We start from the raw sequence: 56,091 nt of genomic DNA, 5'->3' as shown, positions 1-56,091 counted from the left end.
ATGAACTGGATGTAGAGCCAGGCCGCCTCCTTCTTGGAAGAGCCGCGCGAGATGCCGATGCCGTCGCCGAACATGCCGGCATGATGCGCCTTCGGCCCGGGCGGCGTGACGCCATAGCCGACCTTGCCGACGATGCGCGACTTGCTGGGGTCCTCGAGCGGCGTCGCAAAGCCGATGCCGTCGAGCCACATCGCGGCGCGGCCCTGCATGAACGTTGTCTGGCATTCGTTCCAGTTGAAGCCGACGGAGCCGACCGGGCCGGTGTCCTTGTTGAGCTTCTTGTAGAGCTCGCCGGCCCAGATCGCCTCGGGCGTATCGGTCAGGAGCTTGCCCTCGGCAGAGGTGGTCTCGATGCCCTGGCCGAGCACCAGGCAGGCCCAGACCGGGACATTGGCATTCTTCAGCCCGCGCGAGACAAAGCCGGCGACGCCCTTGGCCGGGTCGTGCAGCTTGGCGGCGGCAACCGCCATCTCGTCCATGCTCTTGGGATAGGCGACGCCCTTCGCGTCGAACAGTTCCTTGTTGTAATAGAGCATCCAGTAGTCGACGAAATAGGGCAGCGTATCGAGCGCCCCATCGGCCTGGCGGGCATAGGCCACGGCGCCGGCGCCGAAATCCTCGAAATTGAAATCGGGCGAGGTCAGCGAGGCGTCCTTGATCATCGGCGAGAGGTCGGCGAACCACTTGCCTTTCGCCGCCATGCGCTTCTGCACATGCAGCGAAATCGCGCTGACGTCAAAGCTCGGCTTGCCCGAGGCGAACTCGATCACCGCCTTCTGACGCTGCTGCTGCTCCGGCACCTGTTCGGAGGAGACCTTGATGCCGGTGAGTTCGGTGAACTCCTTCTCGGCGGCCTGGAACAGGTCTGAGCGCGGATTCTTGACGAGCAGGACGTCGATCGACTGGCCGGAGACGCGCTTCCAGTTGAAGGCGGCCTGGGCGCGCGCCTCGCGCAACACCAGCGGCGAAGCAATGGCGCCGGTTGCGCCGAGCGCGGCAGCACCGCGCAGCAGGCCACGCCGCGTCGGCTTCAAGATCTCGGTCATGGATGTCCTCCCCTGGACTGAACACGCGGCCATCGCGGGCCGTCTTGATAGGGTTCCGGCAGGCAGACTCAGCGTGACCGCACCGACCGGAATGGTGCGCAAGCTAGTCCGGAACGAAGGCGGTTGCAAGCTAACATGTTGACGTGCACATAGTGATGCAACACGACCGAGCACCCGGGTTCCGATGACGATTTCTGCGCTTCCCGTTCGCCCCCTCGGCCGCTCCGGCCTCGAGGTCACGACGCTCGGTTTCGGCGGCGCGCCGCTCGGCGATCTCTATGCAAACCTCGACGAGGCGGACGCGGTCGAGACGGTCGAGACGGCGCTCGCTTCCGGCATAACCCTGATCGACACCTCGCCGCTCTATGGCCACGGCCTCTCCGAGCACCGGATCGGCGCGGCGCTGCGGCGCTCGGGGTGCAAGGACGTGGTGATTTCGACCAAGGTCGGCCGCGTCGCCGAGCCCTTCGCCGGCCGCGGCGACGGCTCGGGGTATCGCGGCGGCCTGCCGCATGGCCTGCGCTTCGACTATTCCTATGACGGCGCCATGCGCTCGCTGGAACAGTCGGCGCTGCGCCTCGGCGTCGACCGCATCGACGTCGTGCTGATTCATGACGTCGATGTCTGGACGCATGGACAAGGTGCGATCGAGACCCGCTTCACCGAAGCCATGGACGGCGCCTATCGCGCCCTCGACACGCTGCGCGCCGCCGGCGCGGTCAAGGCCATCGGCGTCGGCGTCAACGAAGCCGAGATGTGCGAGCGCTTCGCTCGCGCCGGCGATTTCGACACGATGCTGCTCGCCGGGCGCTATTCTCTTCTGGAGCAGCCGGGGCTGGCCTCCTTCATGCCGCTGGCGCGGGAGAAGGGCATCGGGCTGATGCTGGGCGGCGTCTTCAATTCCGGCATCCTCGCCACCGGCCCGATCGCCGGTGCGAAGTACAACTACCAGCCGGCATCGCCCGAGATCCTCGCCCGCGTCGCGGCGATCGAGGCGGTCTGCACCCGCCATGGCGTGCCGCTGCGCCGCGCCGCCCTGCAATTCCCGCTCGGCCATCCCGCGGTGGCGAGCCTGGTCATGGGCGCGGTCAGGCCGGAGGAGGTCGCGGATCAGGTCAGAGAGCTCTCAGCCCCGGTTCCAGCCGCTCTCTGGACGGAGCTAAAGACCGAAGGTCTGCTCGGCGCCGATGTCCCGGTTCCGATCTGACGCCATGCGCATCGACGCCCATCAGCATTTCTGGAGCCTCGCCCGTGGCGATTATGGCTGGCTGACGCCGGCGCTGGGCTTGATCCATCGCGATTTCGGCCCCGCCGATCTCGCCCCGCTTCTCGCCGCCCATAGCGTCGAGCGCACCATCCTCGTCCAGGCGGCTCCGACCGAAGCCGAGACCGCCTATCTGCTCGACATCGCCGCAAAGACGCTCTTCGTCGCCGGCGTCGTCGGCTGGAGCGATTTCGATGCGCCTAATGTAGCGGAGCGTATCGCCACCTTGGCGGCCGACCCGCTGCTCGTCGGCCTGCGGCCCATGGTCCAGGATATCCCCGACGACGGCTGGCTGGCGCGCCCTGAGCTGGCACCAGCCTTCAAGGCGATGGTCGCGAACGGTCTCGTCTTCGACGCCTTGCTGAAGCCACGCCATATTCCGGCGATGCTGGCCGTGCTGGAGCGCCACCCCAATCTCGCCTGCGTCATCGACCACGGCGCCAAGCCCGATCTCGTCAACGGCGACCTCACGGCTTGGCGCGTCGGCATCGGCGCCCTCGCGAGGCACCCCGGCCTGACCTGCAAGCTCTCCGGGCTGGTCACCGAGGCCGGCCCTGACTGGACGCTGGAGACGCTGCGGCCGGTCGTCGAGCACCTGCTAGCGACCTTCGGTCCGGAGCGCTTGATCTTCGGCAGCGACTGGCCGGTGGTGACGCTGCGCGCCTCCTATGCGCAATGGTTCGAGGTTGCTGAAGCGCTCCTCGCCGGCCTTTCGGAGGCACAGCGCGCTGCCGTTTTCGGCGGCAATGCCCAAAAACTCTACCTCTCGCAACGTGGACGTCGGTGACATGCTGAAGAATATCGACCCGGTCCTCTCCGCCGACCTGCTCTGGGTGCTAGCCGCCATGGGCCATGGCGACGATCTCGCTCTGGTCGACGCCAACCACCCCGCGGAAAAGATCACCCGCGCCACCACCAGCGGCCGCTTGGTGCGCCTGCCAGGCCTCACCATGGCACGGGCGGCCCGCGCCATCCTCTCGGTGCTGCCGATCGACGATTTTGAGCCGCATCCGGTAAGGCGCATGCTGGTGGTCGGCGATGCCGCCGCGATCCCGCATGTCCAATGTCAGGTCCAGGCCGAGCTCGATCGGGCCCTCGGCCGTCCCGAGCCGCTCGCCGGCATCGAACGCTTCGCCTTCTACGAGGCGGCGAAGCAGGCTTTCGCCGTGGTGCAGATCGGCGATCCCCGCCCCTATGGCTGCTTCCTGTTCCGCAAGGGCGTGATCGCCGGCGAGCCGGCCTGAGCCCGGTCTATTGCTTGGGCGCGCCCGCTCCCGGCATCGAGATCACCCGGCCGTCCGGCATGATGATGTCGCCCGGCTTCTGACCCGGCCCGCAATCGCCGACACGCCTGGCCTCGACCACCAGCTTGCGCTCGACCGGTCCCGGCTGCCCCGGCATGCCGGTGAGCTTGGTGGTGCCTTCGGTGCGCACGGTCGCCTGGAAATCGCCGGTAACGACGCTGCTGCCTTCCGCCTTGATCTGCCCGATCATGCACTCTGTCACGACGGCATAACCGGTCGCGGTCTTCTTCACCTCGATCTTCGAGCAGGCGCCGCCGGTCGCCCCGCCCATCATGGCGCGGTCCGTGCCAGGGCCGACGCATTGCTTGGCGACGGTTTCGCCCTCGGCGCCCGTCGACTTGGTCTCCCATAGTCCTGGCCTGCGCTGCGGCAGCTCCTCGACCAGAGCCGGAAAGCTTCCGAAAACGGTTGCCGCGACGGCGATGGCGATGGCCCTCATGCTTCGACTCCTAGGCTGCCTCGAACGGTCGATTCGAAGGCGCAAGACAGAGCGAGGACGAGAGGCGATTCTAGGGCAGCGGCCTGCACACCGGCCATGCGTCAAACTGCAATGACCAATGGTGCCCCTGGCCGGGATCGAACCAGCACTCCTTGCGGAACTCGATTTTGAGTCGAGCGCGTCTACCAATTCCGCCACAGGGGCCCCTTTCGGGCCGGCGGACTATAGCGATCCGCAAGGGCCGGTCAATCTCGCGTGAACAGCATTTCCTGTGACATCGGAGCCATGGACGGAAGGCTCGGCGCCCGCTAGATCGCCATGCGTCCTTTCGGACGCAAAATGGCGATCTATCACTTTGTCAGGCATCGGATTGCCTCCGAAAAGCGGTTTCCACTTTCGGTCCGATGCTCTAAGGGCCGGCGATGTTCGAACGCCTCTATCTCTGGACGCTCTCGCTTGCCGCCCGCCGCAGCGCGCAGGTCTGGCTTGCCGTCGTCGCCTTCATCGAGAGCTCCTTCTTCCTGATCCCGGCCGACGTGCTGTTCGTGCCGATGGCACTGGCCAAGCCGCAGCGGGCCTATCGCCTCGCCTTGATCGCGACGGTGTTCTCGACGCTCGGCGGCATCGCCGGCTACGCCCTCGGCTATTATGCCTTCGATGCGCTGGCGCGGCCGGTTCTCGCCTTCTACGGCAAGCTCGACGCGTTCGAGCAATTGCGCGCCTGCGCCGGCCCCGACACCACGCTGCTGCTGCTCACCACCTCGGGTCTGGCGCATCTGCCGCCGATCAAGGTGGTCACCATCCTGGCCGGCGCCGTCCATATCGGGCTCGGCTTCTTCGTCCTGTCCTGCATCCTGGCGCGCGGCGCCCGCTTCCTCGCCCTCGCCTTCCTGCTGCGCCGCTATGGCGAGACGATCCGGCACTTCATCGAGAAGCGGTTGAAGCTGATCGCGCTCGGCGGCGCCGCTCTCCTGATCCTGCTCTATTTCGGCCTCAAGCTGCTGACAGGCTCGGGCCAGATGTTCACCTGCTGAGCAGCGCCATGTCCGGCTTTCCGTCGCGCCTCCTCGCCGACCCCCGCCGCCTGATCGCCCTGATCGGGCTGGCGAGCCTCGCGCTGATCGCTGGCGCCTGGTTCTTCGAGCTGGTCCTGCATTTGCGCCCCTGCAAGCTCTGCCTCGAGCAGCGCGCGCCGCACTACGCCGCGATCGGCCTGACGGCGCTCGCCCTGCTCTTCGCCCGCTCGGGCTGGCTGCAGATCGCAGCCCTGATCGGCCTCGCCCTTTTGATGGCCTGGAGCACTGGGCTCGGCGTCTACCATTCCGGGGTGGAATGGGGGGTCTTCGCCGGCCCGAACGATTGCGGCGGCGCGCCTGCTCCTGCGGCCGCCGGCGTCCAGGACCTGATGAAACAGCTGCAGACGACCCGCATCGTCTCCTGCACCGAAGCCGCCTGGCGCTTCCTTGGCCTGTCGCTCGCCGGCTGGAACGCGCTGGTGTCGTTCGGGCTTTTGATCGCAGCCCTGCTGGGGTTGAAGAACACGATCGGGAAGCCCGGCGAATTGCCGGCGTGATCAGCCCTCGCTGGCACGCACTCAGAGGCTGTTGCCGTTAATCGTCTGCGGATAGTCCGCCGCGGCTTCCGCCTTCAGCCAGGCCAGGAGTTTGCGCGTCGCAGCCTTCGGCTCCCGGCGCGGATGCGGGAAGGCGACCAGCCCATCCTTGATCGTCAGGACACCGAGCGGCGCGATCAGCCGGCCGTCGGCCAGCTCCGGCTGCGCCAGACGTGTCTCGACCAGCGTCACGCCAAGTCCGCCGACGGCGGCCTCGATGCACATATGCGTATGGGGAAAGGTCAGGCTCCGCGCCACCATCGGCACGACGAGTGGGTGATCCCGATAGGACGGCTGGATGGTGATTGGGAAGTTGCCGATCAGCTGCGTCTCGGCCGAGAGGCGCCCGGCCTCGACGCGGAAGCGGTAGCCCGGGGCACAGACCAGCGCGAACGCGACATCACCCAGCACGTGATAGACCTGATCGTCCGGCAGGTTGTAGCCGAGACGGTTCCAGCTGGTGACGATGTCATAGTCCTCGACCTCGAAGATCGAGGCGCCCACCATCGTCAACCTCATAGAGACTTCCGGATGGGCCGCGTAGAAGCGCGGCAGGCGCGGCACTAGCCAGCGGGTTGCCAGGCTCGAGCCGATGGCGAGCGTCACGATCTCGCCGCCCTGCGCGGGGCGGAGCTGCCCCATGCAGCTGTCGAACGCCTCGAACGCCATACGCGTCGTGGCATAGAGCGCCTTGCCAGCGGCAGTCAGCCCCAGCGGCGCGGCGCCTCGATCGAGGAGCTGCAGGCCCAAAGCCTCCTCCAGCGCCTTGATCTGCCGGCTGATCGCGCTGTGGGTGCGACCGAGCTCCTCGGCAGCGAGCGTCATCGACCCCAGTCGCACGGTCGCTTCGAAGGCAGGCAGCGGGGAAAGCGGCGGCAACCGAAGCTCTCCGGCAGCACTGTTCGCGAAACGCACAGCGATGTTCGAATTCGTCGTGTGCGCAGTGCTCTCGTCACCGTTACCGGTCATCGCATCGCGTCGTTCGCCGGGAGACTTCAATGGGCGAGACCTTATCCGCGCAAGTCATATCGCTGGGCGTTCGTGTCGTCGCGGAGCGATCCGGAGCTGTCAAGATCGGCGGGGTAAGTCGTCCCTCCAGCACCGATCTGCTACGACCATCGTTCGAGGCCGAGTTGCCGGCAGGGCCACGGCTATGGCTGCGACGCCTGCTTTGGCGCCGCCGGTTGCGCGCGGCCTTCCAGAGCGAAGCCGATGCGGTGCTGGAGGATTTCGGCCTGTCGCGGGAAACCCTCGAACGCTCTCTTGCGCAGCCCTTCTGGCGTGCCTGAGCAGCCTCGAACGGAAGCAGCAGGCGATTACGGCTCCAGCTCGGAATCCCAGTAGAGATAGTCGAGCCAGCTGTCGTGCAGATAGTTCGGCGGGAACAGCTTGCCGTTGCGGTGCAGATCGTTGATCGACGGCGCGAACGGCTTCTGCATCGGGATCATGCCGACCGCGGCCGGCATCTTGTCGCCCTTCATCAGATTGCAGGGCGAGCAGGCCGCGACGACGTTCTCCCAGGTCGTGAGCCCGCCCTTGGAGCGCGGCACGACATGATCGAAAGTCAGCTCGTCGCGCGTGCCGCAATATTGGCAGGCGAAGCGGTCGCGCAGGAAGACGTTGAAGCGGGTGAAGGCCGGGGTGCGCGAGGGCTTTATATAGGTCTTGAGCGAGACCACCGAGGGCAGCTTCATGTTGAAGCTCGGGCTGCGCACCACGGTGTCGTATTCGGAGACGATGTTGACCCGGTCCATGAAGACCGCCTTGATCGCGTCCTGCCAGCTCCACAAGGAGAGCGGGTAGTAGCTCAACGGCCGGAAATCGGCGTTGAGCACCAGCGCCGGACAACCGTCCGGCGAGGCCATCGGATGCATCACATGCGCCGTCACCCGTATCGCGCCTCCGCTTCCTGGGCTCGCACGAATCCTGACGCATCAATGTAAGCGCGATGCGACAAGAATGTGAAGCGACGATGTTGCGGCGCGTACAGGCAGACGGCAGCCTTCAGCCCCGGGCGGAGCCCTCGGGCCCGACTTCTGGTCGGCCCAAGGATGTATCCCCGCAGACCCGGGAATCTCGTGCAGAAGAAGCTGGTTCGGAGATGCTCGGCTCAAGGCCGAGCATGACGAGCGTTTTCTAGCGGGTCGGAATCGGCTTTTCGCCCCGATAATCGTAAAAGCCACGCTTCGTCTTGCGGCCGAGCCAGCCGGCCTCGACATACTTCACCAGCAGCGGGCACGGCCGATACTTCGAATCGGCGAGACCGTCATGCAGCACCTGCATTACCGACAGGCAGGTGTCGAGCCCGATGAAATCGGCGAGCTGGAGCGGGCCCATCGGGTGATTCGCGCCGAGCTTCATCGCCGTGTCGATCGCCTCGACCGAGCCGACACCCTCATAGAGCGTGTAGACGGCCTCGTTGATCATCGGCAGCAGGATGCGGTTGACGATAAAGGCCGGGAAATCCTCGGAGACCGACGCCGTCTTGTGCAGAGAGGCGACGAACTCCTTGGCGCGCTCGAAGGTGCCGTCGTCCGTGGCGATGCCGCGGATCAGCTCGACGAGCTGCATCAGCGGCACCGGGTTCATGAAGTGGATGCCGATGAAGTGCTCCGGGCGATCGGTCGCCGCGGCAAGCCGCGTGATCGATATCGACGAGGTGTTCGAGGCCAGGATCGCGTCGGGCCGCAGATGGGGGCAGACGGCGGTGAAGATCTTGCGCTTCACCTCCTCGCTCTCGGTCGCGGCCTCGATCACGAGATCGCATGGCCCCAGATCTTCCAGCTTCGGCGCCGAGACGATGCGGCTCATCGCCGTGCGGCGATCCGCGTCGGCGATGGCGCCCTTGGCGACCTGCCGGGCCATGTTGCCATCGATGGTCGCCAGTGCCGCATTGATGCGGTCTTCGGCGATATCGTGCAGCCTGATGTCGAAGCCCGCGACCGAGGCGACATGGGCGATGCCGTTGCCCATCTGCCCGGCCCCGATGATGCCGACGGTCTTGATCTGGTGGTCCATGTGACGCTTCTGTTCCCCGAGGGAGCTGGCGCGGGCGCCCCGTGGCCGCCCGCGACGCGGAGGATTTTACCGCTTACTTGCCGGCCTTTTCGAGCTCTTTGTCGAGCTCCGGCAGGATGGTGAAAAGGTCGCCGACGAGGCCGTAATCGGCGATCTGGAAGATCGGTGCCTCCTCGTCCTTGTTGATGGCGACGATGATCTTCGAATCCTTCATGCCGGCGAGGTGCTGGATTGCGCCGGAGATGCCGACCGCGACATAGAGCTCGGGCGCGACGACCTTGCCGGTCTGGCCGACCTGCCAGTCATTGGGGGCATAGCCGGCGTCGACCGCGGCGCGCGAAGCACCCATTGCGGCGCCAAGACGATCCGCCACCGGCTCGATCACCTTGGCGAAGTTCTCGGCCGAAGCGAGCGCGCGCCCGCCCGAGACGATGATCTTGGCCGAGGCCAGCTCCGGCCGGTCGGACTTGGCGACCTCCTCGCCCTTGAAGGACGAGCTGCCGGGGTTTTCCGCCGCCGAGACGCTCTCGATCGGGGCGCTGGCGGAGCCGTCGCCTGACGCCGCGAACGAGGCGCCGCGCACGGTGATCACCTTCTTGGCGTCAGTGGACTGCACGGTCTGGATGGCGTTGCCGGCATAGATCGGCCGCTCGAAGGTATCGGCCGAGACGACCTTCGTCACCTCCGAGACCTGCATCACGTCGAGCAGCGCGGCGACGCGTGGCATCACGTTCTTGCCGGTGGTCGTGCCAGGCGCGACCAGCGCGTCATAGTTCGGCGCTAGCGAGACGATCAGCGCCGCTAGCGGCTCGGCGAGGCGATGCTCATAGGACGCGTCGTCGGCGAGCAGCACCTTCTCGACGCCGTCGAGCTTGGCCGCGGCCTCGGCGACCGCCTTGGCGTTATGGCCGGCGACCAGGACATGCACCGGCGCGCCGAGGTCCTTGGCGGCGGTCAGGGCCTTGCGGGTGGCCTCGTTGAGGCTCTTATTGTCGTGCTTGGCGAGCAGCAGCGTGGTCATCAGATCACCCCGGCGGTCTTGAGCTTGGAGACGAGTTCGGCGGCATTGGCCACCTTGACGCCGGCCGAGCGCCCGGCCGGCTCGGCCGTCTTCAGCACCTTGAGGCGCGGGGCGATGTCGACGCCGAGCGCCTCCGGCGTGGTCTCATCAAGCGGCTTCTTCTTCGCCTTCATGATGTTGGGCAGCGAGGCATAGCGCGGCTCGTTGAGGCGCAGATCGGTGGTGACGATCGCCGGCAGCTTGAGCTGCACGGTCTGCAGGCCGCCATCGACCTCGCGGGTGACGTCGGCAGAGCCGCCATCCAGAACGACCTTGGACGCAAACGTGCCTTGCGGCCAGCCGAGCAGCGCCGCCAGCATCTGGCCGGTCTGGTTGCAATCGTCATCGATCGCCTGCTTGCCGAGGATGACGAGTTCGGGCGTCTCCTGCTCGACGACCTTCTTCAGCAACTTGGCGACCGCCAGCGGCTCGGTGGCGGCGTCAGTCTTCACCAGGATGCCTCGGTCGGCGCCCATGGCGAGGCCAGTGCGGATCGTCTCGGCGGCCTGCGCCGGCCCGACCGAGACCACGATCACTTCCGTGGCCTTGCCGGCTTCCTTGAGCCGCAGCGCCTCTTCGACCGCGATCTCGTCGAAGGGATTCATCGACATCTTCACATTGGCCAGCTCGACCCCGGAACCGTCGCCTTTCACGCGGATCTTCACGTTGTAGTCGACCACTCGTTTCACTGGCACAAGTATCTTCATAAGGGCGTCACCGATTGTGGAGAGATGCGATCTGATGCCGATCCGCCGGCCAAGCGATGGCCAGCATCGCCGCACCCGGCTGAAATGCGGACGGACCGTAGCGACGGGGATTTGCGCTTGTCAACGCCATGAAAGTCACGGCAGCACCCGCATGCCACGCCCGAACAGCCGCTGCTCGCGCCTAATCAGAAACGGCGTCAGGGCCGCCCCGGCGCCGAGCCCGCCGAGATGCGCCCACCAGCCGACGGCGCCCTGCTGGTCGAACAGCGCCGAGAGCAGCTGGAACAGGATCCAGGCGCCGAGCGCATACATCGCCGGGATGTGCAGCGGGATCGCCTTGAAGGCGAGGCCCCAGATCCGCACCCGCGGATAGAGCATCAGATAGGAAGCGATCACGCCCGAGATCGCCCCGGACGCGCCGATCAACGGCTGCTCCGATTCGGGGTTCATCAGCGCATGCAGCAGCGCCCCGGCCATACCGCAGAGCAGGAAGAAGATGAGGAAGCGTAGATGACCCATCGCATCCTCGACATTGTCGCCGAAGACCCAGAGGAACAGCATGTTGCCGATCAGATGGGCGAAGCTGGCATGCAGCACGATGCCGGTCATCAGCGTCAGCCACGGCGGTGCCTTGAGCAGCTCCGGCGGCAATTGCGCCTCGCCGAACAGCACGGCGGGAATCGTGCCGAAACCGGCCAGGACCGCGACCTCGCTGGCTTCGCTGGTCCAGTGCATCAGCATGAGCCGCAGCACGATGCAGAGCGCGATCAGGAAATAGGTGACATAGGCGACGCGGATGAAGCGCATCGGCACGCCGTCATGCAGCGGCACGAACATCGGGTCAGCGGTTCTGGCCGGGCGTCCAGAGCACGTCGCCCCCAGCCCTGGCATTGAGGTGGCGCGAGGCGACGAAGAGGAAATCCGAGAGCCGGTTGATGAACTTCAAAGCCGGCTGGGCGACGCTCTCGCCCTCCTCCTGCGACAATTCGACCATGAGCCGCTCGGCCCGGCGGCTGACCGTACGGGCGAGGTGCAGCTGCGCCGCGCCGGGCGTGCCGCCCGGCAGCACGAAGGAGCGCAGCGTCCCGAGCGGCCGGTTGAGTTGATCGATCTCGGCCTCGAGCCGGTCGACCTGCGCCTGCACGATGCGCAGCGGCTCCCATGCCGGCTTCTCGCCGGTATCGGGCGAAGCCAGCTCGGCGCCGAGGTCGAAGAGATCGTTCTGGATGCGGCCGAGCATCGCGTCGAGCTCGGGATCCTCGCCGGCGCAATGCAGCCGGGCCATGCCGATGCAGGCATTGGTCTCGTCGACCGTGCCATAGGCGGAGACGCGCAAGTCGAATTTCGGCCGGCGCGCGCCGGTGGCGAGCGCGGTGGTGCCATCGTCGCCGGTGCGGGTGTAGATGCGGTTGAGAACGACCATGGCGAAGTTATAGCGCACCGCAGCATCGGCGGAAGGGGCAATCTCACCCCATGGACAGGGGCAGAAGGCCCGGCTCTTTCAATGTCTCCAGCGCGATCTCCGAACGCACCCGCGCGACGCTCTCATGCGGCAGCAGCACCTCGTTGACCAGACGCGCCAGTTCCTTGAGGTCGCCGACCGCGACCTTCAGCATGTAGTCGGCCTCGCCGGTCAGCGCATGCGCCTCCAGCACCGAAGGCGTCAGCTTCACCAGATCGCGGAAGCGTCGGGCATTGTCGCGCGAATGGGTGTTGAGCGCGACATGGATGAAGACCGTGACGGAGAGCCCGATAGCCTCGGGATCGATCAGGGCGCGATAGCCGCGGATGGCACCAGAATTTTCCAGCGCCTGCCGCCGCCGCGAGACCTGGCTGGCGGAGAGGCCGACGCGCTCGGCGAGCGCGCCATTGGTCAGCGAGGCATCCTGCTGCAGGGCTTCGAGCAGGCGCCAGTCGAAAGCGTCGAGCTGCGGCATTCCGTGAGCCTTCCAGCATTTCCATGCACGTTTCGTGCAAATTCAATCCGATAGCTCGGAATTTTGCAAACCTTTCGCCGTGCGGATGCGCGAGAATTGCCTACCATTCGATTTCAGGAGGACGCATATGGGCCCGTTCCCGCACGATTCCGCCCCGCCGGCCATCTCCGACGCCAACCCGATGGGCACCGACGGCTTCGAATTCGTCGAATACGCCCATCCCGAGCCGGAGAAACTCGGCGCGCTGTTCGAGACCATGGGCTTCACCAAGGTGGCGAAGCACCGTTCCAAGGACGTCACGCTTTATCGCCAGGGCGACGTCAACTTCATCGTCAATGCCGAGCCGGAGTCCTTCGCTCAGGGCTTCGCCGCCGAGCACGGCCCCTGCGCCTGCGCCATGGCCTTCCGCGTCGTCGACGCCAAGCATGCCTTCGAGCGCGCGGTGTCGCTCGGCGCCGAGCCCTATGAGAGCAAGGTCGGCCCCGGCGAGCTCCAGATCCCGGCGGTGAAGGGCATCGGCGGCTCGCTGCTCTATTTCGTCGATCGTTATGGCGAGAAGGGCTCGATCTACGACGTCGACTTTGAATGGCTCGGCGAGAGCGACCCGGCCCCCGAGCAGGCCGGGATGTATTATCTCGATCACCTCACCCACAACGTCATGCGCGGCCGCATGGATCACTGGGCCGATTGGTATGGCGAGCTCTTCAATTTCCGCGAGATCCGCTTCTTCAACATCGAGGGCAAGCTGACCGGCCTGATCTCGCGGGCGCTGACCTCGCCCTGCGGCAAGATCCGCATCCCGATCAACGAATCGCTCGACGACAAGAGCCAGATCGAGGAGTACCTGCGCCAGTACAAGGGCGAGGGCATCCAGCATGTCGCGCTCGGCTCGCGCGACATCTACGCGAGCGTCGAGCAGCTCCGGCAGAACGGCTTGCCCTTCATGCCGTCGCCGCCCGAGACCTATTACGAGAAGGTCGACGGCCGCGTGCCGAACCATGGCGAACCGGTCGCCCGGCTCAAGGCCAACGGCATCCTGATCGACGGCGAGGGCGCGGTCGCGCTCGGCTCCAAGGAAGGCCGGATGAGCAAGGTGCTGCTGCAGATTTTTTCGGCCACGGTGGTCGGCCCGATTTTCTTCGAGTTCATCCAGCGCAAGGGCGATGACGGCTTCGGCGAGGGCAATTTCCGCGCTCTGTTCGAGTCGATCGAGGAGGATCAGATCCGCCGCGGGGTGTTGAAGCCGCAGGCGGCGGAGTAAGGCGTCTCACGCCGCCAGCCGCGGCGCCGCCATCGCCTCACGCAGCGCCTGCGCGAAATGACGCGCGGCTATGCTGGCCTGCGGTGCGATCACCAGTGCGACCGAGAGTTCGAACAGCGCCGGCAGGTTCTCGGACGCCTCCAACCTACGCAAGGATGCGGGCGCGGCGCTCTCGGTGATCGCGGTGACACAGAGGCCCGCCTCCACCGCCGAGAGCAGGCCGGCCATGTGCGATGACGAGAACACCAGCCGGTGGGGCCGCTCCGCCGCCTGCAGCGCATTGAGGATGCGCGGGCGCGCCCGGCAGCCCTCGTTGAACAGGCCGAGCGGCAGGACCTCGCTGAGCTCCGGCCGGTGTCCACGCGCCGCGACCCAGACCAGAGGCTCGCGCCTGAGGCGGTCCCCCTTGGGCCGGCCGGGGTCCTGTGTGATCACCGCGAGGTCGAGCTCGCCCGCCGCCACGGCCGGCTCGATCCGCTTCGAGAGCTCGCAATGCACCTCGATCTCGACGCGCGGATGCTCCTCGGCGAAACGCACGATCAACGGTCTCAGGTAGGCATCGACATAGTCGTCCGGCAGGCCGATGCGCAGCCGGCCCACCGCCTTGTCGCCGTCGAGCTCGGCCCGCGCCTCGCGCTCGATCGCGAGCAGGCGGCGGGCCTGCGCCAGCAGGCGCTCGCCGGCTTCGGTCGGCGTGACGCCGCGGCGCGAGCGTTCCAGCAACTGCTTGCCAAGCGTGGCTTCCAGATCCTGGATGCGGCCCGAAACGGCAGATTGCGTACGTCCGAGCCTCGCCCCGGCGGCCGTGAACCCGCCGGTCTCGGCGACGGCGACCAGCATGGCGAGCGCATCGAGATCGAGATGGGTCGACATCACCGCTCCATCGGAAACGACAATAGATAAATCAGGATAATCCGTTTTTCCGATGGCTGGAAGCACCCTATGTTTGCGGCATTAGAACAGCCCTCATCCTGAGGAGCGATCGCAGTTCGCTCCTCAGGATGAGGGCAGTGACATTCATCTCTGAAAGCCTACCTCATGTCCGCCCCGATCCTTGCCGTGCCTGATCGTCCCGCCGTGCCAGCGCTCGGCATGTTCCTGGTGCTGCTGCTCGGCGCGACCTGCATCGGCTTTTCCGGCATCTTCGTGCGCTTCGCCGATGTCGGCCCAGCCGCCGCCGGCTTCTGGCGCATGGCCTTCGCCCTGCCGGTGCTCGCCGCCTGGATGGCGCTGGAGAACCGCCGCGACAGCGCTGCCGGAATGAAGCCCGGTGCCATGCTGCCGATCGCGCTCGCCGGCCTCGCCTTCGGCGTCGACGTCGTGCTCTACAACGCCTCGCTCGGCTTCACCTCGATCGCCAATGCCTCGCTGCTCGGCAATCTCTCGCCGGTCGGCGTCATTCTCGGCGGCTGGCTGCTGTTCCGCGAGAAGCCGACGCGGCGCATCCTGGGCGCCCTGCTGCTCGCGATCGGCGGCGCCGGCCTGCTGGTGCTGCCGAAGCTGTCGGGGAGTGCGACGCCGCTCTCAGGTGCCGGCCTGTTCGGCGACGGCCTCGCCATCGGCGCCGCCTTCTCCTACGCCGCCTATATCCTTGCCGTCCGCCGCGCCCGCAACCGCGCTGCCGCCGGCCGTATCGGCCTGATCTCCAGCGCGATCTGCGCCATCTTCTGCATCGTCGCGGCACTCGGCCTCGGCGAGACCATCCTGCCGCAGAGCCTGACCGGCTGGCTCGCAGTCGCCGCGCTCGGCCTGGTCTCGCATGCCATGGGCCAGGGCCTGATCACGCTGGCGCTCGGCCATTACGGCGCCAATGCCGCCTCGTTGGTCATGGTCTGGCCGGCGCTGGTCTCGGTGCTCGCCGCCTGGGCGATCTTCGCCGAGCAGCCCTCGCCGGCCCAGGCCTTCGGCGGCGTCGCGATCCTGGCGGCCGTGCTGATGGTGCGGAAGGGATAAGGGCACCCTTCCGCCGCCTTCGTCTCACGGTCTCAGTTCCCGGTGGCGTAACGCAGGATCACCGTGCCGTTCTTGAGCGGCCGGCTCTCCAGCAGCTCGAGCTTCTGCAGCTCGCCGCTGGCCTTGAAGAGCGGCGTGCCCGCGCCGAGCCGCACCGGCACGACCGCCAGCATCAGCTCGTCGATCTGCTTGGCTGCCAGCAAAGAGTCGATCAGTTCGGCACTGCCGAACACAAGCACGTCCTTGCCCGGCGCCGCCCGCAGCTTGGCGATCTCGCCGACGATGTCGGCGGTGACGCGGGTGTTGTTCCAGTCGGAGCTCTGAACGCTGCGCGATGCCACCAGCTTGGGCAGAGCATTCATGTAGCGCGTGACCTCGCTGTCCTCGTTGGCATTGGTCGAAGTCCAGTAGGCCTTCATGCCGTCATGGGTGACGCGGCCGAAAACCAGCACCTGGGCGCGTTGGCCGAACTCCTTGCTGAGCGCATCGAGCTCCTCGCCCCAGGCGTCGTTGTGAAACGACAGATCCCATTTTTCTGCCCCCTCGAAATAGCCGTCCAGCGTCACGAGGTTCCAGACGATCACCTTGGCCATCGCATCCTCCTTGCGGGCGATTTGCCCGTCCGTAGAAACTGCTTGCGATTTGCAAGCAGTTGGCTTCTAGCGAAACCGATTGTATAATGCAAGCAGTTTTGGAGAAGCGCATGAAAGAGACCGGCCGCTCGGGGTGCCCGATCAACCTGACGCTCGAAATCCTCGGCGATCGCTGGAGCCTGATCGTCCTGCGCGACATGATGTTCGGCAATCGCCGGCATTATCGCGAGCTGCTGGCGAAATCGGACGAGGGCATCGCCTCGAACATCCTCGCCGACCGGCTGAAGCGGCTGCTCGACAACGGGCTGATCTCGCGCCGCGACGACGCCAGCCACAAGCAGAAGGGGATCTACAGCCTGACCGAGATGGGAATCTCGCTGGTCCCGGTCTTCGCCGCCATGGCCGATTGGGGCCGGCGCTTCCTGCCGGTGACGCCGGAGATGTCGATTCGCGCCGAAATTCTGGCCGAGGGCGGGCCTCCCCTCTGGAGCAAGTTCATGGACGAGCTGCGCTTTCTCCATCTCGACGCGCCGCAGCCGACGCAGTCAGTCCTGGATGAGCTGACCGCAGCCTATCGTGAGGCGGTTGAGCGCAAACGCGTCGTCGAGGCCGAGCCGGAGGTCATGTGAGGCCGCGCCCGAGCTGCTGATCTGGCATCCCCAATGATCAAAATCGCTCCTGAGACGTTTAGCCGGCAGGAGGTGCGATCATGATGCGACATTGCCTGACGACAGCGTTTGCCGCGGCGGCGCTGCTGACCCTGGCGCAGCCTGGCATCGCCGAGCAGGAGACCGCCGGCGAGGCGAGCTTCCTTAGCTCCCTGGAGGGCCGCTTCAGCGGCAATGGCACACTTCAGAATGCCGGCGGCAGCAGCCGTTCGCTGAAGTGCCAGTTCAATGGCGACCAAGATGGCGCACGCGTCAGCCTCGACGGCAGCTGCAGCACCGCCGCGATCTTCAGCGCGACGATCCGGATCGAGCTGCGCCACGATCCGAAGACAGGCCGTTATGCCGGCACCTTCAGGGAGAGCACCGGCACGGTGGCGAGCCTCTCCGGCCAGCGGCAGGGCCAGCGGCTTACGCTCGCGTTCAACGAGACGGCGGAGAGCGTCCGGCCGAACCCGCCGGCGACCCTGACGATCTCGCGCCGGCAGAACGGCGTCGCTTTAACCCTGCGCGGCAGCCAGCCGGGCCGGGGGCAGGCGCTCGACCTGTCGCTGCGGGAGAATTGACGCGATTGAACTACGCGATCCGTGGCGTCGGAGACAGCCTCTATCCGTCGGGCCACTGCAGGAGGCCAGGCCCCGCTCGGGCCGCCGAGTAGAGCCTGACGGAGCCGACCTCGGCGATCTTCCGCAGCGAAATGTCGGGCGCGAGCGCATCGTCGAGGTCGATGTGGGAGATCACATGGCTGACGATATCGGGCGGGAGCCATGCCAGCGCCGCCGCGACATCGGCCAATGTCTGGGATGTGGCAGTGTCGGGAAGGTCCTGGAACTCGGGTATCCTCTTGACCCAGAAGTTCGAGAAGACCTGCGTCGGCAGCACGTTTCGCCCCGCCAGATGTCTGAGCAGCAGATGAGGATGCTGGACGAAGACATGTGCCTCTGAGGCCGGGACGGGCTGGAGAGTTGAAACCAGTCTGGCGAAACGCCGGGCGCGCTCGATCGCATCAGGCCGCGTCTCCTCGACCGGGGGCACGAAAAGCACGATCGCATTCGCAGGTATCGTCTTGGTGATCTGGGCATAAACAGCGTCGAGGTCCCTGAGCGGTGCCCAGAAATAGAATAGAAGCCCGAGCTTCGCGGCGATGATGCCAGCGAGAAGCGCGGTCACGCCTGCTTCCGGCCTGGAGGCGCTCGGCGAGGGGCCGCGCACGAAGACCGCGATGATCGTCACGATCGCGGGAACGAGGCGCCGGTCCACCGCGCCGACACTCATCAGGTCCTTGGGCATGACGACGAACAGGAGACAGCACACCAGCAGCCCGGCCAGTTCGCAACGGCTGACAATCAGGCCGCGACGCCAGGCCAGCCAAGCGATCGCGCCGAGAACCAGGAGCGAAAGGAGGTATTCGAGCGACAGGTTGGTCGTCTTTCCGACAGTGAAGACGCCGGTGATCTTCGTGGCGAGATGCCACTCCGTCCGGCCCGTCTGGCCCGGCTCCATGACCATCGTCAGCACCACCACGAGGATGGCCGAGAGCCAATGTGATTTGAGCAGGTTCGCGCTGTCCGCGAGCCGCCCCTCGCACCAGTCGTCATGGGCGGCGACCAGGAGCATGCCGAAGCAGAAGCAGACATAGAGCATCACCGGAAAGATGCTGGTCAGGCACATCGCGACCACGATCAAGGCCTGGCTGACGACGAAGCCGGCTGACGGAGCCCGGTGTTGCTCGATCGCCCGGTGAAGCGCGACGAACATGATCCCGAGCCCGAGAATGTAATTGAAGAGGCCCCAATAAAGCGGCTCGGAATAGGCTGCGAGAAGGATGATGAGCAGCAGCTGCAGGTCGGTCCGCTCCCCCCGCTGCTGGCGCCACCAGATCGCCGCGAAGATATAGGCACCGATCGCCAGGCAGATGAACAAGGTCAGCGCCACCGCGGGAGAGACGACCTTGCTCAGAATGCCGGTGACCACGTCGATCGTGAGATTCGGATAGAGGTCGCCGCTGGCACGGAAGAACTCATTTCCGACGTCTCCCGCCAGCATCGCCTCCCAGAGCGTCACCCGGAAAAAATGGTTCGGTCCGTCGACGAAGAAGATCCCGCCCGAGATCAGGATCGGCAGGGTCGCCGCCAGAATGACGAGGGCTGCGCCGCCGTAAGGCGACTGCCGCACCGGCAGGTAGACGGCGCCGCGTCCATCTTGGCGCTGGCTCCCCGGGACTCCTGCTGCATGCTGATCTTCCATCGCGGAACAGTAGGGCATTACCGCTCGCAGGACGCAGCCGTGCAGAATAGGTAGCTCGTCATAGGCCGCCGAGGCCCACTCAATCGGCCTCTGCCAGTGGACGCCCGTGATCCAGCTACTCGGCCGCCAATCTTGGCGGCGGCAGCCTACCGGCCATCGCCTTGGCGCTGGCTTCGCCCGGCGTCTCCTCCTCGCGGATCGCTTCCCACCGGCTCTCATCCTCGGCCTTGCCGAGGAAGCGGCCGAAAATCCAGCCGGTGAGCCGGCCGAGATCGTCCATCACCACATAGAACGACGGCACGAAGACGAGGCTGAGCACGGTCGAGACGATCAGTCCGCCGATCACCGCGATCGCCATCGGCGCGCGGAACTCGCCGCCGTCGCCGACGCCATAGGCCGAGGGCAGCATGCCGGCGCCCATGGCGATCGTCGTCATCACGATCGGGCGCGCGCGCTTCCGCCCGGCTTCGAGCAGCGCGTGCAGGCGATCGGAGCCGCGCCCGACCTCCTCGACCGCGAAATCGACCAGCATGATCGCGTTCTTGGTGACGATGCCCATCAGCATCAGCAGGCCGATATAGACCGGCATCGAGACCGGATTGTTGGTGGCGAGCAGCGCGATCACCACGCCGCCGAAGGAGAGTGGCAGCGAGAGTAGGATGGTGATCGGCTGGAAGACCGAGCCGAACAGCAGGATCAGCACGGCGAGCACCAGCATCAGGCCGGTGGTCATGGCCTGGACGAAGCCCTGCACGACCTCGCCCTGGATCTCGGCGTCGCCGGTGGCGGCGATGCGCACTCCCTGCGGTAGGCCGACTTGCTTGACGATCTCGTGGAACTTCTCCTGCGCCGTGCCGAGCTCGAAGCCGCGCTTCAGGTCGGCGCCGATCGTGGCGCGGCGCTCGCGGTCATAGCGGTCGATCGAGCTCGGGCCCTCGCCGAAATCGATCTGGGCGACGGCTGTCAGCGGGATCGAGACGCCACTGGCATTGGTCACGCGCAAGGCTGCGATGTTGCGGATGTCGGTGCGGGCTTGCTCGTCGAGCTGCACGCGGATCGGCACCAGCCGGTCGCCGGCATTGAACTTGGCGAGATTGGCGCCGATGTCGCCGATGGTGGCGACGCGGATCGCTTCCGAGATCGCCTCCGGCGTGACGCCGAGGCTCGCCGCCTGCTCCAGATTCGGCGTGACGCGCAGCTCGGGACGGCCGAGCGAGCCGGCCGAGGCGACGTTGAGATAGCCCTCGACCCGGCGCATGCGCGCCTCGATCTTCGCCACCGCTTCGTCGAGCGCATCGCCGTCCTTGGACAGGATGGAGAATGCCATCTCGCGCTCGCCGCGCTCGTTGACGTACCAGGCACGGACATCCGGCACGGCAGCCAGCTTCTCGGCGATGGTGACCTTGAGCTCCTTCTGCGCTATGTCGCGCTCCGCCTTCGGCTTCAGCAGGATGAAGACCGCGGCGCGGCGCACCTCGCGCTGGCCGGTCGGCGAGGCGCCGCCGAGCACGAAGACGCGCGTCACCTCGGGAATCTCGCGCAGCCGGTCGACGATGGTGTCGGTGGCGACGCGGGTGTCCTCCAGCGTCGCGCCGGGTGGCAATTCGACGCTGGCGACGACGCGCGAGGTGTCTTCGTCCGGGATGAAGCCGGTCGGCAGCAATTGCGTCGCCTGGATCGAGCCGATCAGGAAGGCGAAGCCGACCACCAGGGTGAGATAGGCGGTGTTGAACGGCATCGTCCGCCAGCGCCGCGAGCCGTCGAAGCGCGGCAGCAGCGGGATGCGCCGCTTCTTCAGCGAGGCTTCGAGCAACCAGGTGTAGCCGCGCATGACGAAGCCGTCCTTAGGCTCGTCATGCCTGACCGGCTTCATGAGATAAGCCGCCATCATCGGCGTGATCAGCCGCGCGACCAGCAGAGAGAACAGCACGGCGACCGCGACGGTGAGGCCGAACTGGCGGAAATACTGGCCGGCGACGCCGCCCATGAACGAGACCGGCGCGAAGATCGCGACGATGGTCAGCGTGATCGCGATGACCGCGAGGCCGATCTCGTCGGCCGCCTCCATCGCGGCGCGATAGGGCGATTTGCCCATCTTCATGTGCCGGACGATGTTCTCGATCTCGACGATGGCGTCGTCGACCAGGATGCCGGTCACCAGCGTGATGCCGAGCAGGCTGACCAGGTTGAGCGAGAAGCCCATCAGCTCCATCGCCCAGAAGGTGGGGATGGCCGAAAGCGGCAGCGCGATCGCGGTGATCAGCGTCGCCCGCCAGTTGCGCAGGAAGGCGAAGACGACGAGCACGGCGAGCGCCGCGCCCTCCAGCAGCGTCTCCATCGCCGCCTTGTAGTTGCCGTGGGTATAGGCGACGGCATCGTCGATGGGCTTGAGCTCGATCTCCGGATAGCGCTTGTTGAGGTCGTCGATCTTGGCGGCGACGACATCCTTGACCGAGAGCTCGCTCGACCCCTTCGAGCGGAACACCGCGAAGGAGACGACCGGCTGCTTGTCGAGGCGGCCGAAGGCGCGCGGCTCGGAATTCGCGTCCTCGACACGGCCGAGTTCCTTCAGGCGGACTTCGCGAGCGCCGGTGAGCTGGATCTTGCTGTCGGCGAGCTCGGCGACGGTCTTGGCGCCGGCGAGCGTGCGGATCGCCTGCTCCTGGCCGCCGACCTCGCCGCGCCCGCCGGCCAAGTCGACATTGGTCGCGCGGATCTGGCGGTTGACCTCCCCGGCGGTAGTGCCGAGCGCGAGCAGACGGTCTGGATCAAGCGAAACCCTGATCTCGCGATCGACGCCGCCATAGCGCTCGACCCGGCCGACCCCCTTCAGCCCCTGCAATTCGCGCGAGACGATGTCGTCGACATGCCAGGAGAGCTGCTCCAGTGTCATGCCGGGCGAGGCGGCGCCATAGGTCAGGATCGACTGGCCCTCGACATCGATGCGCTGGATCACCGGCTCGTCGATGGTGCGCGGCAGATCGGCCCTGATCTTGGCGATCGCGTCCTTGACGTCGTTGACGGCGCGGTCGGTGTTCACCTCGAGCCGGAACTCGATCAGCGTCACCGAGGAGCCGTCGGTCAGCGTCGACATCACATGCTTGACGCCGGTGATGTTGGCGACAGCGTCCTCGACGCGCTTGCTGACCTGGCTTTCCAGTTCGGCCGGCGCGGCGCCGGACTGCGTCACGGTCACCGAGATCAGCGGCACGTCGATGTTCGGGAAGCGCGTCACCGGCAGCTTCGAGAACGAGAGCAGTCCGAGCACGCAGAGCACGACGAAGAGCAGGATCGACGGAACCGGTTTCCGGATCGACCAGGCGGAGAAATTGACGTTCACGCGCGGCTCCCGTCAGTTCGCCGCGATCGGCGTGATAACGTCGCCGTCGCGCACGAAAGTGCCGGCGCGCGCCACCACGCTCTCGCCCTCCGCGAGGCCGGAGGCGATCTCGGCGCGTCCGCCGCCGATCAGGCCGAGCGTGACCTTGGTCGTCGTTACCCGCCCGTCCCTGACGGCCTGCACCATGGCGCCGCCGCGGGCATAGGTGATCGCCGACAGCGGCAGCACGATCCCGGTCTTGCGGCCGGTCTCGATCACGCCGCGGGCGAAGGAGCCGACGGCGACCGGCGGATTGCCGGTGAGCGAGATGCGCAGCTTGCCGAGCCGCGAGGCCCGGTCGACCTCCGGCGAGATCAGCCGGATCTGGCCGGCGAGCGGCTTGTCGGAGCCGGCCGGCGTGACGGCGACCGCCTGCCCGAGCTTGAGATTGACCAGTTCGACCTCGGCGACGTCGGCTTCGAGCTCGATCGCGCCGTCGGCGATGATCTTGAACAGCGGTTCGGCCGCCGCCATCGTCGCCATTGCGCCGAGGCGAGCATTGCGGCGGCTGACGATGCCGGCCTTCGGCGCCTTGATCTCGGTGCGCGCCAGCCTGACCTCGATGTCGCGGCCTTGCGCCTGCGACAGCGCAAGGTCGGCCTGCGCCATCGCCAGCGCCTGCTTGGCCGAGTTCAGCCGCGCCTGGCTGCCGCGGGCCACGGCGGCGCGCTGGTCGAAGGTCTCCAGGCTGGCATTACCGCTGTCGCGCAGCGCCTTGGTGCGGTCGAAAGCGTTGTTGGCCTGGACGAGATTGGCTTCGGCCTCGACGATCTGCGCCTTGGCCTGGTCGATCGCGGCCTGCGCCTTGGCGGTCTGCGCCTCGTTCTGGGCCCGCTGCACTTCGAGCGTGGTGCGGGACAGCTTGGCCAGCACCTGGCCGGCGGCGACGCGGTCGCCCTCTTCGGCAAGCAGCTCGGTGATGACGAAGCCATCGACCTCGGGCGTCACCAGCACCTCGTCGCGCGCGACCATCGAGCCGGAGACGACGACGCTCTGCACGATCTCGTCGCGCTTCGCGTTGGTGACCGTGATGGCCGGCCCTGTGGAGGGCTGCTGCGTCGTAGCCGCGGAGGCCGGAGCCTGGGCGAATGCCACCGCGGGCGCGCAGATGAGCGCGATCAGCGGCAGCAGGATCAGGGTCTTGGACGATACGGGCATGGTCTGGCTTCGTCTCTAGCAGGTTGGCTCGCCAGCGGGCGGCAGCAGCATGGTCTGCGCCAGTCCCCGCATCGCGGCGATCAGGGCTTCGGCGCCGGCGGCGGCGTCGAAATTCGAATCGACGGCGCGCCGGCAGAAGAAGCCGTCCGCCATCATGAACAGGGCCATCAGAAAACGCGCTTGATCGAGATTGCTCGGCAGCTCGCCACTTCCCACAGCCGCCGCGACGGCGGCGCCGAGGCCTTGCTCGACCACCTCGTCGAAGCTGGCGCAAATCTGTGCCATCTCGGCCGTGCGCGCCGCTTCCGCCCAGATCTGCAGGGCGATGATCGCCTTTTCGCGCGGCTTGCGCACCATATGCTGGCGACCGAGTTCCTCGAGTTGGTCGAGCAGCCCTCCCTTGCTCGGATCGAGGCCGGCGAAGTCGGCCGCGATCTCCATGCGGTCGCGTTCGCTGATGCCGGCGATGATCGCGTCCTTCGAGGCGAAGTAGCGGTAGAGATTGCCCGGGCTCATCCCGGCTTCGACCGCAATGTCGTTCATCGTCGCCGCATGGAAGCCGGCGCGCGCGAAGACGCGTTCGGCCGCATCGAGAATGCGGACATGACGCTCCGACAGGGTGTGCTCGGCCGAGAAGGGGGTGACGACCTGTGACATGCTTCTTCTGAACGACGAGAATGAATGTTCATTCTCATGCCTCAAGCCAGTTCGGAAGTCAACCTGGATCATTACTGCGGGTTGCATTGTGGGGTCGATTATTGATGGAAGATTGCACCAAGCATGCACGGCGCTGACCTCTGCCATGCCGACCCTGGCTTACAATTTGCTTGCAGCACGGGCCGGCAAACCGCATTTTAAGCGTCACCGGCGCGGGAATCCGGCCTCGGGAGCGCAACCGACCATCGCGATGAACGATCTGTCCTATCGCTTCCCGTCCCGTCGCCGCACCCGCCTCGACAGCTTGCCTCCCCGCAAGCCCGTTCTGATCGTGCTGCATCAGGAGCATTCGACGCCCGGCCGCGTCGGCCGCCTGATCGCCGAGCGCGGCCACGCCCTCGATATCCGCAAGCCGCGTTTCGGCGACCCGTTGCCGCAGACCATGCAGGACCATGCCGGCGCGGTGATCTTCGGCGGGCCAATGAGCGCCAACGATCCCGATGATTTCGTCAAGGCTGAGACCGACTGGATCGGCGTCTGCCTCAAGGAGGACTCGCCCTTTCTCGGCCTCTGCCTCGGCGCCCAGATGCTGGCCCGCCATCTCGGCGCGACCGTCTATACCCATGCCGAAGGCCGGGCCGAGATCGGCTACTACCCGCTCAGCCTGACGGAAGCCGGCCATGCCGACGCCACGGCGACCGGCTGCATCTGGCCGGACACGGTCTATCAGTGGCACCGCGAGGGCTTCGACTGTCCGACGGGAGCCGAATGCCTGGCGACCGGTGGCGATTTCCCGGTCCAGGCCGTCCGCGTCGGCCGCAAGGCCTACGGTTTGCAGTTCCACCCCGAGGTGACGCTGGCGATGATGTGCCGCTGGTCGGTGCGCGCCCATGAGCGCACGCTGATGCCGGGCGCGCAGTTGCGCCACCAGCACCTCGCTGGCTGGTACCAGTACGACCCACCCGTGCGTGCTTGGCTCGACCGCTTCCTCGATCACTGGCTGAAAGAGCCGGCCGAGCAGGATCGCACCGCGTGACTCGCAGCGTCATCGTTCTCGGCGCCGGCATGGTCGGCGTTTCCTGCGCGCTCGCCTTGCAGAAGCGGGGCCTCAAGGTGACGCTTGTCGACCGGCGCGAGCCCGGCCGCGAGACCTCCTATGGCAATGCCGGCGTGATCAGCCGCTCCTCGATCATGCCGCTCAACAATCCCGGCCTGTGGAAGAACCTGCCGAAATATCTCGGTAACCGGCATGCGGCCGTGCGCTACCGGCTTGGCCATCTCCTGGCCAATCCCGGCTGGATCCTCGGCTTCCTCAGCGAGGCCAAGCCGGACCGTCTCGCCCCCCGCGTCGCGGCGCTGGAGAGCCTGATCGCCCCTTCCCTGCCGCTGCACAAGCGATTGATGACCGAGGCCGGCATCGCCTGGCGCCTGCGCGACACCGGCTTCCTCGAACTTTGGCGCAGCGAGGAAGGCCGGGCCGCCGCCGAGGCGCGCCGGACCTTCCTCGAAGATCACGGCGTGCGCGTCGAGGCGCTTGATCGCCAGGCGCTGTCGGCTCTGGAGCCGAGCCTGAACCCGATCTTCTCGGCCGCCCTCCTGCACAAGGACAGTGCTTCGGTCGACTGGCCGGGCGCCGTGGTCGAGGCCTATGCCGCGCTGTTCGCCGCCCGCGGCGGCACGGTCCTGCGCCACGAGGTCACCGGCCTGTCGAAGCAGGGCGAAGGCTGGCGCGTCACCACAAAAAGTGCGCAGTACGACGCCGATCTCGCGGTCGTCGCGCTCGGCCCCTGGAGCGCCGATCTGCTGCGGCCCCTCGGCCTCAAAGTGCCGCTCAATGTCGAGCGCGGCTATCATCGTCACTACCAGCCGGCGCAGGGGCGCTTCCTCAACCGCCCGATCTACGATGTCGAAGCGTCCTACATGCTGGCGCCGATGGAGCGCGGCCTGCGCCTGACCAGCGGCGTCGAGCTCGCCCATCGCGATGCCCCCGACGACCATGCCCAGATCGAGCAAGTGCTGCCGCGGGCGCGCGAGGCTTTCCCGCTCACCGAGCCGGCCGAGGACACCACCTGGCGCGGCTCGCGCCCGACCTTGCCGGATTCGCTGCCGATGATCGGCGAGGCGCCGCGCAATCCCGGTCTCTGGCTCGCTTTCGGCAACCAGCATATCGGCTTCTCGACCGGGCCCGTGACGGGGGAGATCCTGGCCGCCCTGGTGTGCGGCGAACCGGCTCCGGCCGACCCGGCGCCTTTCGCGCCGGGCCGCTACCTCTCCTGAACCTCACGCTGGCGCGCCCGGCCGCGCCGGCTCGTTGGTGACAGGCTTGGCCACATTGTCACCAAGGCCGGACCAGTTGACCCTGGCTGTACCGAGCATCAGTGCCGTCAGCGCGATGAAGGCGCCGATCGCCCCCGCCAGCAGGGCGAAATCCTCGGATTTCAAGAGCGCGTAGACCAGCCCATAGCCGGTCGCGAGGATCAGCCCCAAGACCGCGCCGCGCGCAAAGCTGCGCAGGACGAGGCCGATATAGAGCGCGATCAGCGCCGTCGTCGCCGCGGCCGCCGCGAGATAGGCGGTCAGGAAGCCGAGATGCTCGGCCAGCGACAGCAGCAGCACGTAGAACAGCACCAGCGCGAAGCCGACGAGCGTGTACTGGACGGCATGGAGGTTGTCGCGCGCCACCAATTCCAGCCCGAACACGGCCAGGAAGACCGCGCCGACGAACAGGATGCCGTATTTGATGGCGCGTTCGACGAGTTGGTAGAGATCGACCGGCTGGTAGAAGCGGGCGCCGACAGCGCCGGCGAGAAAGGTCACGTCGGCACGCTTGTCATGGGTGAAGGCGAGCGGCAGGTTGCGCGCCAGATGCGAAACCCGCCAGGAGGCCGAGAAGCCGTTGGCGTCGATCACCCGGTCATCCGGCAGATGCGCGCCGGAAAAACTCGGATGCTGCCAGTTCGAGCTCATCCGGAGCGCGCTGTTCTTGGCCAGCGGCACGATCGACAGGCTGCGCGAGCCGTTGAGGTCGAGCCCGACCTCGACCGAAAGCGGCCTGGTCAGGTCGATGCCGCGCAAGGCGGCATGAATGCCGTTGCCGTCGCGGATGCCGGCGCCCAGCGTCGGCTCGAACTCGATCGCGGCTCCGTCGCGGATTTGCGCCATGGCCCGGTTCTTCAGGCCGCGGACATCGCCGACCCCGACGGCGAGCACCGCCTCGTTCCAGAGCGGCTGCACTGTCTCGGAGGTGATCGCCGTGAAATCGGGCGGCAGGAAGCGCGCATTCAGCGCGACCTTGCTGCGATAGACCGGCACGTCGAAGATCGAGCGTCGCCGGATTTCGGTCTGCGCCTCCGAAGAGGCCTGGAGATCGTCGGGCAGGAACACCGCGACCTCACGCGTCGGCGCGGCATTGGCGGTCTTGGGCGGAACCAGATAGGGCACCAGCAGCGCCGGCCCGCCGACGATCTGCTCGCGGCCCCAGGCCTCGCCGATCTCGCGTGCAGCCTGATTTGCGGTGGCCGAGCGCTCGCCGCGCAGGCTGGAGACGAACATCAGCGGAATCAGCAGCAACAGCGCCAGGAAGCCGATGACGAAGAATTTCAGGCCGGGACTGCGCCCGAACCGCCTCGGCGAAATGCCGAGCGACAAGACCGGCGGTTCAGGCTTGCTCTCGGTCTGTTGCCCGTGCTCTTGCGACATGATTCGCCCTCATGCAGTGACTTTGCGTCACGAAGAGAGCGCGGCGTCTTGTCGCGGGCGTGATCGAGTCGAGGCTGAAACCGGCGAAATCGGCGGCGGAATTGGGGTAAAGACTTTGGCTCTGCCGAGGCCCCAGCGTCATTCTCGGGCGAAGCGCAGCGCAGACCCGAGAATCTCATGACGGGAAGGCGCCAACCGGAACCTCCGCCGGCCTGAGATTCTCGGGTCAGGCCCGAGCATGACGCCCTGCAAGCAGCAGGCTCAGACCTGCCTTGCCACCATCATCTTCTTCACTTCCGCGATCGCCTTGGCCGGGTTGAGGCCCTTCGGGCAGGCGTTGGCGCAGTTCATGATGGTGTGGCAGCGATAGAGCCGGAACGGGTCCTCGAGATCGTCGAGGCGCTCGCCGGTGGCCTCGTCGCGCGAGTCGATCAGCCAGCGATAGGCCTGCAGCAGCGCGGCGGGGCCAAGATAGCGATCGCCATTCCACCAATAGCTCGGGCACGAGGTCGAGCAGCAGGCGCACAGGATGCACTCATAGAGGCCGTCGAGCTTCTCGCGGTCGTCCTTGGCCTGCTTCCATTCCTTTTCGGGCGCCGGCGTCGTGGTCTTGAGCCAGGGCTCGATCGAAGCGTGCTGGGCGTAGAAGCGGGTCAGGTCGGGGACGAGATCCTTGACCACCGGCATGTGCGGCAACGGGTAGATCGCGACCTTGCCCTTGCCGCCGCACTCATCGATGCCGGTGGTGCAGGCGAGGCCGTTCTTGCCGTCCATGTTCATGGCGCAGGAACCGCAGATGCCCTCGCGGCAGGAGCGCCGGAAGGTCAGCGTCGGGTCGACCTTGTTCTTGATCCAGATCAGGGCGTCGAGGACCATCGGCCCGCAATCGTCGCGATCGACATAATAGGTGTCGGTGCGCGGATTGGCGGTGTCGTCCGGGTTCCAGCGATAGATCTTGAACTCGGTGACCTTCTTGGCGCCGGCCGGCTTCGGCCAGGCCTTGCCCTCGGTCAGGCGGGAGTTCTGCGGGAGCGTGAATTCAGCCATATCAGATCGCCTTCATCGACTGGCGTGCGCGTTTCCGAGACCGCACCGAGAAAATGAGAAAGCCGCCCACGCCGCCAATGACAAAGCCAGCAGTCCCGATATTGGAATAAACTTCAAAGCGAAGCGCCTGCTCTGGACCCTCATCAAGAGGATATGGGAGGGGGAAGAAGACCTCTCCCAAGAGAGCGCTGACGTTTCCAGCGAACATTGCGCAAACCAGTCCGATGCCAAGAATCCAAGCGCATCCGGCAAGGGCTTTTTGCGCCCGCTGAATCATCTCAATACACCCGCGCCTTCGGCTTGATGTATTCGATGTCGTTCGAGAGCGTGTAGGTGTGCACCGGCCGGTCGTCGAGCGTGACGGTGCGCTTCTCGTCATCGATCCAGGCGAGCGTGTGCTTCATCCAGTCCTTGTCGTCGCGGTTCGGATAGTCCTCGCGGGCATGGGCGCCGCGGCTCTCCGGACGCTGCAGCGCCGAGTCCATGGTGACCACCGCCTGGGTGATCAGGTTCTCGAACTCCAGCGTCTCGATCAGGTCCGAGTTCCAGATCAACGAGCGATCCGTCGTGCCAATGTCGGTGATGCCGGCCCAGACCTCGTGGATCGCCTTGTGGCCGGCTTCGAGCGTCTCGCCGGTCCGATAAACCGCGCAATCGGACTGCATCGTCCGCTGCATCTTGTCGCGCAGCACCGCGGTCGGCGTGCCGCCCTTGGCATGGCGGTACTTGTCGAGGCGGGTGAGCGAGAGATCGGCCGAATTCGCCGGCAGCTCCGGCTGCTTCTCGCCGGCCTTGACCGTCTCCGCGCAGCGCAGGCCCGCGGCGCGACCGAAGACGACGAGGTCGATCAGCGAGTTCGAGCCGAGGCGGTTGGCGCCGTGCACGGAGACGCAGGCGGCTTCGCCGATCGCCATCAGGCCGGGCACGACCCGGTCGGGATCGCCGTCGACCTTGGTCAGCACCTCGCCGTGGAAGTTCGTGGGGATGCCGCCCATGTTGTAGTGCACGGTCGGGATCACCGGGATCGGCTCGCGGGTGACGTCGACGCCGGCGAAGATCTTGGCGCTCTCCGAGATGCCGGGCAGGCGCTCGTGCAGGATCTTCGGGTCGAGATGGTCGAGGTGGAGGTAGATGTGGTCCTTGTCCTTGCCGACGCCGCGGCCGGCCCGGATCTCCATCGTCATCGAGCGTGAGACGACGTCGCGCGAGGCGAGGTCCTTGGCCGAGGGAGCGTAGCGCTCCATGAAGCGCTCGCCCTCGGAATTGGTGAGGTAGCCGCCCTCGCCGCGGGCGCCCTCGGTGATCAGGCAGCCCGAGCCGTAGATGCCGGTCGGGTGGAACTGCACGAACTCCATATCCTGCATCGGCAGGCCGGCGCGCAGCACCATGCCGCCGCCGTCGCCGGTGCAGGTATGGGCCGAGGTTGCCGAGAAATAGGCGCGGCCATAGCCACCGGTCGCAAGGATCGTCTGTTGCGAGCGGAAGCGGTGCAGCGTGCCGTCATCAAGCTTGAGCGCGATCACGCCACGGCAATGACCATCCTCGTCCATGATCAGGTCGATGGCGAAGTATTCGATGAAGAACTCGGTGTTGTAGCGCAGCGCCTGGCCATAGAGCGTGTGCAGCATGGCGTGGCCGGTGCGGTCGGCGGCGGCGCAGGTGCGCTGGGCCGGCGGACCGTTGCCGAAATCGGTGGTCATGCCGCCGAAGGGGCGCTGATAGATCTTGCCGTCCTCGGTGCGCGAGAACGGCACGCCCCAGTGCTCGAGCTCGTAGACGGCGGCCGGCGCGTTGCGCACGAGATATTCGATCGCGTCCTGGTCGCCGAGCCAGTCCGACCCCTTGACGGTGTCGTACATGTGCCACTGCCAGGTGTCCTTGCCCATATTGCCGAGCGAGGCGGCGACGCCGCCCTGGGCCGCGACGGTGTGCGAGCGGGTCGGGAACACCTTGCTGATGCAGGCGGTGCGCAGGCCGGCCTGCGAGCAGCCGACCGTGGCGCGAAGCCCGGCGCCGCCGGCGCCGACGACGACGACGTCGAAGGTGTGGTCGGTGATGGGGTAGGCCTGGCCGGTATAGGCCGGGACCGGGCGGGCGCGGGTGATCGCCATGATCAGCCTCCGAACGAGATCTTCAGGAGCGCGAAGGCGCAGGCGGCGCCGACGGCGATCGCAAAGAAGGTGTTGGCCATCACGGCGACGAGCTTCAGCCCCTCGTGATGGACGTAGTCCTCGATGACCACCTGCATGCCAAGGCGCATGTGGACCGCACCTGATACGACGAAGAGCAGCATCAGGATCGCAACGATCGGGTTCGACAGCGCCGCGATGGCCGCGCCATAGGGCTTGCCGATCAGCGAGATCACGACGCACAGGAAAGCGAGCGTCAGGATGAGGTTGGCGACGCCCGTGACGCGCTGCAGCCAGAAATGCCCGGTGCCGGACTTGGCCGAACCGAGGCCGCGGACGCGGCCAAGCGGGGTGCGCATCGAGGAGTTGGAAAGCATTGTCGTGTTCCTCAGCGCGTCAGGACGATGATCCAGACGAGCACGGTGAGCCCGCCGGAGACGACGACACTGTACTTCGCCAGGTTCGTGCGGGTCTGCGGGTCGAAGCCGTGGCCGAGATCCCAGACGAAATGGCGCAGGCCGCCGACCATATGGTGCAGCAGCACGAAGGTGTAACCGAACAGCACGAGCCGGCCGAGGATCGAGCCCGCGATCCACTGCGCCGTTTCGTAAGCGGCCGGGCCCGAGGCGGCGGCGATGAGCCAGAGCGCAATCAGCAAAGTGCCGCCATAGAGCGCCACGCCGGTGGCGCGGTGGGCGATCGACGCCGCCATGGTCCAGGACCAGCGATAGATCTGCAGATGCGGGGAAAGCGGGCGCGCCGCCGGTCTGGATTCGGCCAAGTCTTGAACTCCCGACCCTTCAAGCTCACGAAGCGAAGATCGCTTGGTATCGTTCTAGAGTGAATGGCTCTCTAACGAAACTGTCCCCATGTCGCAATGCGGCAGGCAACAGGGCAATTACAGAAATTGAAAGCTGTAACTTTCTGCGCCGCTGCATATCCTAACCGCGTCCGGGTGGTCAGCGCGGCAGCAACGCCCAATAGTCGAAATCGAGAATCACGCCGTCGGCGTACTGATCGGCATGCTTGAGCGGATGCTCGTTGCAGGGCAGATTCTTGGTCGCGACGAGGCGCAGGCGCAGCGCCCCGACATCCTCGCGTCCGGGCACCTCGGCCGCCTCGAGCACCTCGCTCCAGGCAAAAACGGTGTCACCGGCGAACAGCGGCGAGACATGCCGGCCAGCATTAATCGCCGCGATGTGGAAGGCGTTGCCGAGCCCGTTGAAGGACAAAGCCCGCGCCAGGCTGATGACGTGGCCGCCATAGATCAGGCGCTTGCCGAAACGGGTCTCGCGCGCGCCATATCCGTCGAAATGCACCTTGGCGGTATTCTGATAGAGCCTGGTCGCGAGCTGGTGCTCGGCCTCCTCGACAGTCATGCCGTCGACATGGTCGATGCGCTCGCCCGCACGGTAATCGCCCCAGCGGAAGGGCGAGCCGGCGAGCGCGTCGTCATAGGCGGCGGGATGCAGCGGCGGGCAGCCCTCGGCCAGCGCCTCCGGCGCGACGGCCTTCGGCAGTTCCGGCACCAGTTCGAACGCAGCAGGGGTACCCGGCTGGCGCTTGCGAACCAGGACCCAGCGGGCATAGCTCAACACGATCTCATTGTGCTGGTTACGACCGATCGAGCGGACATAGACGATGCCGGCATCGCCGCCCGAGGTCTGCTTCAGCCCGATCACCTCGGAGGTGGTGGAGAGCGTGTCGCCCGGGAAGACCGGCTTGAGGAAACGGCCATCGGCATAGCCGAGATTGGCGACCGCGTTGAGCGAGATGTCCGGCACGGTCTTGCCGAAGACAATATGGAAGACCAGGAGGTCGTCGACCGGCGCGACGGGATAGCCGATCGCCCTGGCGAAGGCGTCGGAGGATTGCACGGCGAAGCGCGATCCATAGAGCGCGGTATAGAGCGAGACGTCGCCGACCGTGACCGTACGCGGCGTCGCGTGGACGATGGTCTCGCCGAGTCGGAAGTCCTCGAAGAAGCGGCCGGTGTTGGTCTTGCTGGCAATCTCGGACATCGGCCTGGCTCTCGCGACGGGCCTTCATTGTGCGCTGCGGCGCGGCCCGCCGTAAAGCTGGTCCGAAGTCGAAGGCTACCGGAAGTCGCGCGGTCTCAAGCCGGCATGGAACCAGGTGATCATCGAATAGATGTCGTAGACTGGCAGCCCGGTCGCCACCTGTACCGCCGCCGTATAGGGCGGCATGTTGGTGCATTCGAGCACGATCGCGCCAACTTCGGGATGTGCAGCGACCAGCCGTAGCGCCGCCTCGACTACGTCCTGCTCGGCGAGATCGATATCCATCTCCTCTTTTTCCGCCTTGATCAGCACGCGGAAGAATTCGCGGCCATTCTCGGTGCCGGTCACCGGCGTCTCGGCGGGGACGCCGACCGCCGTGAGATGCTCCGGCGTCAGCGTCGCCGCCGAGACGGTGACGAGGCCGACGCGCTTGCCGGGCGGCAGGGTCGCCTGCACCCAAGGCACCTGCATCAGCGAAGAGGTCGCGACGGGGACGCCGACAGCCGCCGCAAGCTCCTGCTGGAACAGCGACAGGAAGCCGCAATTGGTGGTGATCGCCTCGGCGCCGAGCCGGACCAGCTCCTGCGCCGCGACGACGAAATCGGGGAGCAGCCCGGCCGCTCCCTTCAGCACCACCTTTTCCGGGCTCGCCCCGGAGACGACGCGATAGAGCACCGGGAAGGGCCAGGTCGCGGCATTGCCCATGTCGCCGAAGATGCGCGGAAAGCGCGCCTCAAGCATCAGCACGCCGAGCGGCGCGCCATAGACCGCCTTGCCGCCCCTCGCGATGCCTCGCTTGCTCATGCCGTGATCTCGACCAGCTTAGTCAGGTCGACATTCGCGCCGCAGACGAGAACGCCGAGGCGCTCGCCGGGCTGCGGCTTGTAGGAGCCCGCGATCAGCGCACCGAGCGCCGCTGCGCCGCCGGGCTCCACCGCAAGGCGGAAATCGCGCCAGAGCAGCGCTTGGGCCTCGGTGATCGCCGCATCCGGGACCAGAGCGACATGGTCGACCGCATCCTTGCACACGTCATAGACCAGCTGGCCGACATTGCGGGCCCCCAACGAATCGGCCGCGACCGAGGCGACGGTCACCGTCACCGGCGCCTTCGCCTCGAGCGCCGCCTGCAGCGCCCGCGAGCCTTCCGGCTCGACGCCGACGACCTTGACGCTGGAACCGGCGAACCAGGCGGCGATGCCCGAGATCAGCCCGCCGCCGCCGACTGCGACCAGCACCGTGTCGAGATCGGGCTCCTGCTTGTGCCATTCGCGCCCGAGCGTGCCCTGGCCGGCGATCGTCTCCTTGGCCGAGAAGGGATGAATCTTCAGTGCCCCGGTCTCGGCGACGAATTTGTCGCAGGCGGCCTGAGCGTCGTCATATTGCGCGCCGCCGATCCGGACCTCGGCGCCGAAGCGGCGGATCGCCTCGATCTTGGCGGCCGGCGAGATCTCCGGCACGAAGATCGTCGCCTTCACGCCGCGCTTGCCGGCGGCATAGGCGACGGCGGCGCCGTGATTGCCGCCCGAGGCGGCGGCGACGCCTGCGGCCGGCACATCGAGCGAAAGCAGATTGTTGAAGGCGCCGCGCGTCTTGAACGAGCCGGCATGCTGCAGGCTTTCGAGCTTGAGCGAGACATCGGCGCGCGAGCCGAAGGCGCCGGTGCCGAGCCGCATCACCGGGGTGGTGCGGGCATGGCCGGCAATGCGATCAGCCGCAGCCTCGATCATCGAGCGCGGAACAGGCTTCTCAGTCATGGCGGTATCCTGGACGAGGGAGCGATCCGCGACATAGGTCCAGATCGCGATCGGTAGACCTTGGCTATCGCGTCCCGGTGGATCGGGGAAGGGCCTGCCACGCCCGCCGGCAATGTGCCGGGCGACGACCAGCGCTGCGAGCGCATCGAGCGCATCGTCGGCCCTGGCGCCGCGCGGCGGTCTGGCATGCACGATTGCCTCCGGCAGCCCGGCCGCCAGCAGCAAAGCGCGGCGCTCGGCCATGCCGGCCGGGTTGACCACGCTCTTGATCTTCTTCGGGTGCAGCAGCGGCGCGCCGCGCATGGTCGCGAAGGCGAGCTCCGGATGCGTCTCATAGATGCGCGTGCACCAATCCGGCTCGGCCCGCAGCAGCGCGTCGATCTCGCGGATGCGCGGGAACAGATGGAAGCCCTGCTTCGAGACCTTGCGCGGCGGCTCGGATGTCTCCAGCGCCAGCCGACAGGCTTCGGCATAATCGGCCGCATGGACGGCGCTGCGCGAAGGGATCGAGAATACCGAGGATTGCCGCTCGCCGAGGAGCGCCCGCACCGCCTGCTCCGGCCCACGTCCCGATCCGGAGATCCGGTCCGGCAGGCCGATCGGCATGTCGACTGCGATCAGCTCCGGCACAAGTGGGCCGGCAAGCAGATCGTCCCAGCGCGGAATGACGCGCAAGAAGGGCGCTTCCGTCCCTGAAAGTTCGGCGAAGGCCGCGATCCAGCCCGCCTTGCAGCCATCGACCCCGGCAATCCAGCCCATCACCGTCCCGTCATCCGTCTTTCGCACAACTGACATTGCATTGCGGCGCAGCTTAGTGTGCACTGCAGCGAACCCGGCGACCCTCAATCCGGAGAACACTATGACCGACATCCGTCCGCGCCGCAGCGTCCTCTATATGCCCGGCTCCAATGCCCGCGCCCTCGAAAAGGCCCGCGAGATCGCCGCTGACGCGCTGATCCTGGATCTCGAGGACGCGGTCGCCCCCGACGCCAAGGACCTGGCGCGCGAGCAGGTCTGCGCCGCCGTGAAGGCCGGCGGCTATGGCCGGCGCGAGCTGGTCATCCGCACCAATGGCATCGACACGCCCTGGTTCGACGCCGACCTCGCCGCCGCGACGGAGGCTGCCCCCGACGCGATCCTGATCCCCAAGGTCTCCTCGCCCGAGACCCTGGTCGAGATCGGCCATCGCCTGACCGGGCTCTGGGCCAAGCCGGAGACGCGGGTCTGGGCGATGATCGAGACGCCGCTCGCCATCCTCGATTGCGAGAGGATCGCGCGCGCCGCCCGCGATCCCTCGACCCGCCTCGCCTGCTTCATCCTTGGCACCAACGACCTCGCCAAGGAGACGCGCGCCCGCTTCGTCCCGGGCCGTGCGCCGATGCTGCCCTGGCTGACCACGGCGATCCTCGCCGCACGCGCCCATGGCGTGGACGTGATCGACGGCGTCTACAACGATCTCAAGGATGAGGCCGGCTTCAAGGCCGAATGCGAGCAGAGCCGCGATCTCGGCTTCGACGGCAAGACCCTGATCCATCCCAATCAGGTCGCCCTGGCGAATACGGTTTTTGCGCCGGAGGAGAGCGAGTTGACGCGTGCCCGCGCCATCATCTCGGCCTTCAACGAGCCTGAGAACGCCAATAAGGGCGCGATCCAGCTCGACGGCCGCATGGTCGAGCGCCTGCACGCGGAAATGGCCAAGCGTGTGGTGGCGCTGGCCGAGGCGATCGCAGCCTGATCACGACTGGCCGTCATTGCGAGCGCAGCGAAGCAATCCAGGAGACGTAGAGTTCCGCATCCCCTGGGTTGCTTCGTCGCTTCGCTCCTCGCAATGACGGTGAAGCGCCATGTAGAAACGAAAAGGCCGGGAGCGAGCTCCCGGCCTTTTCAAGTCTGTCCGACGAGCTGAGCTCAAGCCGCCTTGCGCTGCTCGAACACGCCCTTGAACTCCCGCAGCTGCACGAGCTGGTCGTGCAGGCGCTTCTTCTCGGCCTCGTCATGCGAGCCGGCATGGCGGGTCTCGGCGGTCAGGATTTCCGCGTCGAGGACGGCGGTGTCGACGTCCTCAAGGAAGCGGGCCTGCTCGGCCAGGATGGTGACGCTCGTCGCGTTGACCTCGGCGAGGCCGCCCGAGACGAAGAATTCCTTACCGTTGCTGGAGTCGGTCTGGACCAGGACGATGCCCGGCTTCAGCACGGCAACGACCGGGGCGTGACCGGCGAGCACGGTCATCTCGCCCTCGACCGACGGCACGATGACGCTGACGGCGTCGCCCGAGAACAGGATGCGCTCCGGCGAGACGAGTTCGAATGTGAAGGTGGCCATCGTAAAATCTCTCCAGGCTCGTCATGGTCGGGCCTGACCCGACCATCTCTGAAACCAGTGTCTTCTCGTCCAGAGATTCCCGGGACAAGCCCGGGAAAGACGCGTGTCACGCCCCCCGACCGACCGATGCCGGCCGGGATGGCCCGTGAAACTTACGCCGCCTCAGCAGCCAGGCGCTGGGCCTTCTCGATCGCTTCCTCGATCGAGCCGACCATGTAGAAGGCGGCTTCCGGCAGGTGGTCGTACTTGCCCTCGACCAGGCCCTTGAAGCCCTTGATCGTGTCCTCGAGCGCGACGAGCTTGCCCGGCGAACCGGTGAAGACTTCGGCGACGAAGAAGGGCTGCGACAGGAAACGCTCGATCTTGCGGGCGCGGGCGACGGCCAGCTTGTCCTCTTCCGAGAGCTCGTCCATGCCCAGGATCGCGATGATGTCCTGCAGGGCCTTGTAGCGCTGGAGGATCTGCTGGACCTGACGGGCCACCGCGTAGTGCTCCTCGCCGACGATGGCGGCCGAGAGCATGCGCGAGGTCGAGTCGAGCGGGTCGACCGCCGGGTAGATGCCCTTTTCCGCGATTGAGCGCGAGAGCACGGTCGTGGCGTCAAGGTGCGCGAAAGAGGTCGCCGGCGCCGGGTCGGTCAGGTCGTCCGCCGGCACGTAGATCGCCTGCACCGAGGTGATCGAGCCCTTGTTGGTGGTGGTGATCCGCTCCTGCAGGTTGCCCATGTCCGTGGCGAGCGTCGGCTGATAGCCGACCGCCGACGGGATGCGGCCCAGCAGCGCCGACACTTCCGAGCCGGCCTGGGTGAATCGGAAGATGTTGTCGACGAAGAACAGCACGTCCTGGCCCTTGTCGCGGAAGTCTTCAGCGACGGTCAGGCCGGTCAGCGCGACGCGGGCGCGAGCGCCCGGCGGCTCGTTCATCTGGCCGTAGACGAGGGCGCACTTCGAGCCGTCGCCGCCGCCCTTCTTGTTCACGCCCGACTCGATCATCTCGTGATAGAGGTCGTTGCCCTCGCGGGTGCGCTCGCCGACGCCGGCGAACACCGAATAGCCGCCATGGGCCTTCGCGACGTTGTTGATCAGCTCCATGATCAGCACGGTCTTGCCGACGCCGGCGCCGCCGAACAGGCCGATCTTGCCGCCCTTGGCGTAAGGCGCCAAGAGGTCGACGACCTTGATGCCGGTGACCAGGATCTGCGCGTCCGTGGCCTGCTCGGCATAGGACGGAGCCGGCTGGTGGATGCCGCGGGTGGCGGTGGTCCTGATCGGGCCGGCCTCGTCGACCGGCTCGCCAATGACGTTCATGATGCGGCCGAGGCATTCGTCACCGACCGGAACCGCGATCGGGGCACCGGTGTCGGTGACCTCCTGGCCGCGGACCAGACCTTCGGTCGAGTCCATGGCGATGGTGCGGACGGTGTTCTCGCCGAGGTGCTGGGCGACCTCGAGGACGAGACGGTTGCCGAGATTCGTGGTCTCGAGCGCGTTCAGGATCTCTGGCAGAGTGCCGTCGAACTGCACGTCGACGACGGCGCCGATGACCTGCGAAACGCGGCCGGTGCCGGTGTTGGCGGGCTTGTCGGTCTTGGTCTTGGTAGCGGCTTTGGCCATGGTTCGAACCTCGGATGCGAAGCGTGTCGGGTGGGCCGGCACGCCGGCCTGAATTTAGGCGGTTAGAGCATGATGCCGAAAAGTGGGCACCGGTTTCCGGCCGACATCATGCTCTCTCTCTTCAAAAACTACAGCGCTTCCGCGCCGGAGATGATCTCGATCAGTTCCTTGGTGATCATCGCCTGACGCGAGCGGTTGTAGATCGTCGTCTGCTTCTTGATCATCTCGCCGGCATTGCGCGTGGCGGAGTCCATGGCGGACATGCGCGCGCCCTGCTCGGAGGCGGCGTTCTCGAGCAAGGCCCGCAGCACCTGAACCGTCAGGTTGCGCGGCAGCAGCGTCTCGAGGATCTCGCTCTCTTCCGGCTCGTAGTCGTAGACCGCGTCGGTCGTCTTGGCGCCGGCCGGGATCTCGGCCGGGATGATCTGCTGCGCCGTCGGGATCTGCGAGATCACCGATTTGAACTTCGAGAAGAACAGCGTCGCAACGTCGAATTCGCCGGCGGCGAAGCGCGTCAGGATGTTCTGCGCGATCGTCTCGGCATTGGCGAAGCCGAGCTGCTTGAAGGCGCGCAGGTCGACAAGCTCGATGATATCCGCGGCGAACTGCCGGCGCAGGATGTCATAGCCCTTCTTGCCGACGCAGATGATCTTGACCGTCTTGCCTTCGGCCTTGAGCGCGTTCGCCTTGTCGCGGGCGAGACGGGCGATCGAGGAGTTGAAGGCGCCGCACAGGCCACGCTCGGCCGTGCAGACGACGAGCAGCTGGACCTTGTCCGAGCCCGTGCCGGCGATCAGGCGCGGCGCGCTGCCATTGGCGAGGCCGCCGGCGAGGTTGGCCAGCACCGCTTCCATGCGCTCGGCATAGGGACGGGCCGCCTCGGCCGCGGTCTGCGCGCGGCGCAGCTTCGCCGCCGCGACCATCTGCATGGCCTTGGTGATCTTCTGCGTCGCCTTCACCGAGGCGATGCGGTTGCGTAGGTCCTTAAGGGACGGCATCCGGTCTTGATCCCCTATCCGTCATTGCGAGGGCGCAGCGACGAAGCATCCAGAACTGGCGCGCAGCGGGGCTGGATTGCCTCGCTGCGCTCGCAATGATCAGGCGAAGGACTTGGCGAAGCCTTCGACGATCCCCTTCAGCTTCGCGGCGTTCGCGTCCGAAAGGTCCTTCGAGGAGCCGATCTCGTTCAGAAGGTCGGTGTGCTTGCTGCGGACCAGCGAGAGCAGCCCGTCCTCGAAAGCGCGCACCTTGCTGACCGGGAGCGGGTCGAGATAGCCGTTGACGCCGGCATAGATCACCACGACCTGCTCTTCCATCTTCAGCGGCGAGAACTGCGGCTGCTTCAGGAGCTCGGTCAGGCGGGCGCCGCGGTTGAGCAGGCGCTGGGTGACGGCGTCGAGGTCCGAGCCGAACTGGGCGAAGGCAGCCATCTCGCGATACTGGGCGAGCTCGCCCTTGATCTTGCCCGCGACCTTCTTGGTCGCCTTGGTCTGGGCCGAGGAGCCGACGCGCGAGACCGAGAGGCCGACGTTCACCGCCGGGCGGATGCCCTGGTAGAACAGGTCAGTCTCCAGGAAGATCTGGCCGTCGGTGATCGAGATCACGTTGGTCGGGATGTAGGCCGAGACGTCGTTGGCCTGGGTCTCGATGACCGGCAGCGCCGTCAGCGAGCCGTTGCCGGCGGCGTCGCCCATCTTGGCGGCGCGCTCGAGCAGGCGGGAGTGGAGATAGAACACGTCGCCCGGATAGGCCTCGCGGCCCGGCGGGCGGCGCAGCAGCAGCGACATCTGGCGATAGGCGACGGCCTGCTTCGACAGGTCGTCATAGATGATCACGGCGTGCATGCCGTTGTCGCGGAAATACTCGCCCATCGAGCAGCCGGCGAACGGCGCCAGGAACTGCATCGGGGCCGGGTCGGAGGCGGTGGCCGCCACGACGATGGAGTACTCCATCGCGCCGCGCTCCTCGAGCACCTTCACCAGCTGGGCGACGGTCGAGCGCTTCTGGCCGACGGCGACGTAGACGCAGTAGAGCTTCTGGCTCTCCGGCGCGCCTTCGACGTTGAGCGGCTTCTGGTTCAGGATCGCGTCGAGCGCCACGGCGGTCTTGCCGGTCTGGCGGTCGCCGATGATCAGCTCGCGCTGGCCGCGGCCGATCGGGATCAGGGCGTCGATCGCCTTGAGGCCGGTCGCCATCGGCTCGTGCACCGACTTGCGCGGGATGATGCCGGGGGCCTTGACGTCGACGCGGGCGCGCTGGGCCGACTTGATCGGGCCCTTGCCGTCGATCGGGTTGCCGAGCGCATCGACGACGCGGCCGAGCAGCTCCTTGCCGACGGGCACGTCGACGATGGCGCCGGTGCGCTTGACGGTCTGGCCTTCCTTGATCTCGCGGTCGGAGCCGAAGATGACGACGCCGACATTGTCGCTCTCGAGGTTGAGGGCCATGCCACGCACGCCCGTCTCGAACTCGACCATCTCACCGGCCTGAACCTTGTCGAGGCCGTAGACGCGGGCGATGCCGTCACCGACGGAGAGAACCTGACCGACCTCGGTGACCGAGGCTTCCGAGCCGAAGTTCGAGATCTGCGACTTCAGGATAGCGGAGATTTCAGCGGCGCGGATGTCCATCAGCCGACCTCTTTCATGGCAAGACGAATAGAATTGAGCTTGGTTTTCAGGGACGCATCGACCATGCGCGAGCCCATCTTGACGACGAGACCGCCGATGATGGCCGGGTCGACCTTGAGCGAGACGTCGACATCCTTGCCCGCGACCTCCTTGAGGGCGGCGGTGATGTCCTTGAGCTGGGCGGCAGAGGGCTCCTCGGCCAGCGTGACCTCGGCGCTGACGACGCCCTTGGCCTCGGCGACCTTGGCGCGGAAGGCGCGGATCATGCCCGGCAGCGCGAACAGGCGGCGCTTGCTGGCGACGAAGCCGATGAAGTTGGCGGCAAGTCCGGCGATGCCGGCCTTGGCGGTGAGCGCGGTGATGGCGGAGACCTGGTCCTGCGCCGAGAAAGCCGGGCTCTCGATCAGGCGCTTGAGATCGTCACTCTCGGCGATCATCGCGGCGAAGCCGTCGAGATCCTTGGCCACGGCGTCGACCGCACCGGCCTCGCTGGCCAGCTCGAACAGTGCCGTTGCGTAACGCTCGGCCACGCCCGAGACTGGGGACTGTTCCTGCGATCCGCCCTCGGCCACGCTCTCGCTCTCTCTTCCAGGGGACCGCTCCGGCGACCTTCTGGCGAAGGTGGAGTGCACGGCCCCGACGCTGCGATGATCAAGCGCGCGACAAACCTATTCCAGGGCTTGCGGCGCTTGGATTGCGGCGGTGCGATAGCATGGGGTTTCGGGGTGCGCAACCGACGAAATACCCGCCTCTCATGCTTTGGATGCGGTCGAAAGAAGCAGAGGATGCACATTGCGACGGCCCACACGGCCGTCCGGCCTGAATCCGGCTAAAGGAAGCTTTGCGGATCGACATCGACCGCGACCCTGACCGAGCCCTTCGGCCGAGGCGCCCGCTTCAGCCAGGCGCGCAGGTAATCCTGCAGATTGATCTCGCGCGCTGTCCTAACGATGAGCCGCATGCGATGGCGCCCACGGAGGATGGCGAGCGGCGCCTCGGCCGGCCCGAGCACGGCGACGCCGGCCGGCGCCTCGGCGCAACGCGCCAGCGCCCGCGCATGGGTCTCGGCCTCGCCTTGCGAATTCGCCGAGACGATCAGCCCGGCGAGCCGGCCGAAGGGCGGCAGGCCGGCGGCCTCGCGCGCCGCGGTCTCGGCCGCATAGAAGCGCTCGGGATCGCCGGAGACCAGTGCCTTCAGCACGGGATGGCTGGGGTCATGGGTCTGCAGCAGTGCCCGCCCCGGCTTCTCGCCGCGCCCGGCCCGGCCCGTTACCTGCCTGAGCACCTGGAAGGTGCGTTCGGCGGCACGCGGATCGCCCGAGGTCAGGCCGAGATCGGCATCGATCACGCCGACCAGTGTCATGCCCGGAAAGTTGTGGCCCTTGGCGACGAGCTGCGTGCCGATGACGATGTCGAACTCGCCCTCGGCCACCGCCATCAGCTCCTGCTTCAGGCGCTCGGTTCCCCCCGGAAAATCGCTGGACAGCACGATCGAGCGCGCCTGCGGGAACTGGGTCGCAACCTCCTCGGCCAGGCGCTCGACGCCCGGCCCGCAGGCGACGAGGCTTTCGGGCTGGTGGCAGGCGGGACATTCATGCGGGCGGCGCTCGACATGGCCGCAATGATGGCAGACCAGCGCCCGCCGGAAGCGATGGTCGACCAGCCAGGCCGAGCAGTTCGGACATTGGAAACGGTGGCCGCAGTCGCGGCACAGCGTCAGCGGCGCATAGCCGCGCCGGTTGAGGAAGAGCAGCGACTGCTCCTTCGCCTCGAGATTGGCCTCGACCGCCTTGATCAGCTGCGACGAGAGCCAGCGCCCGCGCTCCGGCTTGTCCTTGCGCAGGTCGACTAGGCCGAGCGTGGGCAATTCGCGCCCGCCATAGCGCTCGGGCAGCTTCAGATGGAGATAGCGGCCGCGCTCGGCGTTGACCCGCGTCTCCAGCGAGGGTGTCGCCGAGGCCAGCACCACCGGCGCGTTCTCGATCTTGCTGCGCACAACCGCCATGTCGCGAGCATGGTAGGCGACGCCGTCCTCCTGCTTGTAGGCGGCCTCGTGCTCCTCATCGACGATGATCAGGCCGAGGTCCCGGTAGGGCAGGAACAGGGCCGAGCGCGCACCGGCGACGACCAGCGCCTCGCCCCTGGCGATTGCCGCCTGCAGCCGCTCGCGCCGGCGCCCGCTCACGGCCGAATGCCACAGCCCCGGCCGGACGCCGAAGCGCGCCTCGAAGCGATCGATGAACTGCGCGGTCAGCGCGATCTCCGGCATCAGGATCACGCTCTGGCGCCCGAGGCGGATCGCCTCGGCGACGGCCTCGAAATAGACCTCGGTCTTGCCGGAGCCGGTGACGCCTTCGAGCAGCGCGACCTGCCAGGACTGCTTGCGCACCAGATCGGCGAGCGCATCGCCGACCGCGCGCTGGTCGTATGAGAGCTGCGGTATGGCATGATCGGGATCGGGCCGGGCCGCGATCGCCTCCTGCGGTAACGGCTCGACGCAGAACGTGCCGGCATCGACGAGGGAATCGATCACCGCCGTACTGACCGAGGCTGCCTCGGCCAGCGCTGACTTGCCGATCAGCAGCCCGCCTTCGGCGGCGGCGATGGCGCGGGCGCGGGCCGGCGTCATCCGCGCCGGCGGTGCACCCGCCAATCGCACTCCGAGTTTGGGCCGTTCCGGGGTGTCGTCGGGCGGACGCTTCAAGGCAAGCGCCAGCACCGACCCCTTGGCGGCGAGCGTGTACCAGGCGACCCAGTCGACCAGCTTGCGCAGGGCCGGATCGAGCGGCGGCATGTCGAGCTTGGCGACGACTTTCTTGAGGTTGCCGCCGCGGCCGGAGCCGGCCTCCCAGACGACACCGACCGTCTCGCGTGGCCCAAGCGGTACCTGTACGACATCGCCCGGCGCAAGCTTCAGCCCCGACGGTACGGCATAGCTATAGGCCTGGTCGAGGCCAAGCGGGATCAGCACCTCGACCGTGCCGCCACCGCCCTGCCCCTCGTCGAGCGCATCGTCCATGCGCCCGTCTCTAGCACTGATTCGCGGCGCTGGCCGGCAGCAGTCGCCGCCGGTTATCGTTTCACGCCGTCACCGCTTGGCGCCGGCCGAAGGGCAGCGCCTTCCAGAGCATCGCTCCCCAGAGCAGCATGGTCAGCACGCCGAGCGTGCCGGCGATCGGCCGGTCGATGAAGCCGATGAAGGAGCCGCTCGCCTTGATCATCGAGCTCATGAAGTTCTGCTCCAGCATCTCGCCGAGCACGAGGCCGAGGATCAGCGGCGCGACGGGGATGCCATGCTCCTCGAGCAGCCAGCCGAACAGGCCCATCACCACCATCAGCACCACGCCGTAAAGCGAGTTGGTCATGGCGAATGAGCCGACCATGCAGAAGATCAGGATGATCGGCAGCAGGATATTGCGGGGCACCCGCAGGATCTGCTTGGCCGACTTGATCGCCGCCCAGCCGAGCGGAAACATCAGGAGGTTGGCGAGGATGAAGATGATGAAGACGGCGTAGATCAGCTCCGGCGTCTGCAGGAAGACGGTCGGCCCGGGGTTCATGCCCTTCATGTAGAGCACCCCGATCACGATCGCGGTGATCGAGTCGCCGGGGATGCCGAAGACCAGCGCCGGGATCCAGGCGCCGCCGAGCGCCGAATTATTGGCCGAGGTCGAATCGACGATGCCCTCGATATGGCCGGTGCCGAACTTCTCCGGCTCCTTCGAGAGCTTCTTCGAGACGGCATAGGAGACCCAGGCGGCGATATCGGCGCCGGCGCCCGGCAGGGCGCCGATCACCGTGCCGATCACCGAGCCGCGGATGAAGTTCTTCCAGTATTTGCGCGTTACCGCGCCGAGACCGGCGAACATGTTGCCGATGCTCTGCTGCACCATGACGCCGGCTTTCTCCATGGTCACGGCGCCGCGCAGCAGCTCGGAGACCGCGAACATGCCGATCAGCGTCGGGATGAAGTTGATGCCGGAGAGCAGGTCGACATTGCCGAAAGTGAAGCGCGGCTGGCCTGCGGCCGGGTCGATGCCGATCGTGCCGATGGCGAGGCCGATGAACAGTGAGAGCAGGCCCTTGAGCGGATCCCCGGTGCCGATGAAGACCGCGCAGGTCAGGCCGAGGCAAGCGAGCCAGAAATATTCGAAGGACGAGAAGTTGATCGCGACCTCCGCCAGGACCGGGGCGAGCACGATCAGGATGATCACGCCGAAGATGCCGCCGAGCACGGAAAACACGAGATTGACGCCCATGCAGAGGTCGAGCTGACCCTTCTTGGTCATCTCGTAGCTTTCGTCGGCATAGGCCGCCGATGCCGGCGTCCCGGGCATGCGCAGCATCGCCGCCGGGATGTCGCCGGCGAAGATCGCCATGGCGGTGGCCGTGACGATGGCGCCGAGCGCCGGCACAGGCGACATGAAGAAGGTAACCGGCACCAGGAGCGCCGTCGCCATGGTCGCGGTCAGGCCGGGCATCGCCCCGACGAACATGCCGAACATGGCCGAGCCCATGATGACGGCCAGCACATAGGGGTCGAAGACCAGGCCGAAGGCGGTCGCGATCGCGTTCATAACCGGCTCCTCAAAGGACGCTATCGAGGATGCCGCGCGGCAATGGCACGCGCATCAGCGACGAGAAGAACCAGTGCACCAGCCCGGTCATGACGACGGCGACCACCACGGCCGTGACCGGCCTGACGCCGAACCAGAGGAACAGGATGAGCTGGATCAGGAGTGCACAGGGGATGAAGCCGAGCGGCTCCGAGGCCACCAGATAGAACGCCATGGCCCCGAGCATCAACGCGAAGGAGGCGACGCGGCGCGGTACGCCGGTCCAGTCGTCGAGCATGAGCCAGCGCCCACCGGCCGCGCGCTGGCGCAGGCCGCGGACGATCAGCAGGGCCGAGCAGCCGATGATGCCGGCGCCGAGAATGCGCGGAAAGAGGCTCGGCCCGTATTCCTGGCCTGGAAAAGCGGAGAACGAAAAAGTCATCGCGATCATCGCGGCGGCGATCAGGATGAAGACCGCGCCGACGACGGCATCGTTGAAGCGCATGGGATCCAGCCTTCCTGAGCGGCGGGGCCGTGGCCGGGCGCTCTGGTCACGGGTCGGAGAAGACGAAAAAGGCGGCGACGCGCCGCGCCGCCGCCTTCGGTGCTGCGATATGTCAGGACGCTTTCTTGGCGAGCCCGCCAGCGGTCAGCGCGACGCCCATCTGCTTGTCGCTCTCGGCCATGAACTTCGCGAAATCAGGACCGTCCTTGTAGACCATCGCGAAGCCGCGTGAGTTCATGAAGTCGGTGTATTCCTTCGACTCGTAGATCTTCTTCAGCTCTTCGCGCATGACCTTCTGGACGTTCTCGGGCAGGCCCTTCGGTCCGCCGATCCCGCGCCAGGAACCCACTTCGGCGTCGATGCCGAGCGTCTCCTGCATGGTGGGAACGTCCTTGAACTGAGGGTTACGCGCGGGCGCCATGATCGCAAGCGAGCGGGCGCGGCCGGCGTCCAGCATGGCGCGCGCCTCCGGCACCGAGCAGGTCACGAGGTCGATGCCGCCAGCGGCGAGGTCCTGCATGGCCGGTGCGGCACCGTTCGAAGGCGCCCAGGAGACATGGTCGGGCTTCAGTTTCATGCCGAGCATCCACTGGATCAGCGCGAGGTGCCAGATGCCGCCCTGGCCGGTGCCCGACGCCTTGAGCTTGCCGGCCGGAGCCGCCTTGATCGCTTCGGCGAGGGCCTTGATGTCCTTGTAGGGCGCGTCGGCCTTGACCTGCACACCGGCAGGATCCGAGTTCATCTGAGCCAGGGGCGTGTAGTCAGCGAAGGTCAGCTGCGTCAGACCCTGATGATGCATCATCGCGATCTCGGAGGTGATGATGCCCATCGTGTAGCCGTCCGGCGCGCCCGTCGCGATCGCGGAATGGCCGACGACTCCCGAACCACCGGTGCGGTTCACGACGTTGAAGGGCTGGCCAAGGCTCTTCTCTAGCAGGCCGCCGACGATGCGTACAACCGCGTCGGTGCCGCCGCCCGCGCCCCAGGGGCAAATCATCTGGACCGGCCGCGTCGGCCATTTCGCCTGGCCGATCGCCGGGCGCGTAATCAGGCCCGTCGCGCCGGCTGCGGCTGCACCCGCCAGAACCGAACGTCTGCTGATTTTGCTCATTGTCGTCTTCCTCCCGTTCAATCGATTTAAATTTTGAAAGCTTCTTCGCCTGGTGGCGCGGCCTTCTTGTTAGTTGCCTTATCAGAGCCGATTGCCGCCGATCAGGCAACTATCTTCGTATGCTGTATGCACGATCACGCCAGCGGGCATCAGAGCCCACAGGCGATCGGCACGACGCTCTTGCCGGCCGCCTCGGCGATCGCGCCGGTGCTGAGCTCGCCGCCCGCCGCGCCGGCGCCAGGCTTTGTATCGCCCTTCTCCAGCATCGCCCTGAGTTGCGCGACGCCGGCGAGAGCGTAGTTGCGCTGCGGCGCGACCCCGGCGATCAGGGCCTTGTCGGAGGGGTTCGCGGTGACCAGCCCGGCAAGCCGCCCTTGCCGGTCGAAGACCGGACTGCCCGCCCCACCCGGCTGCAAGGGCGCCAGCACGGCGTCGCTCGTCACTTCTCCCGGCAGCGCGACCGCGGTGCGGGTGGCGGCGGTTCCGTCATAGGCGAGCACGACCACCGCCTCTTTCGCAGCGGGCGCGGCCTCGCGCAGCCCCGGTGCAGCACCGGCCGCCAGCCCGGGCACGTCGAGGAGCGCCAGCCCGCTCGCCTGATCCTGCGCCCGCAATTTCGCCGGACGCGTACCGACCTTGAGCCCCTTGCAGGGATCGACGGCGGCGCGCGCGGTCAGCACCAGCTCCTTGCCGACGACGAGACCGACGCCGAAGCGCTCGGTCGCCGGCTGTGCCGGGCCGCTTGCGACCGGCGGCACGCCGGGCGCAGCGGGCGTCTGCGCGGGAACCGGTGCCGCCCCGCTCGGGAACGGCTCGAAGCTGTCGGCGATGGCGGTCACCACCTTGTCGAAGGTCGCGGAGACGCCCTTGTCGTAGCCGACCGAGAAACCGCGCAAGCCCGAGGGGCCGAGCGACTGACGCCTGAAGAACTTCCCGGTCGGCGTTTCGCCTGCGACCACGAAGAAGGTGGGCTGCAGCAGCTTGTAGGTGACCTTGCGCTGCACGTTCGGATTGACCGCGATGGCGCGCTCGAAGATCGCCTGCAGCGGCTCGGTCGCCGGGCCGGCGCTGACATCGAGCGTGATCTTGCCGTCGGCGCTCTGCCAGCGGCTGCCGCCGGCCGGCGTCGCCTCGCGCTTCGGCAGCAGCTTTTGCGGGATGCCGATGCGCACGCCGGTCGGCTGGTCGGTGATCACGGCGAAGCCTGCCGCATCGCGCGCCGTCCTGGCGAGGCGCGCCAGCTCCTGCCGCTCGGCCGGTGTCAACTGCCCGTTCGGCTCGCCACGTCCAGCCTTGAAGCTGTTCACGGCGCGAAAGGTCAGCGCTCCGAAATTGCCGGTTGCGGCGCTGTTGAGATGCCCGGTCCAGATCAGATCGGACTGGATCGCCTTACGCTCGGCTTCGGGCAGCGCGGAAAAGCTCTGCGTCGCCGCAGCCAGGCGCGGATCGGCCGGCTGCTGTGCCTGCGCGGCACCGAGGCAGGCGAGCATGCCGGCGATACCGATCCAAGAGGAAACCTTGAGCACGACCTTCTCCTCATCCAGACCGCGCCGCAACGCGGCGCCATTCAGCGTCAGCCTTGGCGCGGAGGCAAGAGGCGAGAAGGGCTCAACCAATCGCAAGCCGAGTTGCGCCCGACGCGCCGGGTGCTAGCTTCGCGTGGCCCGGTGCGATGACCCGTCATCGCCTCGACGCCTGCCGCAGTCAGTATCCTGCCGCCTGCCTTTTCGGAGACCGAGCCATGCGCCATCTCGTCCGTCTCGCCCTCCTGCTCGGCCTGACTGTCGCCGCCGGACCCGCTTTCGCCCAGAAGGCCTATGTGCGGCCCGATCTCGCCAGCGATGGCCAGCGCCTGGAAGAGCGATTGAAGCGCGAGGTCTCGGTCGGCCAGCGCCCCTTCGCCACCTTGCTGCGCGACGGCAATGCCGCCCTCAATCGCGGCGACGCCCGCGCTGCCCTGCCGCTCGCCAACGCAGCGGCCGTGGCCGATCCCGCCAACCCCGGCGGCTGGCGCCTGATGGCGCAGGCGGCGAGCGGCATCGAGCCGCGCGATTATCGCGAGCGCTACGAACTGCGCGAGCGGGCGATCAGCGCCGCCTATCTCGCTTATCAGCGCTCGACCTCGCGCCCGGATGAGGCCTCCTCGCTCGGCGTGCTCGCCCGCGTCTTCGAGAAGCACGAGCTCTGGCGCCCGGCGCTGACCACCTATCGCCTCAGCCTCGACCTTGCCGACAATGCCTCGCTGCGCAGCGATTACGAGGCGCTGCGGGCCCAGCGCGGCTTCCGCCTCATCTCCAACAAGGTCGATTCCGACGCGGCGAGCCCGCGCGCCTGCTTCGAGTTCTCCGAGCCGCTCGCGCGCGGCCGCGTCGATTTCGCGCCTTATGTCGCCATCACCGGCAAGGGCGACTTTGCCGTCAGCGGCGAGGAACGCCAGCTCTGCGTCGACGGGCTGCGCCATGGCGAGCGCTACGGCTTCGTCATCCGCCAGGGCGTGCCCTCGGCGCTTCCCGACGAGAAGCTGCTGAAATCGGCCGATTACGAGGTCTATGTCCGCGACCGCGCCCCATCCGTGCGCTTCACCGGCAAGAACTATGTGCTGCCGCGCACCGGCCAGCAGGGCGTGCCGGTCGTCTCGGTCAATGCCGACAGTCTTGACCTCGAAGTGATGCGTATCGGCGACCGCAACCTGATCGGCTCGGTCCATTCCGACGACTTCCTCAGCCAGCTCGGCAGCTACAATGCGGGCCAGATCGCCTCGGACAAGGGTTCGAGCGTCTGGAAGGGCACGATGTCGGTAAAGTCCGAGCTCAACAAGGACGTCACCACCGCCTTCCCGGTGCTGGAAGCGGTCGGCCGGCTTCAGCCCGGCGTCTATGTGATGTTCGCCAAGCCGACCGGCACCAGCAAGACGGCGAGCACCTCGGACAGCGATGGCGACTATGACTACGACGGCACCACCCGCGCGACGCAATGGTTCGTCGTCTCCGATCTCGGCCTGACCTCCTTCTCCGGGCCCGATGGCGTGCATGTGCTGGTGCGCTCGCTCGCCGACGCCTCGCCCGTCGCCAATGCCGAACTGCGCCTGATCGCCAGGAACAACGAGGTGCTGGCGACCGTCCGCTCCGACGCCAACGGCTATGCCCGCTTCGACGCGGCCCTCGGCAAGGGCCAGGGCGGCAACGCGCCCGGCCTCGTCACCGCCAGCGTCGCCGAGGATTACGGCTTCCTCGACCTGAAGCAGACCGCCTTCGATCTCTCCGATCGCGGCGTGAAGGGTCGCGTCGCCCCCGCCGGGCTCGACGCCTTCCTCTATACCGAGCGCGGCGTCTATCGCTCCGGCGAGACGGTCTATCTGACGACGCTGCTGCGCGACGCCAAAGGCGCCGCCGTCGCCGGCCTGCCGCTGACGCTCGTCGTCAGGCGGCCGGACGGCGTCGAGTACCGCCGCCGCCAGGTCGAGGACCAGGGCGCCGGCGGGCGGGCCCATTCGATCCCGCTGATCTCCGGCGCCCAGACCGGCACCTGGCGCGTCCAGGCCTATTCCGACCCGAAGGGCGCCGCGATCGGCGAGGTCTCCTTCCTGGTCGAGGATTATGTCCCCGAGCGGCTGGAATTGACCCTCGCACCGAAGAAGCAGGTGCTGCAGGCCGGCGAGCCGGCCGAGATCGACGTCAACGCCCGCTATCTGTACGGCGCGCCCGGCTCCGATCTCGACGTCACCGGCTCGATAACCGTGCGCTCGGCCTCCGAGACCGCGATCCCCGGATTTTCCGGCTATGAGGTCGGCCTGACCGACGAGGCCTTCGAGCCGCAGCAGAGCGAGTTCGAGGACGCTGCCAAGACAGGTGCCGACGGCAAGGTCACGATCGCCAATCCGGTCGCCCAGCCCGAGACCAACCGGCCGCTCGAAGTCGAATTGACGGTGCGTGTCGGCGAGCCCGGCGGGCGCGCCATCGCCCGCTCCGTCACCATGCCGATCGTGCCCAAGGGCGCCGCCATCGGCGTCCGCAAGGCCTTCAAGGACGGCGAGCTCGGCAACGGCCAGACCGCGACTTTCGACGTTATCATGGCTCAAGGGGACGGCCGCCGCATCGCCCGCCAGGGCCTGAAATGGACGCTGTCCAAGGTCAGCCGCAACTATCAGTGGTTCTATCAGGACGGCCGCTGGAACTATGAGGGCGTGAAGACGACGCGCCGTGTCGCCGATGGCGAGATCGCCATCGCCGAGAACGCGCCGGCCCGCATCGCCGCACCGGTGCAATGGGGCAATTACCGACTCGACGTCAGCGCCGATGGCGGCGAGGCGACCGAGACCAGCGTCTCCTTCAATGTCGGCTACGAGACCGACAAGACTGCCGACCAGCCGGATGTGCTCGACGTCGCCCTGGACAAGCCGTCCTACGCCAATGGCGAGAGCATGCAGGTGCGCCTGACCCCGCGCTTCGCCGGCAAGGCGACGCTGGCGGTGATGAGCGACCGCGTCGCCGAGATCCGCACCGTCGACGTGCCGGCCAATGGCACGACCGTGACCATCCCCGCGAAGTCGGACTGGGGCGCCAGCGCCTATCTCGTCGTGCTCGCCCATCGCCCGATGGACACGGCGGCCCAGCGCATGCCCGGCCGCGCCATCGGCCTCGCCTGGTTCAGCGTCGGCAAGGACGAACGCAACCTCGCGATCGATCTCGGGGCGCCCAACCTGGTGCGCCCGCTCTCGACCTTGTCGCTCCCCGTCAAGGTCACCGGCGCGAAAGCAGGCGAGGACGCCTTCATCACCGTCGCTGCGGTCGATATCGGCATCCTCAACCTCACCCGCTTCGAGAGCCCCGATCCGAGCAAGTACTTCTTCGGCCAGCGCCAGCTCGGCCATGAGCTGCGCGATCTCTACGGCTATCTGATCGACGGCATGCAGGGCGTGCGCGGCGCGATCCGCTCCGGCGGCGACGCCGCTCCGCAGCTCAATGGCGAGGCGCCGACGCAGGAGCCGCTGGCGCGCTATTCCGGCGTGGTCAAGCTCGGGCCCGACGGCACCGCCAAGGTCGACTTCGAGCTGCCGGCCTTCAACGGCTCGGTCCGCGTCATGGCGGTGGCCTGGAGCGCCGGCCGCACCGGCCAGGCCAGCGCCGACGTCTTCGTGCGCGACCAGATCGTGGCGCAGGCGACGCTGCCGCGTTTCCTCGCGCTCGGGGACCAGTCGCGCTTCCATCTGCAGATCGACAATGTCGAGGGGCCGGCCGGCTCCTATCTCGTCGATCTCGACGTCAAGGGCCCGGTCGTCGTCGCCGCCGATGCGACCCGCCGCAGCATGACCATGGCGGCCGGCGCCAAGAGCTCGCTGACGATTCCCGTGACCGCCGCCGGGCTTGGGCGGGCCTCGTTCGACGTCAAGGTCACCGGTCCCAACGGCATCGGCACGGTGCAGAACCTCGCCGTGCGCGTGCAGCCCTCGACCCAGACGATCGCGCGCCGGATCGTCCGCCCGATCCCGGGCGGCGGCTCGCTCACCGTCTCCTCCGATTTGATGGCCGATCTCGTGCCCGATTCCGGCGCGGTCTCCGTCTCGGTCTCGCCGGTCGCGGCGCTCGACGTCGCTTCGGTGCTGAAGGCGCTCGACCGCTACCCCTATGGCTGCACCGAGCAGACGATCAGCCGGGCGCTGCCGCTGCTCGTCGTCAACCGGCTCGCCTCGATGGAGCAGCTGGCGCTCGACGGCAACGCCGACGAGCGCGTCAATGCCGCGATCGAACGCGTGCTCGCCCGCCAGGGCAATAACGGCTCCTTCGGCCTCTGGGGTGTCGGCGGCGAGGATCTCTGGCTCGACGCCTTCGTCACCGACTTCCTGACCCGCGCCCGCGAACGCCAGTTCGCGGTGCCGCAGACGGCGTTCAACATGGCGCTCGACCGGCTGCGCAACCAGGTCGTCAACACCAGCGAGATCAACAAGGAGGAGGCGGCCGGTATCGCCTATGCCCTCTATGTCCTCGCCCGCAACGGGCGGCCGGTGATGGGCGATCTGCGCTATCTCGCCGACAACAAGCTCGGCGATTTCGGCTCGCCTCTCGCCCGCGCCCAGATCGGCGCCGCGCTCTCGCTGCTCGGCGACCGCACCCGCGGCCGGGCCGCCTTCACCAGCGCACTGGGAACGCTGCAGCAGGCGAGCGATGACGGCCTCTCGCGCCCCGACTACGGCTCGCGGCTGCGCGACGGCGCCGGCATCCTGACCCTGATCGCCGAGAGCAATGGCGAGCGTGCCGATCTCTCCCGCGCTGCCGACGTCGTGCAGAACGCGCGCCAGAATGCGCGCTACACCTCGACGCAGGAGAACATGTGGATGGCGATGGCGGCCGCGGCGATGGCCAAGGATGCCGAGGGCCTGTCGCTGACCGTCGACGGCACCGAGCGCAAGGGCGCCTTCTACCGCACGATCCCGCAGGCGTCACTGGAGGCCAAGCCGCTCGTCATCGGCAATCCCGGCACCGCCTCCGCTAATGCCGTGATCACCGTCTCGGGCATCCCGGCGACACCGGAGCCGGCGCTTAACCAGGGCTTCGGACTGGAGCGCACGCTCTTCACCATGAAGGGCGAGCGCGTCGACCCCGCGCGCCTGCGCCAGAACGAGCGCTATGTCGTCGCGCTCAAGGTGACCGAGCCGGCGGCGCGCTATGGCCGGCTGCTGCTGGTCGATCCCGTCCCGGCCGGCCTCGAGATCGAGAATGCCAAGCTGACCGAAGGCGCCTCGGTCGAGGGTCTCAACTGGCTGAAGCAGGAGGTCTCGCCGGTTCACACCGAGGCGCGCGACGACCGCTTCGTCGCCGCCTTCGAGCGCAGCGGCGGCAAGAACGATCCGCTGAGCTACACGGTCGCCTATATCGCCCGGGCCGTCTCGCCCGGCCGCTATGTCGCGCCGGCGGCAGTGATCGAGGACATGTACAGGCCGGATCGTTTCGGCCGGACGGGCTTCGGCACGATCGAGATCACGTCGGCACGGTGACGGCGATGCCAAGCTCGAACAGCGCGGGAAACGCGCTTCTCTCCCCCCTTGTGGGGGAGAGATGGAGAGGGGGGTAGTCAGCCGTGCGGCCGGGAACGGTGCAGAGCGAAGAATCCGCTCACCCAGTCACCCCTCTCCCAAACCCTCCCCCACAAGTGGGGAGGGCTCCCGCGCTCATGCGAAAATGGGCGTTGCGGGGTACGATAGCAGCAGCGCTCGTCACGGCCGCCACCGCCGCCTCCCTCGTCTGGTACGCCTCCACCCTCCCGCCGCTCGATTTCGCCGCCGCCCGCGACCGCTCGACCGTGGTTCTCGATCGCGAGGGCAAGCTGCTGCGCCCCTTCGTCACCGCGGACGGGCGCTGGAAGCTGCCGGTCGGCGCCGATGACGTCGATCCACGCTACCTTTCTATGCTCAAGGCTTTCGAGGACAAGCGCTTCGACGGCCACGCCGGCATCGACCCGCTCGGCGCACTGCGCGCCACCGGGCAGATGCTGGCGAATGGGCGCATTGTCTCCGGCGGCTCGACCCTGACCATGCAGGTCGCCCGCCTGCTCGAACCGCGCCAGGAGCGCTCGCTCTCGGCCAAATTGCGGCAGGCAGTGCGCGCGATCGAGCTAGAACGGCGCTTCAGCAAGACCGAAATCCTCAACCTCTACCTCATCCTCGCCCCATTCGGCGGCAATCTCGAAGGGGTGCGCGCCGCGAGCTTCGCCTATTTCGGCAAGGAGCCGAAGCGGCTCTCGACCGCCGAAGCGGCGCTTCTCGTCGCCCTGCCGCAATCGCCGGAGACGCGCCGGCCCGACCGCTTTCCGGAGATTGCGCGCAAGGCCCGCGAGCGCGTGCTCGCTCGCGTCGAAGCGGCAGGGCTCGCGACGCCGGACGAGGTCGCCGCCGCGCGCGAGGAGCCGGTGCCGACTGCGCGCAAGCCTTTCCCCAATCTCGCGCCGCACACGGCCGAGCAGGTCGTCGCCGAGGCTCCCGAGCAGCGCAGTCAGCGGCTGACCATCGATGCGCGCTGGCAGGCGAGCCTGGAGCAGCTCGCCCGCGAGCGCGCCATCGGCCAGGGCCCGCAGCTCTCGATCGCCATCCTCGTCGCCGACAACGAGACCGGCGAGATCCGCGCCTCGGTCGGCGGCGTCGATTATTTCGACGCCGGGCGCGCCGGCTCGCTCGACCTGACACAGGCGCTGCGCTCGCCCGGCTCGGCGCTGAAGCCCTTCATCTACGCGCTCGCCTTCGACAACGGCCTCGCCCATCCCGAGACCATGCTGGAGGACCGGCCGACCCGCTACGGCCTCTATGTCCCCGAGAATTTCGATCTCGGCTTCCAGGGCATGGTCAGCGCCCGCAAGGCGCTGCAGCTCTCGCTCAACCTGCCGGCGGTCGAACTGCTCTCGGCTGTGGGCCCGC

50 protein-coding genes and 1 tRNA gene (2 of these 51 cut by a window edge) are annotated in these 56,091 nt (G+C 67.1%); 15 read left to right on the top strand and 36 right to left on the bottom strand.

What is annotated here, in order from left to right; translation table 11 throughout:
- Window positions 1-1,046: the 5' portion of an ABC transporter substrate-binding protein gene (locus tag ACFPOB_RS00775; protein WP_377795108.1), read on the bottom strand. 304 nt of this gene lie to the left of the window's left edge; 1,046 of the gene's 1,350 nt are visible here — the first part of the coding sequence; the start codon lies at window positions 1,044-1,046; its stop codon lies off the left edge, out of view.
- Between the two features lie 184 nt (window positions 1,047-1,230).
- Between ACFPOB_RS00775 and ACFPOB_RS00770 the strand changes: the two genes are divergently transcribed.
- Genes ACFPOB_RS00770 through ACFPOB_RS00760 form a run of 3 tightly spaced genes read left to right on the top strand, consistent with a single transcriptional unit; the run spans window position 1,231 to window position 3,554 of the window.
- On the top strand, window positions 1,231-2,253 hold the full coding sequence (locus ACFPOB_RS00770; protein ID WP_377795106.1) for an aldo/keto reductase: 1,023 nt from the start codon (window positions 1,231-1,233) through the stop codon (window positions 2,251-2,253).
- Between the two features lie 4 nt (window positions 2,254-2,257).
- A complete protein-coding gene (locus ACFPOB_RS00765) occupies window positions 2,258-3,097 on the top strand; it encodes an amidohydrolase family protein (RefSeq protein ID WP_377795105.1) in 840 nt (279 codons plus the stop codon).
- A 1-nt stretch (window position 3,098) separates the two neighbouring features.
- Window positions 3,099-3,554, top strand: a complete 456-nt coding sequence (locus ACFPOB_RS00760; protein ID WP_377795103.1) for an RbsD/FucU family protein — start codon at window positions 3,099-3,101, stop codon at window positions 3,552-3,554.
- Between the two features lie 7 nt (window positions 3,555-3,561).
- On the opposite strand, the gene ACFPOB_RS00755 is transcribed toward ACFPOB_RS00760, so the two are convergent.
- Both ACFPOB_RS00755 and ACFPOB_RS00750 read right to left on the bottom strand, forming a co-directional pair.
- On the bottom strand, window positions 3,562-4,053 hold the full coding sequence (locus ACFPOB_RS00755) for a DUF3617 domain-containing protein (protein WP_377795101.1): 492 nt from the start codon (window positions 4,051-4,053) through the stop codon (window positions 3,562-3,564).
- Between the two features lie 119 nt (window positions 4,054-4,172).
- Window positions 4,173-4,257 (bottom strand) — tRNA-Leu (locus tag ACFPOB_RS00750).
- Between the two features lie 218 nt (window positions 4,258-4,475).
- Between ACFPOB_RS00750 and ACFPOB_RS00745 the strand changes: the two genes are divergently transcribed.
- Window positions 4,476-5,087 carry a YqaA family protein gene (locus tag ACFPOB_RS00745; RefSeq protein WP_377795100.1) on the top strand — a complete coding sequence of 204 codons (612 nt, stop codon included), beginning with the start codon at window positions 4,476-4,478 and terminating at the stop codon, window positions 5,085-5,087.
- A gap of 8 nt (window positions 5,088-5,095) precedes the next feature.
- Complete coding sequence (locus ACFPOB_RS00740) at window positions 5,096-5,626, top strand: disulfide bond formation protein B (protein ID WP_377795098.1); 531 nt, start codon at window positions 5,096-5,098, stop codon at window positions 5,624-5,626.
- A gap of 21 nt (window positions 5,627-5,647) precedes the next feature.
- Here the strand turns inward: ACFPOB_RS00740 and ACFPOB_RS00735 are convergent, their stop codons facing one another.
- A complete protein-coding gene (locus ACFPOB_RS00735) occupies window positions 5,648-6,544 on the bottom strand; it encodes a LysR family transcriptional regulator (protein WP_377795096.1) in 897 nt (298 codons plus the stop codon).
- A gap of 119 nt (window positions 6,545-6,663) precedes the next feature.
- Between ACFPOB_RS00735 and ACFPOB_RS00730 the strand changes: the two genes are divergently transcribed.
- Window positions 6,664-6,954, top strand: coding sequence for a hypothetical protein (locus ACFPOB_RS00730; RefSeq protein WP_377795095.1), 291 nt, complete (start codon window positions 6,664-6,666; stop codon window positions 6,952-6,954).
- 27 nt (window positions 6,955-6,981) lie between these two features.
- On the opposite strand, the gene ACFPOB_RS00725 is transcribed toward ACFPOB_RS00730, so the two are convergent.
- From ACFPOB_RS00725 to ACFPOB_RS00695, 7 genes are all read right to left on the bottom strand, one after another.
- Complete coding sequence (locus ACFPOB_RS00725; protein ID WP_377795093.1) at window positions 6,982-7,539, bottom strand: HNH endonuclease; 558 nt, start codon at window positions 7,537-7,539, stop codon at window positions 6,982-6,984.
- Window positions 7,540-7,801: 262 nt separating this feature from the next.
- Window positions 7,802-8,683, bottom strand: a complete 882-nt coding sequence (locus tag ACFPOB_RS00720) for a 3-hydroxybutyryl-CoA dehydrogenase (RefSeq protein ID WP_377795092.1) — start codon at window positions 8,681-8,683, stop codon at window positions 7,802-7,804.
- Window positions 8,684-8,756: 73 nt separating this feature from the next.
- Window positions 8,757-9,704, bottom strand: a complete 948-nt coding sequence (locus ACFPOB_RS00715; RefSeq protein ID WP_377795090.1) for an electron transfer flavoprotein subunit alpha/FixB family protein — start codon at window positions 9,702-9,704, stop codon at window positions 8,757-8,759.
- Window positions 9,704-10,450 carry an electron transfer flavoprotein subunit beta/FixA family protein gene (locus ACFPOB_RS00710; protein WP_377795088.1) on the bottom strand — a complete coding sequence of 249 codons (747 nt, stop codon included), beginning with the start codon at window positions 10,448-10,450 and terminating at the stop codon, window positions 9,704-9,706. The genes ACFPOB_RS00715 and ACFPOB_RS00710 overlap by 1 nt, the downstream gene beginning before the upstream one ends.
- Before the next feature lie 135 nt (window positions 10,451-10,585).
- Window positions 10,586-11,287, bottom strand: a complete 702-nt coding sequence (locus ACFPOB_RS00705) for a rhomboid family intramembrane serine protease (protein ID WP_377795087.1) — start codon at window positions 11,285-11,287, stop codon at window positions 10,586-10,588.
- Between the two features lie 4 nt (window positions 11,288-11,291).
- Complete coding sequence (locus tag ACFPOB_RS00700) at window positions 11,292-11,873, bottom strand: cob(I)yrinic acid a,c-diamide adenosyltransferase (protein ID WP_377795156.1); 582 nt, start codon at window positions 11,871-11,873, stop codon at window positions 11,292-11,294.
- A gap of 43 nt (window positions 11,874-11,916) precedes the next feature.
- Window positions 11,917-12,387, bottom strand: coding sequence for an Lrp/AsnC family transcriptional regulator (locus ACFPOB_RS00695; protein WP_377795084.1), 471 nt, complete (start codon window positions 12,385-12,387; stop codon window positions 11,917-11,919).
- 127 nt (window positions 12,388-12,514) lie between these two features.
- Here ACFPOB_RS00695 and hppD point away from each other — a divergent pair, with 127 nt between their 5' ends.
- Window positions 12,515-13,648, top strand: a complete 1,134-nt coding sequence (hppD, locus tag ACFPOB_RS00690; RefSeq protein ID WP_377795083.1) for a 4-hydroxyphenylpyruvate dioxygenase — start codon at window positions 12,515-12,517, stop codon at window positions 13,646-13,648.
- A gap of 6 nt (window positions 13,649-13,654) precedes the next feature.
- On the opposite strand, the gene ACFPOB_RS00685 is transcribed toward hppD, so the two are convergent.
- A complete protein-coding gene (locus ACFPOB_RS00685; RefSeq protein WP_377795081.1) occupies window positions 13,655-14,521 on the bottom strand; it encodes a LysR family transcriptional regulator in 867 nt (288 codons plus the stop codon).
- 165 nt (window positions 14,522-14,686) lie between these two features.
- Here ACFPOB_RS00685 and ACFPOB_RS00680 point away from each other — a divergent pair, with 165 nt between their 5' ends.
- Window positions 14,687-15,601, top strand: a complete 915-nt coding sequence (locus ACFPOB_RS00680; RefSeq protein WP_377795080.1) for a DMT family transporter — start codon at window positions 14,687-14,689, stop codon at window positions 15,599-15,601.
- 32 nt (window positions 15,602-15,633) lie between these two features.
- Here the strand turns inward: ACFPOB_RS00680 and ACFPOB_RS00675 are convergent, their stop codons facing one another.
- Window positions 15,634-16,194, bottom strand: coding sequence for a dihydrofolate reductase family protein (locus ACFPOB_RS00675; protein ID WP_377795078.1), 561 nt, complete (start codon window positions 16,192-16,194; stop codon window positions 15,634-15,636).
- Window positions 16,195-16,304: 110 nt separating this feature from the next.
- Here ACFPOB_RS00675 and ACFPOB_RS00670 point away from each other — a divergent pair, with 110 nt between their 5' ends.
- Together ACFPOB_RS00670 and ACFPOB_RS00665 are read left to right on the top strand one after the other, a co-directional pair.
- Window positions 16,305-16,823: a winged helix-turn-helix transcriptional regulator gene (locus tag ACFPOB_RS00670; RefSeq protein ID WP_377795076.1), complete on the top strand. Its 519-nt coding sequence runs from the start codon at window positions 16,305-16,307 to the stop codon at window positions 16,821-16,823.
- An 80-nt stretch (window positions 16,824-16,903) separates the two neighbouring features.
- On the top strand, window positions 16,904-17,425 hold the full coding sequence (locus tag ACFPOB_RS00665; RefSeq protein ID WP_377795075.1) for a hypothetical protein: 522 nt from the start codon (window positions 16,904-16,906) through the stop codon (window positions 17,423-17,425).
- 40 nt (window positions 17,426-17,465) lie between these two features.
- On the opposite strand, the gene ACFPOB_RS00660 is transcribed toward ACFPOB_RS00665, so the two are convergent.
- The 4 genes from ACFPOB_RS00660 to ACFPOB_RS00645 all read right to left on the bottom strand — a co-directional run bounded on the left by ACFPOB_RS00660 (window position 17,466) and on the right by ACFPOB_RS00645 (window position 24,300).
- Complete coding sequence (locus ACFPOB_RS00660; protein WP_377795074.1) at window positions 17,466-19,124, bottom strand: hypothetical protein; 1,659 nt, start codon at window positions 19,122-19,124, stop codon at window positions 17,466-17,468.
- 97 nt (window positions 19,125-19,221) lie between these two features.
- A complete protein-coding gene (locus tag ACFPOB_RS00655; protein ID WP_377795073.1) occupies window positions 19,222-22,446 on the bottom strand; it encodes an efflux RND transporter permease subunit in 3,225 nt (1,074 codons plus the stop codon).
- 12 nt (window positions 22,447-22,458) lie between these two features.
- Window positions 22,459-23,643, bottom strand: coding sequence for an efflux RND transporter periplasmic adaptor subunit (locus ACFPOB_RS00650; RefSeq protein WP_377795072.1), 1,185 nt, complete (start codon window positions 23,641-23,643; stop codon window positions 22,459-22,461).
- A gap of 15 nt (window positions 23,644-23,658) precedes the next feature.
- Complete coding sequence (locus tag ACFPOB_RS00645; protein ID WP_377795070.1) at window positions 23,659-24,300, bottom strand: TetR/AcrR family transcriptional regulator; 642 nt, start codon at window positions 24,298-24,300, stop codon at window positions 23,659-23,661.
- A gap of 250 nt (window positions 24,301-24,550) precedes the next feature.
- Here ACFPOB_RS00645 and ACFPOB_RS00640 point away from each other — a divergent pair, with 250 nt between their 5' ends.
- The gene (locus ACFPOB_RS00640) at window positions 24,551-25,336 is read left to right on the top strand and encodes a glutamine amidotransferase (RefSeq protein WP_377795068.1); all 786 of its coding nucleotides are present in this window, start codon (window positions 24,551-24,553) and stop codon (window positions 25,334-25,336) included.
- Window positions 25,333-26,577 carry an NAD(P)/FAD-dependent oxidoreductase gene (locus tag ACFPOB_RS00635; RefSeq protein ID WP_377795066.1) on the top strand — a complete coding sequence of 415 codons (1,245 nt, stop codon included), beginning with the start codon at window positions 25,333-25,335 and terminating at the stop codon, window positions 26,575-26,577. Before ACFPOB_RS00640 ends, ACFPOB_RS00635 begins: the two co-directional genes overlap by 4 nt.
- A gap of 3 nt (window positions 26,578-26,580) precedes the next feature.
- Here ACFPOB_RS00635 and creD read toward each other — a convergent pair whose 3' ends face one another.
- The 9 genes from creD to ACFPOB_RS00590 form a co-directional block, all read right to left on the bottom strand.
- Window positions 26,581-27,999 (bottom strand): cell envelope integrity protein CreD, encoded by a 1,419-nt coding sequence (gene creD, locus ACFPOB_RS00630; RefSeq protein WP_377795064.1) that lies wholly within the window; start codon window positions 27,997-27,999, stop codon window positions 26,581-26,583.
- A gap of 261 nt (window positions 28,000-28,260) precedes the next feature.
- Window positions 28,261-29,046, bottom strand: coding sequence for a succinate dehydrogenase iron-sulfur subunit (locus ACFPOB_RS00625; protein ID WP_377795063.1), 786 nt, complete (start codon window positions 29,044-29,046; stop codon window positions 28,261-28,263).
- A gap of 1 nt (window position 29,047) precedes the next feature.
- Window positions 29,048-29,323, bottom strand: a complete 276-nt coding sequence (locus tag ACFPOB_RS00620) for a hypothetical protein (protein WP_377795061.1) — start codon at window positions 29,321-29,323, stop codon at window positions 29,048-29,050.
- 1 nt (window position 29,324) lies between these two features.
- A complete protein-coding gene (gene sdhA / locus ACFPOB_RS00615; RefSeq protein WP_377795059.1) occupies window positions 29,325-31,157 on the bottom strand; it encodes a succinate dehydrogenase flavoprotein subunit in 1,833 nt (610 codons plus the stop codon).
- A gap of 2 nt (window positions 31,158-31,159) precedes the next feature.
- Window positions 31,160-31,552 carry a succinate dehydrogenase, hydrophobic membrane anchor protein gene (gene sdhD / locus ACFPOB_RS00610; protein WP_377795058.1) on the bottom strand — a complete coding sequence of 131 codons (393 nt, stop codon included), beginning with the start codon at window positions 31,550-31,552 and terminating at the stop codon, window positions 31,160-31,162.
- A gap of 11 nt (window positions 31,553-31,563) precedes the next feature.
- A complete protein-coding gene (sdhC, locus tag ACFPOB_RS00605) occupies window positions 31,564-31,956 on the bottom strand; it encodes a succinate dehydrogenase, cytochrome b556 subunit (protein ID WP_092158971.1) in 393 nt (130 codons plus the stop codon).
- 178 nt (window positions 31,957-32,134) lie between these two features.
- Window positions 32,135-33,196: a MaoC family dehydratase gene (locus ACFPOB_RS00600; RefSeq protein ID WP_377795056.1), complete on the bottom strand. Its 1,062-nt coding sequence runs from the start codon at window positions 33,194-33,196 to the stop codon at window positions 32,135-32,137.
- Between the two features lie 75 nt (window positions 33,197-33,271).
- Entirely contained in the window at window positions 33,272-34,000 is a 729-nt protein-coding gene (locus ACFPOB_RS00595; RefSeq protein WP_377795054.1) for an aspartate/glutamate racemase family protein, read from the bottom strand.
- On the bottom strand, window positions 33,997-35,736 hold the full coding sequence (locus tag ACFPOB_RS00590; RefSeq protein ID WP_377795053.1) for a serine/threonine dehydratase: 1,740 nt from the start codon (window positions 35,734-35,736) through the stop codon (window positions 33,997-33,999). Before ACFPOB_RS00590 ends, ACFPOB_RS00595 begins: the two co-directional genes overlap by 4 nt.
- Before the next feature lie 73 nt (window positions 35,737-35,809).
- On the opposite strand from ACFPOB_RS00590, the gene ACFPOB_RS00585 reads away from it, so the two are divergent.
- Entirely contained in the window at window positions 35,810-36,685 is an 876-nt protein-coding gene (locus tag ACFPOB_RS00585; RefSeq protein WP_377795051.1) for an HpcH/HpaI aldolase/citrate lyase family protein, read from the top strand.
- Window positions 36,686-36,858: 173 nt separating this feature from the next.
- Here ACFPOB_RS00585 and ACFPOB_RS00580 read toward each other — a convergent pair whose 3' ends face one another.
- The 10 genes from ACFPOB_RS00580 to ACFPOB_RS00535 all read right to left on the bottom strand — a co-directional run bounded on the left by ACFPOB_RS00580 (window position 36,859) and on the right by ACFPOB_RS00535 (window position 49,213).
- Window positions 36,859-37,272 carry a F0F1 ATP synthase subunit epsilon gene (locus ACFPOB_RS00580; protein WP_092158983.1) on the bottom strand — a complete coding sequence of 138 codons (414 nt, stop codon included), beginning with the start codon at window positions 37,270-37,272 and terminating at the stop codon, window positions 36,859-36,861.
- A 152-nt stretch (window positions 37,273-37,424) separates the two neighbouring features.
- A complete protein-coding gene (atpD, locus tag ACFPOB_RS00575; protein WP_377795048.1) occupies window positions 37,425-38,885 on the bottom strand; it encodes a F0F1 ATP synthase subunit beta in 1,461 nt (486 codons plus the stop codon).
- Window positions 38,886-39,013: 128 nt separating this feature from the next.
- On the bottom strand, window positions 39,014-39,883 hold the full coding sequence (locus ACFPOB_RS00570; protein ID WP_377795047.1) for a F0F1 ATP synthase subunit gamma: 870 nt from the start codon (window positions 39,881-39,883) through the stop codon (window positions 39,014-39,016).
- A gap of 99 nt (window positions 39,884-39,982) precedes the next feature.
- Entirely contained in the window at window positions 39,983-41,515 is a 1,533-nt protein-coding gene (gene atpA / locus ACFPOB_RS00565) for a F0F1 ATP synthase subunit alpha (RefSeq protein WP_377795045.1), read from the bottom strand.
- Window positions 41,515-42,087, bottom strand: coding sequence for a F0F1 ATP synthase subunit delta (locus ACFPOB_RS00560; RefSeq protein ID WP_377795044.1), 573 nt, complete (start codon window positions 42,085-42,087; stop codon window positions 41,515-41,517). Before ACFPOB_RS00560 ends, atpA begins: the two co-directional genes overlap by 1 nt.
- 257 nt (window positions 42,088-42,344) lie before the next feature.
- Window positions 42,345-44,534 carry a primosomal protein N' gene (locus ACFPOB_RS00555; RefSeq protein WP_377795042.1) on the bottom strand — a complete coding sequence of 730 codons (2,190 nt, stop codon included), beginning with the start codon at window positions 44,532-44,534 and terminating at the stop codon, window positions 42,345-42,347.
- 61 nt (window positions 44,535-44,595) lie between these two features.
- Window positions 44,596-46,092, bottom strand: coding sequence for a tripartite tricarboxylate transporter permease (locus ACFPOB_RS00550; protein WP_377795041.1), 1,497 nt, complete (start codon window positions 46,090-46,092; stop codon window positions 44,596-44,598).
- 10 nt (window positions 46,093-46,102) lie between these two features.
- Window positions 46,103-46,576 carry a tripartite tricarboxylate transporter TctB family protein gene (locus ACFPOB_RS00545; RefSeq protein ID WP_377795040.1) on the bottom strand — a complete coding sequence of 158 codons (474 nt, stop codon included), beginning with the start codon at window positions 46,574-46,576 and terminating at the stop codon, window positions 46,103-46,105.
- Between the two features lie 112 nt (window positions 46,577-46,688).
- On the bottom strand, window positions 46,689-47,687 hold the full coding sequence (locus ACFPOB_RS00540; RefSeq protein WP_377795039.1) for a tripartite tricarboxylate transporter substrate binding protein: 999 nt from the start codon (window positions 47,685-47,687) through the stop codon (window positions 46,689-46,691).
- A gap of 149 nt (window positions 47,688-47,836) precedes the next feature.
- Window positions 47,837-49,213, bottom strand: a complete 1,377-nt coding sequence (locus ACFPOB_RS00535) for a S1 family peptidase (protein ID WP_377795038.1) — start codon at window positions 49,211-49,213, stop codon at window positions 47,837-47,839.
- Window positions 49,214-49,428: 215 nt separating this feature from the next.
- On the opposite strand from ACFPOB_RS00535, the gene ACFPOB_RS00530 reads away from it, so the two are divergent.
- Both ACFPOB_RS00530 and pbpC read left to right on the top strand, forming a co-directional pair.
- Window positions 49,429-54,678 (top strand): alpha-2-macroglobulin family protein, encoded by a 5,250-nt coding sequence (locus ACFPOB_RS00530; RefSeq protein WP_377795037.1) that lies wholly within the window; start codon window positions 49,429-49,431, stop codon window positions 54,676-54,678.
- Window positions 54,679-54,854: 176 nt separating this feature from the next.
- A protein-coding gene (gene pbpC, locus ACFPOB_RS00525; RefSeq protein WP_377795035.1) for a penicillin-binding protein 1C crosses the window boundary here: on the top strand, window positions 54,855-56,091 show its 5' portion. The gene runs 839 nt beyond the window's last position; 1,237 of the gene's 2,076 nt are visible here — the first part of the coding sequence; it begins with the start codon at window positions 54,855-54,857; its stop codon lies off the right edge, out of view.

The sequence above is a fragment of the Allobosea eneae genome (genome assembly GCF_042657265.1).
In the GTDB taxonomy this organism is placed as follows: domain Bacteria; phylum Pseudomonadota; class Alphaproteobacteria; order Rhizobiales; family Beijerinckiaceae; genus Allobosea; species Allobosea eneae.
Note: the sequence above shows the minus strand (reverse complement) of the source record. Positions and strands in the feature narration are given on the sequence as shown.

What these genes read in the sequence shown, in the direction of transcription:
- ACFPOB_RS00770 (WP_377795106.1), top strand. Translation starts at nt 1,231, where the DNA reads ATGACGATTTCTGCGCTTCCCGTTCGCCCCCTCGGCCGCTCCGGCCTC.
- ACFPOB_RS00765 (WP_377795105.1), top strand. Translation starts at nt 2,258, where the DNA reads ATGCGCATCGACGCCCATCAGCATTTCTGGAGCCTCGCCCGTGGCGAT.
- ACFPOB_RS00760 (WP_377795103.1), top strand. Translation starts at nt 3,099, where the DNA reads ATGCTGAAGAATATCGACCCGGTCCTCTCCGCCGACCTGCTCTGGGTG.
- ACFPOB_RS00755 (WP_377795101.1), bottom strand. Translation starts at nt 4,053, where the DNA reads ATGAGGGCCATCGCCATCGCCGTCGCGGCAACCGTTTTCGGAAGCTTT.
- ACFPOB_RS00745 (WP_377795100.1), top strand. Translation starts at nt 4,476, where the DNA reads ATGTTCGAACGCCTCTATCTCTGGACGCTCTCGCTTGCCGCCCGCCGC.
- ACFPOB_RS00740 (WP_377795098.1), top strand. Translation starts at nt 5,096, where the DNA reads ATGTCCGGCTTTCCGTCGCGCCTCCTCGCCGACCCCCGCCGCCTGATC.
- ACFPOB_RS00730 (WP_377795095.1), top strand. Translation starts at nt 6,664, where the DNA reads ATGGGCGAGACCTTATCCGCGCAAGTCATATCGCTGGGCGTTCGTGTC.
- ACFPOB_RS00725 (WP_377795093.1), bottom strand. Translation starts at nt 7,539, where the DNA reads ATGCATCCGATGGCCTCGCCGGACGGTTGTCCGGCGCTGGTGCTCAAC.
- ACFPOB_RS00720 (WP_377795092.1), bottom strand. Translation starts at nt 8,683, where the DNA reads ATGGACCACCAGATCAAGACCGTCGGCATCATCGGGGCCGGGCAGATG.
- ACFPOB_RS00715 (WP_377795090.1), bottom strand. Translation starts at nt 9,704, where the DNA reads ATGACCACGCTGCTGCTCGCCAAGCACGACAATAAGAGCCTCAACGAG.
- ACFPOB_RS00710 (WP_377795088.1), bottom strand. Translation starts at nt 10,450, where the DNA reads ATGAAGATACTTGTGCCAGTGAAACGAGTGGTCGACTACAACGTGAAG.
- ACFPOB_RS00705 (WP_377795087.1), bottom strand. Translation starts at nt 11,287, where the DNA reads ATGTTCGTGCCGCTGCATGACGGCGTGCCGATGCGCTTCATCCGCGTC.
- ACFPOB_RS00700 (WP_377795156.1), bottom strand. Translation starts at nt 11,873, where the DNA reads ATGGTCGTTCTCAACCGCATCTACACCCGCACCGGCGACGATGGCACC.
- ACFPOB_RS00695 (WP_377795084.1), bottom strand. Translation starts at nt 12,387, where the DNA reads ATGCCGCAGCTCGACGCTTTCGACTGGCGCCTGCTCGAAGCCCTGCAG.
- hppD (WP_377795083.1), top strand. Translation starts at nt 12,515, where the DNA reads ATGGGCCCGTTCCCGCACGATTCCGCCCCGCCGGCCATCTCCGACGCC.
- ACFPOB_RS00685 (WP_377795081.1), bottom strand. Translation starts at nt 14,521, where the DNA reads ATGTCGACCCATCTCGATCTCGATGCGCTCGCCATGCTGGTCGCCGTC.
- ACFPOB_RS00680 (WP_377795080.1), top strand. Translation starts at nt 14,687, where the DNA reads ATGTCCGCCCCGATCCTTGCCGTGCCTGATCGTCCCGCCGTGCCAGCG.
- ACFPOB_RS00675 (WP_377795078.1), bottom strand. Translation starts at nt 16,194, where the DNA reads ATGGCCAAGGTGATCGTCTGGAACCTCGTGACGCTGGACGGCTATTTC.
- ACFPOB_RS00670 (WP_377795076.1), top strand. Translation starts at nt 16,305, where the DNA reads ATGAAAGAGACCGGCCGCTCGGGGTGCCCGATCAACCTGACGCTCGAA.
- ACFPOB_RS00665 (WP_377795075.1), top strand. Translation starts at nt 16,904, where the DNA reads ATGATGCGACATTGCCTGACGACAGCGTTTGCCGCGGCGGCGCTGCTG.
- ACFPOB_RS00660 (WP_377795074.1), bottom strand. Translation starts at nt 19,124, where the DNA reads ATGCCCTACTGTTCCGCGATGGAAGATCAGCATGCAGCAGGAGTCCCG.
- ACFPOB_RS00650 (WP_377795072.1), bottom strand. Translation starts at nt 23,643, where the DNA reads ATGCCCGTATCGTCCAAGACCCTGATCCTGCTGCCGCTGATCGCGCTC.
- ACFPOB_RS00645 (WP_377795070.1), bottom strand. Translation starts at nt 24,300, where the DNA reads ATGTCACAGGTCGTCACCCCCTTCTCGGCCGAGCACACCCTGTCGGAG.
- ACFPOB_RS00640 (WP_377795068.1), top strand. Translation starts at nt 24,551, where the DNA reads ATGAACGATCTGTCCTATCGCTTCCCGTCCCGTCGCCGCACCCGCCTC.
- creD (WP_377795064.1), bottom strand. Translation starts at nt 27,999, where the DNA reads ATGTCGCAAGAGCACGGGCAACAGACCGAGAGCAAGCCTGAACCGCCG.
- ACFPOB_RS00625 (WP_377795063.1), bottom strand. Translation starts at nt 29,046, where the DNA reads ATGGCTGAATTCACGCTCCCGCAGAACTCCCGCCTGACCGAGGGCAAG.
- ACFPOB_RS00620 (WP_377795061.1), bottom strand. Translation starts at nt 29,323, where the DNA reads ATGATTCAGCGGGCGCAAAAAGCCCTTGCCGGATGCGCTTGGATTCTT.
- sdhA (WP_377795059.1), bottom strand. Translation starts at nt 31,157, where the DNA reads ATGGCGATCACCCGCGCCCGCCCGGTCCCGGCCTATACCGGCCAGGCC.
- sdhD (WP_377795058.1), bottom strand. Translation starts at nt 31,552, where the DNA reads ATGCTTTCCAACTCCTCGATGCGCACCCCGCTTGGCCGCGTCCGCGGC.
- ACFPOB_RS00600 (WP_377795056.1), bottom strand. Translation starts at nt 33,196, where the DNA reads ATGTCCGAGATTGCCAGCAAGACCAACACCGGCCGCTTCTTCGAGGAC.
- ACFPOB_RS00595 (WP_377795054.1), bottom strand. Translation starts at nt 34,000, where the DNA reads ATGAGCAAGCGAGGCATCGCGAGGGGCGGCAAGGCGGTCTATGGCGCG.
- ACFPOB_RS00585 (WP_377795051.1), top strand. Translation starts at nt 35,810, where the DNA reads ATGACCGACATCCGTCCGCGCCGCAGCGTCCTCTATATGCCCGGCTCC.
- ACFPOB_RS00580 (WP_092158983.1), bottom strand. Translation starts at nt 37,272, where the DNA reads ATGGCCACCTTCACATTCGAACTCGTCTCGCCGGAGCGCATCCTGTTC.
- atpD (WP_377795048.1), bottom strand. Translation starts at nt 38,885, where the DNA reads ATGGCCAAAGCCGCTACCAAGACCAAGACCGACAAGCCCGCCAACACC.
- ACFPOB_RS00570 (WP_377795047.1), bottom strand. Translation starts at nt 39,883, where the DNA reads ATGCCGTCCCTTAAGGACCTACGCAACCGCATCGCCTCGGTGAAGGCG.
- atpA (WP_377795045.1), bottom strand. Translation starts at nt 41,515, where the DNA reads ATGGACATCCGCGCCGCTGAAATCTCCGCTATCCTGAAGTCGCAGATC.
- ACFPOB_RS00555 (WP_377795042.1), bottom strand. Translation starts at nt 44,534, where the DNA reads ATGGACGATGCGCTCGACGAGGGGCAGGGCGGTGGCGGCACGGTCGAG.
- ACFPOB_RS00550 (WP_377795041.1), bottom strand. Translation starts at nt 46,092, where the DNA reads ATGAACGCGATCGCGACCGCCTTCGGCCTGGTCTTCGACCCCTATGTG.
- ACFPOB_RS00545 (WP_377795040.1), bottom strand. Translation starts at nt 46,576, where the DNA reads ATGCGCTTCAACGATGCCGTCGTCGGCGCGGTCTTCATCCTGATCGCC.
- ACFPOB_RS00540 (WP_377795039.1), bottom strand. Translation starts at nt 47,687, where the DNA reads ATGAGCAAAATCAGCAGACGTTCGGTTCTGGCGGGTGCAGCCGCAGCC.
- ACFPOB_RS00530 (WP_377795037.1), top strand. Translation starts at nt 49,429, where the DNA reads ATGCGCCATCTCGTCCGTCTCGCCCTCCTGCTCGGCCTGACTGTCGCC.